Raw genomic sequence first — 52,286 nt, forward strand, 5'->3', positions numbered from 1 at the left:
GGGACAGGTGTATGGGGAACTGAGCATAATGTACGAAGGCCGACTCCCAGAGTAACGCATAGCTGGCAAAAGCAGGCGAAAATCCTGTCTGTACTTGACATGTTCAGCATGTGTTGTTATATATAAACCATGAGCTGAAAGTTCTCAAATTCGCTTTCAGCTTACCAAGTATCATAGAAGATCTATGTTTACAGAGATTTTTTCACAGGCTCTTTTATTTCAGGTGTTGTACTTAGATTGTACATTCATTTACGAAAAAATCGCTCACATCGTGAGCGATTTCGTCAAACCTACATCTTGATATTTTCGATTGCATCGTCCATAGGGGATTACCTCTCAATACATCTGCAACGTAATTTATGAGCTTCACTGTAAGTCATAATCATTTTAAGCTGCCGGATGATTGTTCACGACGGCAATTAATGATTATTTCTTTTGTATTCTTTTTTCAATCCAATCTTTTAATTCATCGCTAGACATGCGGTTATCAGCGACAGCGATAATCATTTCTTCCAGTTCAAGCTGGGTATACTCTAATTCTATCTCATTGATGTACAGAAAGACCAACATGCTGTGAACCGCAGAACGTTTGTTGCCGTCGCGGAAAGGATGATTTTTCGCCAGACCATAACAAAGACGGGCTGCTTTATCTAGAAGAGAGGGATATAATTCCTGACCGCCGAATGTTTGAAACGGCGTGCTGACAGCAGATTCTAATAGTCCCATGTCATGAATGCCTTTATCCATGACAAAGTTTTTTTCCATTTGTTTATGAAAAGCCAATACATCGTCTAGAATGATTGCGATTGTATCTTTTTCAGTACTCATTTGTTTTCCAAATCCTTATATGCTTGGTAATTCCGCTGCATCATCAGTTCAGATGCCTTGCGGATTTTTTCTTTAATTTCCTGGCTGGTCTGGCTAGTAAGTATTTTCTTTTCTTGTTTAGTTTGTTGTACATTCATCATAATGCTCCTCGTTTTACTGTACTTTCACTGATTTCGAATAGTTTATTAAATTCAGAACGCTCCATTGAAACCTTCTTTTAGCATATTATAATGTCATATTACAATAAATTTGTACATAATGGAAGAGAATAATGAAGAAGATAACTTGCATATCATGGGTAATTAGCGGTTGACGTCGTGGTATCTTATAGATAAGAAACCTTGTGTATTATGCAAGAAAAAGAAGCGAGAATTTGGAAAAATGATGGTTGAAAGAGGAATATTCAAGAACAAAATGCTGACGCTGATGGCTGGTTCCATAGATTTTGTCATGGCGTTCCCCTAAGGGTATGGTATAATATCAAGTAATATAGGCCTAGTTGCGATAATGGTATGTGTATGGCGAAGGAACGGGGAGATGAGAGACATGAAAGCCTTATCGCTGCATCCGTATTATGCGACACTGATTGCTGCAGGCGAAAAGCATATTGAATATCGGTCATGGAGTACACCTTACAGAGGGCTGCTGTTAATTTGTGCTTCGCAATATAATGACGGGCCTCAATTTCCCAGAGGGTATGCCTTATGCATTGTCAATTTAGTACATATTACGGGCGGAAATCGAAAGTATGCGTGGCATTTTGATCCAGAGGTCGTGCCGATCGCTCCGTTTCCTGTAAAGGGAAAAATTCATTTATTTGACGTGCCAGATGAGAAAATCACCGTGTTGTATGAAACGGGGACAGACCATTTTGTTGATTTTGATACGGCCTATTCTCTTTGGATAGATGAGGGGATATGCCGTGATGTGGAATAAAAGCTGGAAGGATAGTTTATATGAAACTGACAGTGGAACAACGGGATAGATATGCCCGCAATATGGCTTTGGCCGGCATCGGCGAAGAAGGACAACGGAAATTATGGGAAAGCAAGGTACTGCTCATCGGTGCCGGCGGGCTGGGTTCTCCTATTGCCTTGTATTTGGCGGCGGCCGGCGTAGGGACGCTGGGGATTGTCGACGGCGACGTCGTCGATGTGTCTAATTTGCAGCGGCAGATTCTCCATTCAGAACAGGCTGTCGGCACGGAGAAGGCATTGTCGGCGCAGCGGCGGCTGCAGGAGCTGAACGGCGGTATTACGGTCGTGCCGTACTGCGAAGAGGTGACGCGGAGCAATATTGCCGACATTATCAATGATAAGGATTACGATTTCATCATCGACGGGACGGATAATTTCTCGGCTAAGTTCCTCATCAACGACGCCTGCGTCCTGCTGCAGAAGCCCTTTTCCCACGCCGGCGTCGTGGCGTATCACGGGCAGGTCCTAACCTACGTGCCGGGCCAGGGGCCGTGCTATCGCTGCATCTTCGAGGAAGAGCCGGCTCCCGGCGACGTGCCGACGGCGAAGGACGTCGGTATATTGGGCGCTGCGGCCGGCACGATCGGGACGATACAGGCGACGGAAGCGATTAAGTATATTACCGGCGTCGGCGAATTGCTGACGGGGACGCTCCTGACCTACGACGCCCTGACCATGACCTTCCGCAAGGTGCCTTTTCCGCAGAATCCAGACTGCGCCGTCTGCGGGGATCATCCGACGATTACGGCGCTGTAGCGGCTGATGTTGCGAAGAAAATTTCCTTTTCACAGGAGTGATAGGCGAAGACATGGAATTTCTGCCGTTGGCAGCCGTTGGGAAGGGAAGACGCAAGGGCTGCGCTGTTCTGGATTCTATTCTTGCGTCATCAGGTCAAATGTGCTATTCTATTAGGCAATGATTAGAGTACGCATCAAGGGAGATCGTGGCGATGAAAAAAATCGTATCTTGGCTTGCCGGCCTGGCGCTGACCGGGGCCGTCCTGGTAGCAGGCATAGGGTTGTTTTGGTTTTTCGGCTCGACAAATTATTTGCTGACCGGCGTTCCTGTCCTGAATTATCATCAGGTAAACGACAAGTTTCAAACGGTGCTGACGATGACGCCGGCAGACTTTGAAGAACAGATGAAGTACCTTCACGACCACGATTATCATGCGATTACGCAGGACCAGTTCGCCGCCTATATGCGCGGCGAGGGCAGCCTGCCCGACCGTCCGGTCATGATTACCTTTGACGACGGGTATGTCGACAACTATGAGCATGCCTATCCTATCATGAAGAAATACGGCCTTACGGGGACGATTTTTCTCATCGTCGATTTGATGGAGACGCCGGGATATCTGACGTGGGCCCAGGTACAGGAAATGGGGCGGAACGGCATGGAATTCGGCTCCCATACGATGAGTCACAAGCCCTTGACCAGCTTTGACCGCCAGGGCGTGCGGACGGAGCTGCGGGAATCCAAGGCGGCCATAGAATCCCATTTGCAGAAGCCCTGCAAGTATATCGCCTTTCCCGAAGGGGAGTTTGACGACATGGTCATGGAAGAGACGCGGGCGGCCGGGTATGAGTACGGCTTTACTGTAGAAACGGGGCGGGATTTTCCCTGGGACGACCACTTCGATTTGGCCCGGGTTCCCTTTTTTGAAGGGCCCGACAGCTTCGGCCATTTCTATTTCCGCCTGAATTTCAGTACCTTGAGCTCGTGGCTGTGGCGCCTGCATAAAGGGCTGGAGGCCAGGGAAGCGACGAAGTCCTTGGCGGTCTTTGTTCCCGAGCCGTAGCAAAGGAGAGACGGGAAGACGATGACGGAAAAAGAGAAGATGCTCCGCCGGCTGCTGTATGACGCCAATTATGACGAAGAACTGCTGGCAGAACGGATGAGGGCAAAGGACTTATGCTATACCTTTAACCAGCTGCGTCCGTCGGAAGCGGCGGAGCAGGAACGCATCCTGCGGTCCTTATTGGGAAAGACTGGGGCTTCCTTTTCGATATTGCCGCCCTTTTGGTGCGACTACGGGTATAATATCGAAATCGGCGACCATTTTTTTGCCAACCACAACTGCGTGATCCTGGACGCCAATAAGGTCGTATTCGGCGATAATGTCTTTATCGCGCCGAACTGCGGCTTTTATACGGCCGGCCATCCCATCGACGCAGGGCTGCGGAATCAAGGGCTGGAATACGCCTATCCCATTACGGTAGGACACGACGTGTGGATCGGGGCAGGCGTGCAGGTCATGCCTGGCGTGACGATCGGCAGCAACGTCGTCATCGGCGGCGGCAGCGTCGTCGTTCACGATATTCCCGACAATGTCGTCGCTGTCGGCAATCCCTGCTGGCCTGTTCGTCCGATTACCGCGGCCGACGCCGCCTTGTACGGTGCAGGAGGCATCTGACAAATATATACGGAAATATAAAAACACCTGATATCGGTCTGTTAGGCCATGTCAGGTGTTTTTGCCTATTGCTGGAGGAATCTTTTTATAAATTTTAGAAATATTTAAAGAATGTAGAGTATAATATATAATGAAAACGTATCGATGAATGGGGAGGGATGGTCTTGCTGAAGATACGGGATATTTCGCTGCGGAAACGGATGATGCTGACGAATTTCCTCATGGTATTCATTCCCGTCGTGTGGCTGACGATTTTAGGGGGAGTTATCTTTGCCGGGCTGCAGTTTACCGGCACGGTGCGGCAGAGCGAGCTGGCCCTGCTGTGGCCGGAAAAGGGGTCGTCCATGTCGATTTCCTATGCGGTGAGTTCCCTGCGCATGAAGGTAGAAAACGAGGATTCGCTGAAGCTGGAAGACGTGTTTGAAGAATGCCTGATTTTGGAAAAGCACGGCATACAGACCGTCATCGTCGCCGACGGCCGCCTGCTGTATATCACTGACGGGGCTGATGAAGACGATATACGGTATTTGGTCCAGAAGCAGTGCGGAAACGCCGCCTCGGCCATGTCGTGGAATAACGAGGACTTTGCCTTTATTTATTCTTCGCCCCGCCGCGACACGGTCATATGGGCGGCCGGACAGATGCCCTTCGTCACGTCGTACGATGCCGACGACGCCTTGGAGGATGTGCTGGAAATCGTGCTGTTTGCCGTCCTCGTCCTTTCCATCATCGTCATCATCTGGCTGGGCCTGTATTTATCGCGCCTCCTGTCGCGGCAGATTATCGAGCCGCTGGCAGAGCTGCGGAAGGCTGCGGCGGAAATTCAGCAGGGCAATTTTGAGTATCCCCTTGTCGTGCCGGCGCAGGATGAGCTGGGCCAGACGTGCCGCGATTTTGACGACATGCGCAAGGAACTGCGGAAGGTGCGGGAGGAACGGCAGAAGTACGAGCAGAACCGCAAGGAATTGATCGCCGGCATTTCTCATGATTTGGCGACGCCTCTTACGCTGCTGAAGGGCTATGCCAGCGGCATTCGCGAGGGCATTGCCCGGACGCCGGAAAAGCAGCGCCAGTATATTGATAAAATTTATGACACGGCCTGCGCCATGGAGCGGCTCGTAGACAGCCTGTTCCTGTTTTCCAAGCTGGACCTGGGACGGATTCCCTTTTCGCTGGAAGTCGTGCCGATATACCGGTATTTTGAAGACGTCATCGGCGAGACGGCTATGACGCTGGCCGAACAGGGCGTGACGCTGACGCTCCGGGGACATCAGAGCACGGCGGCCGTGGCCATAGACAGGAACCAATTCCGGCGGGTCGTGGAAAACCTGCTGACGAACTGCGTAAAATATAAGACGACGCCTAAGGCCGACGTAGAAATCGTCATTGCCGAGGAAGGCGAGTCCGTCGTCGTTTCCTTTGTCGACCACGGCGTCGGCGTGCCGGCCGAAAGCTTGCCGAAATTGTTCGACAGCTTTTACCGCACCGACGCGGCCCGTACGGACGTAAAGAAGGGCAGCGGCCTGGGCCTGGCGATTGCCAAGCAGATTATCGAATCGCTGCACGGCTCGATTTGGGCAGAGGAAACGAAGGGCGGCGGCCTGACGATTTCCATGCGCCTGCCCATTGCAAAGGAGGAGTAACATGAAGCGCATTTTGATCATTGAAGACAATAAGGAAATTACGGAGTTAGAGCGGGATTACCTGGAAGCGAACGATTTTGAAGTCGATATAGCCGAAGACGGCGTGACCGGCTTGGAAAAAGCGTTGGCTGATGAATATAATTTAATTTTATTGGATATCATGCTGCCGCGCATGGACGGCTTTCAGGTCTGCCGGGAAATACGGGCGCAGAAGGATGTGCCCATTCTCATGGTGTCGGCCAAACGGGAAGATATCGACAAGATCCGGGGCCTGGGACTGGGAGCTGACGATTACATCAGCAAGCCCTTCAGCCCCAGCGAACTGGTAGCCCGGGTCAAGGCCCATATCAGCCGCTATGAACGGCTGACGAGCCGCGCCGGCGCCGCGCCGAAGGACGAAGACGTCCTCAAGGTCGGCGAGCTGGAAATCCATTTAAAAAAGCACCGCGTCTTTTCCCAGGGCAAGGAAGCCTTTTTGACCAACAGGGAATTCGAGCTGCTGGCTTTTTTAGCTAAGCATCCGGGCATCGTGTTCAGCCGCGAGCGGATTTTTGACCGGGTTTGGGGGCTGGATGCGGCCGGCGATACGGCGACGGTCATGGTTCATATCAACCGCATCCGTGAAAAGATAGAGCCTGATCCGACGCAGCCCATCTACATTGAAACCGTATGGGGCGCAGGCTACCGCTTTGCCGAAGGATAGGAGTTACCGCCCGGGCTTTTTTACATACGACGTGCCGCCTGCTTCTTCAATGAGGCCGTACAGCTGCAGCTTCAGTAGCAGAGGACTCAGTTGAGACGGCGGCAGCTTCGTTTTGACGACCAGCTCGTCCTGGGACACGGGCTGGTCGCAGGGCAGGGCTTCCAATACAGCTTCTTCCAACAGCGTGAGGGAAAATGGCGGGAGGCTTTGTTTCATTTCCTCTGCGTCCCAGCCATACTCGGATAGGATATCTTCAATGCCCGTCAGGGCGATAGCCCCCTTGCGCAGGAGGGCGTTCGTCCCCTTGCTCATTTCAGAATAAATGCTTCCGGGGACGGCGAAGACGTCCCGCCCTTCTTCGAGGGCAAAATCAGCCGTAATGAGGGATCCGCTGCGCAGGGCCGCCTCGGTCACGACGACGCAGCGGCACAGGCCGGCGATGATGCGGTTGCGGGCTGGGAAATTCATCGCCAAAGGGCGGACTCCGAAGGCGTATTCGCTGACGACGGAGCCGCCTTTTTCTATGATGTCTGCAAATAAAGCCTTGTTTTCCGGCGGATAGGCCGTGTCCAGGCCGTTGGCGACGACGGCGCAGGTAATCCCTTTGCCGGCTAAGGCCCCCAGATGGGCTTTGGTATCGATGCCGCGAGCCCCGCCGCTGACGACAGCGATGCCGCTGCGGGCCATTTGTTCCGCCAGGGTCTGGGCGGCGTTCCTGCCGTACGGCGTGGCCTTGCGGGCGCCGACGATGGCGACGGCTTTGGGAAACTGCGGCAGCGCTCCCTGATAGTACAGTATAGGCGGCGGATTATACGTTTCGCGGAGAAGCTGGGGGTAGTCATCTTCCCACAAGGCGACGAGCTTCGTATGATATCGGGACAGCAGGCGGAGCTGCTCATCCCAGTCATAGCGGGACCGCGCCTCCGTCAGCGCCGTACCGACGGTTTCCGGTATGCCCGCGTCTTGCCAGTCGGCGGCCGAAGCGTCCCAAGCGGCCGCGGCAGAGCCGAACCGGCTGATCAGGGCGCTGATGCGGCGGGAGCCCAGCCCGGGCAGGGAGGCGAGGGACGCCGTATAGAGTCGTTCCTTTTCTATGTCCTGTATTGTCATGGCGTCACACCCTTTGTAATGTATTGCGGTAGCTCACTGCTTCGGCAACGTGTTCACTTCGTATGTGTTCGTCCCCGTTTAAGTCGGCAATCGTCCGGGCTGCTTTGACGATGCGGTCGCAGCTGCGGGCGCTTAGCTTCATTGTGTCGAACACAGTCTGCAGCAGATCTTGGGCGCCCCTTGATAGACGGCACGTTTCTTTGATTTCCCGATGGCCCATGTGAGCGTTGCAGGACAGGCCGTACGATTGGAGCCGCCGCTCCTGTCTTTCTCTGGCGGCCAAGACGCGGCTGCGGATTGCTTCGGACGACTCCTGGGGAATGGTCGTAATCAATTCCTGGTATTTGGGGCGGTCTACGGCGACGTGCAGGTCGATGCGGTCCAGGAGAGGGCCCGATATTTTGCGGACGTATCGGCGGATTTCGCCGGTCGTGCAGGTACAGGAATTCGACTCGGAGCTGCCGAAAAAGCCGCAGGGACAGGGATTCATGGCGGCGATGAGGATGAAGCGGGCCGGATAGGACAGGGAGGCGTTGACCCGGGAAATGTGGACGACGAAATCCTCCAGGGGCTGGCGCAGCACTTCCAATACGGAACGGGGAAACTCGGGCAGCTCGTCGAGAAACAGGACGCCGTTGTGGCTTAGGGTCACTTCGCCGGGCTTGGGAATCGTGCCGCCGCCGATGAGGCCTGCCGTGGAAATCGTGTGGTGAGGACTGCGGAAGGGCCGCTGCGCCAGCATTTTCGACTGCTGAAAAAGGCCGGCTACGCTGTATATCTTTGTCACCTCCAGCGATTCGCGCAGGCTCATGGGCGGCAGAATCGTAGGAATCCTCTTGGCCAGCATGGTCTTGCCGGAACCGGGCGGGCCGATGAGCAGGACGTTGTGGCCGCCGGCCGCGGCGATTTCCAGGGCCCGCTTGGCCGTAAACTGTCCTTGGACCTCTGAAAAATCGACGCGGTAATCCGGCCGGTCTGTAAACACGTCTCCGGCCACGGCCGGAGAGAGGCGGACAAGGCCCAGCAAATGGGAAATAATGTCCGACAAGGACTCGACGGCATAGACCGTCATGGCGCGGCACAGCAGCGCTTCGGCGGCGTTTTTCTTGCTGACGAAGCAGGTGTGAAAGCCTTCTTCAGCGCCCTGCAGCACCATGGACAGGATGCCTGCGACGGGGCGGATCGTCCCGTCTAAGGCCAATTCGCCGATGAACAGGGTTTGGCGGCACAGCTCGGCCGGGATTTGGCCGCTCGACACCATGATGCCGGCGGCGATGGCCGCGTCGAGGCCGGCGCTGTCTTTTTTCAAATCGGCCGGCGCTAAATTAACCGTAATGCGCCGCATGGGAAATTCATAGCCGCTGTTCTTGATAGCCGAGCGGACCCGCTCCTTCGATTCTTTGACGGACGTCGCCGCCAGTCCTACGATTTCAAAAGCCGGAAGGCCGTTGGAAATGTCCGTCTCGACCGTTATGATATTGCCGTGAAGCCCGAATACGGTGGCTCCGTACGTACGTGAAAACATGGGCGTCTCCTATGCCTTGCTCAAAAAGGCGTGGCGTATATGATGAAGGTGAAATCCCTGCGGCGAAGGGATGACTTCGACGACGTCGAAGCGGCAGGGCATGTGCCAGCAATGGTGCCGCGTCATATAGGACAGGGCGACAAGGGACAGTTTTCTCTGCTTGCGGTTTTCTACGGCTTCGGCCGGCCTGCCGCACTGCTGCGACCGGCGCGTTTTTACTTCGACGAAGACGAGGGTGTCGCCGTCTTGGGCAATAATGTCTATTTCTCCCAGGCGATTGCGATAATTTTGGCTGAGGACTGCGTAGCCCAGCGTATGGCGGAGGTACTTGACGGCGGCTTCTTCGCCGGCCTTTCCCAACGAGGCGTCTGACATGATATCCACTCCTTTGACGAGGTATCTATCGGCAGTATACGAAAGGAACATTAGAACAAATGGAGAATTACATGAAAATTAGATGAAAAAAACGCAAAAATCAGGTTAGTTCATTAAATTTTCATTAAAATTCAGGCCGATGGATGAGGCCGCTTTGCTGTAAAAAAGGGGAAAGCAAAGATTAACACTATTTTTTTGCTTTCTTAAGCGATTGTTTAGATTTATTGTCTATACTGTATATGTAATCAGCAATGCATATAATTCGGTATACTACGATAGATATATGAGGAGGAACATGACATGGAACAAAAGGGATATACGAACTGGCTGAAACGGATATTTACGCCGCGCCGTCTGAAACTCGGCGCAGTCTTAGTGGTTGTCTGCGCCATAGTCGCAGGCGGCGGCGCATGGTATTACCACCAGCAGAAGATGGAACGGAAGGCGCAGATCCAGCAGGCCCAGACGCGCATGGTAGAATATCAGGCGGCGCAGCGCAACGTGCAGCTCATCGGCGTCGAGGACATCAAGGCGATCGCCGCCCAGGCTGTCGGCAAGGATGTGGCAGAATTGCGGTTCCGGGAAATTTCCCTGGAAAATAAATGGGACGACGGCAACTATCGGAACGCGCGCCGCGACCGCCAGCCGCGCGACGTAAGACCGGCTGCAGCAGCTCCTGCCCAAGGAAACGGACAGGGACAGGCTGCGCAGGCGACGCCGGGACAGCACGACGGCTGGACGAGACAGGAGGAGTTTTTCCTGCCTATCTATGAAATCGAGTGCAACGGCGACGGCTTAGGCTATGAATTGGAAATCAACGCCATTACGGGCGAAGTCTTGGAAAGCGAAGTCGAATCCTATTCTATTTTCGACGAACTGTAATAGAAACAAAAAAATCTATCCCTGCGGCGTCATGTCCGCGGCGATAGATTTTTTTTGCCGCCGAATAGGCATGATAAAATCCTTGGCTGCACTAGGGGTAGATATATACTCCTTATAGAAAAAGAAAGAACCTCCTATGATACCATGGAAAGGGTCTGGCAACCACATCCCCGTATAGAATAGGAGGTTCTTGTCAATGAATGACGTAAAAAGTTTATCACATAGCAAGAGGAGATGTAAATATCATATCGTATTCGCGCCTAAATATAGGCGGCAGGAAATCTATGGACGAATCCAAGCAGATATTGGGAAAATACTGCGGCAGCTATGCGAGAGAAAAGGAGTAAAGGGGATTTGCGCATAGGGATAGAAAGGATTGAAGAAACGAGTGTATTTTGATAGACGTATAAAAATCACTTATTTTATATAATTTTGAATTACAAGTACAAAATTATTGATACCTTAGCAGTCTTTGGCTTATAATCTGTATAAAATAATGTGTATGTCTGTTTTGACGAATCGAGCCGGATATTTGGCGAAGCTTGTTCAGTATGAGGACATAGATTTAGTCAAAATGGTATCATAATCTTACGGGTTGCTTTTATGAATTTACATAAGGGATGGTATATATGGAACATCATCTGAAAAAGGCCCTCGTCATCGGGGCGACGGGGGCTGTCGGTCGGGATTTGGTAGATATCTTATTGAAAGATGAGCGGTATAGCTCTGTGGCGACGTTTGCACGGAGGGACCTTGGCATTCGACATGAAAAATTGACGTCTTATATCGTCGACTTTGCCTATCCGGAGCAGTGGCGGGAATTCATGCAGGGCGACGTGTTGTTTTCTGCGCTGGGGACGTCGCGGAAGCAGGCCGGCTCTAAGGAAGGGCAGTACCGCGTCGACTATGAATATCAACTGACCGCAGCCCGGACAGCGAAAGAGCAGGGTGTGCGTCACCTGGTACTCGTGTCTTCCGTCGGCGCTGACTGCCATTCTAAGTTCTTTTATCTGCGGCTAAAGGGAGAGATAGAAAGAGCTGCAGAAGCGCTGGGATTCGATGGACTTACCATCATTCAGCCGCCGTCCTTGATACGCAAAACGGCCAAGGGGCTAGGCGAAACGGTGTCTGTCAAAGCGCTGCAAATAGCCAATGCCTTCGGCCTGCTTCGGGGACTTGCGCCGATAGAGACCCGTGTCGTAGCGGAATGTATGGCCCATGCCGGGGCAGAGTCTTTCCGAGGTGTTCGCCGTATAACGGGACAGAATATCCGCGTTTCTATGGATTGAAAGTGTTTTGAAATCGGGCAACGCAGCTAAAGACATTACGAGCAGGAGGGATGACGATGCCTGTTTATATTACAAATCGCATGTACTTGCCTCGGGACGGCGTAGAACGGGTGTTGGAGTATATCGGCGGAGCGGAGCCCCTTGATTTTAACGCCGTTCAGCCCATGCCCCGGGATTTGACGGGACAGGAAGGGCGGGACTGGCGTTCAGCTTTCTGGGGGACAGAGGAAAATGCAGTTCGTGCGGAGCTGATGGGGAATATCCTGACCTTTCAGACTGCCGATACGCCGCCGCTGGGCTGGCTGAAAGAGGTATCCAAGCAGTTTCCGCAATATGAGTTTACGTTGGATTGGTTTTACGACGATTTGCCGGAGTGGTATCAGTGCGTCGTGCGCGGCGGCACGGTGCAGTATATCAACGGCGTGTAAGGGAAATATAGGGAAAATACAAAAGCGCAGGCTGATACATACTCAGCTTGCGCTTGTTTTTGTCGTGTATTACAGTTTTTCTTTCGGCTGTTCCGTCGAGGTATCGTCGGGCTGATCCTTTTGCGAAGGGTCCATCGTATAGGCCGGTTCCTGGGATTTTGCTTTTCGCAGGGCTTTTTCTTCTTCCGTTTCGTTCTTCAACCGCTCTTCTTCCAGCCGTCGCTGTACGGCAGGAGGAACGTACTCTGCTTGGCCTTCCCAGGGTTCTGCCGGATTCGGGCCGTAGAGATTTTTTCCTGGCGTTCCCTTGGCGATGAATAAGTAGGCGTACAGAAAGAGGGAAAAGACACCGGCAAAGGCGCAGCAGACGTTGATGAGCACGTACTGCCAGGATTTGTTCAGGTCATGCCAGCGGCGGACGGCGATGGAGAGGGAAATGATCGTCGTCGGAATGGCCAGGATGACGGCGACGATGAGGCAGATGCCGCCGGTCATCGTCCCGAGGGTGGCGCTGGCCGTGTGCAGCAGATAGGAAATGGCGCCGGCCAGTACCCAGGTGAGGATCGTCAGGTAGATATAATGCCGCCGGCTGAGGCGGCCGTGAAAGGTAAATAACTTCGTTTTTAAGGATTGCTCTTCCCAGGGCATATATTCGGGTGTTGTCGACATAGTATCAAGCTCCTATTCCAATCATTCTTTATAACGCTATAGTATATATTACCACATCAGGCCTCATATGAAAATCGAGAGGATGCGGAAACATTTTACTTCTTCATATTCCCGCCGTTGTGACAGGGATGAAACGGTTTTGTTACAGTTCTGTTTCCGAGCGGGACCGTCTCTGTTACAAATGTATAATATGTAATAAATAATTCATATATATACTTGCGGAGAAATTTTGATAACAGTTATAAAAAAACTGTATAACAGTATATAAATGGGATAAAGATTGTAAATTTTTTCTTGTAACAGAATTGGGATAATGCATATTTATGAGATGTTAAAAACGTGACAAGTGCGCCGGATACTGCTATACTGTAGTCAATCCCAAAGGGGAGAAATGAAAAGACAAGGACAGGAAGGATGATTTATATGAAGAAAAAATTATTTGCAGTGCTCTCAGCTTTAACAGTTTGTGTATCCGGCGCTGCGTTTGCAGCTCCGCAGACCACCTTCCAGGAAGGAGCTGTACAGGTAGATGTAGGCGCATGGAATCCGAAATCTGATATTGGCGGTTTCAGCTCTGACTCGAACTGGAACTTCCAGGGCGGCATTACGTACGGCTTGACTGACGACGTGGCCATCCAGTACCAGTACGCAGGGTTAAAGACCGATGTCAACGGATATGACGCTACGACAGGCAATCAGCAGGAAGTCAACCTCTTGTATTCCCTCAACGACAACGTAGCGGCTTATGCCGGCTACAACCGCATTGAAAACGAATGGGATCATCACGGCAGCACGACGAATAATGTCCTGCAAGTCGGCCTTATCGGCAAAGCGCCGCTGGCGGACAACCTCGACCTCTATGGCAAGGTCGGCGTAGGCACGAAGAACACGACGACATGGGAAGCGGGCCTTTCCTACGGCGTCACGCCGGACCTGGACATCAACGCCGGCTACCGTTACGTCGATACGGAAGGACGGCATGGCAACGACCCCAGCGTCACCTATAAGGGCTTTGTTACGGGTATTTCCTACCGTTTCGGCGGCTTCTAATAGGATGCGTTTCTATACGGCAGCATAATAAGAACCTGCTCCCGCATATGCGAGGGCAGGTTTTTTCTATGGCTTTGGGCCGAGATTGACGAGGCGGTATCTCGTAATGTCTTTTTCCAGCCGGACATAGGTGTATTTGTTTAAAATCCAGTCGTCTTCCCACGGTTCGCCGTTGTCCGATTTCCAGTAATCGTCCCGCGTTTGGACGGAATAGGTGACGCGGAACCGCTTTTCCTCCGGGTCTTCAGGATTTTCTTCGGGGATGACGAAAATGTTTTTATAATCGAAAATCTTCCCTTCTACGAGAAGGCGTTTGCTCTTGTGAAAGGCCAGTTCCTGCTCGACGATGCGGTAGACGATCGTAGAGTCGTTGAGGCCGCCGGCTTCTATCATATTCAGGGTGTCGGGATACAATTCGTGAGGCGGTATCGTTTCATAATGCACGACGCCGCAGAGGCAGACGATAACCAGTATGAGAATGCTTTTACGGGTAATGGCAAAGGGGAGTTTCATGAGCTGCTCCTTTATAATTATGATAGGTAAGATTACAGCCCCGTTCCGACAGCGGCGAGGCGGTACGTGCTGCCGTCTTTGACCAGTCGATATATCATCGATTTGTTGCGAATCCAATGGTCTTCACCGATACGGCCGTTCCCGGCAGTCCAGGCAGGGGATTGCCAATAGTTTTTAACGGAGTAGACGACGCTGTATAAGGGCTCCTTGGGCTTTGTCGCGTCTGTCGTGGGGATAATGCGGACGATTTCGTAAGCGAATATGCGGTCGGGATACAGCAGGCCCATGCGTGTATAATACGTCAGTTGCTGCTCCATGATGCGGCGGACGATGTCTTCGTCAGATACGGAAGCATCGGCCACGACGAGCGTATCCGGATACGGGATAGGCGTCAGCAGCACGTAAAAAAGAAGTATTCCTATGCCCAGGCGCAGTATGCCATTTCCTGTTTTCCAGATCATGATCAGCTCATCTTCTTTATCATAAGGCGTACGAGAAGGAACCTATTGCTATTCTGTGCTATAATTTATGCTATAATAAATACAGTATATTGTAAAGACTTAAATGGATACTAAAGGATGTGTTGCTATGAAACTGAGCGGACGGCTTGCCGCCGCGGCGTCTTTAATTCCTAATCATAAGGTCATTGCCGATATCGGCACCGATCATGGATATATTCCCGTCTACATGTGCCAGGAAGGGCGTTGTCCCAAGGCCATTGCTGCCGACATCGTGCCGGGGCCGCTGCAGGCTGCAGTCACCCATGTCCGGCAGTCGGGGTTAGCCGACCGCATCGACTGCCGCTTAGGCGACGGACTGACGTGCATCCAGCCCGGCGAAGCGGACGGGGCGGTCATCTGCGGCATGGGCGGCCCGCTGATCGTCAGCATACTGCAGGCGTCGCCCGTCGTATGGCAGGAAATGGAGTTCCTCGTCCTGCAGCCCCAGAGCGACAGCGGCGCGGTCCGGCAGTACCTATACGAAGCGGGCTGGCATATAGAAGCCGAAGAGATGCTCGTCGAAGACGGGCGGCTGTACGAGATGATGCGGGCCGTGCCGGGCAGGGAAGCAGTACCCGAACCATGGCTCTGTGATATAGGCCCGGTCAACTGGCGGCGGAAGCATCCCCTGCTGGTACGCAAAATAGAGTCGCTTATCGGCAAAAAAGAACACATCCGTGCCGGATGGACGAAGAGCCGCAGCGATATGTCGGTGCAGATTCAGGCGCTGGATGAGGAAATCAGGCATTGGAGGGAAATCATATGGCAGTTACAGTCGGAGAGGTAGTAAAAGTATTGGCAGAATGGGCTCCGGTCTCGCTGAAGGAGTCCTGGGATAATCCGGGGCTGCTCGTAGGCAGTCCCAACGAACCGGTGCAGAAGATCATGGTCACGCTGGACGTCATGAGGAACAGCGTCGACTATGCCGTAGCGCACGGCGTCAATCTCATCGTCAGCCACCATCCCATTATTTTCAGCGGCATCAAGGCCCTGCGCAGCGATACGTACGACGGAGACATGTATCAGAAGCTGCTGGCCCATCATATTTCCGTGTACAGCGCGCACACCAACCTGGACAGCGCCGACGGCGGGGTGAACGACGTGCTGGCCCGGCGGCTGGGACTGCGGGAGGTCACGGGCCTCGTACCGGGAGTGAAGGAAACGCTGTACAAGGTGGCCGTCTATGTACCCGAAAGCCACAGCGAAGCCGTCCGGCAGGCCATGGCGGCAGCCGGCGCGGGATATACGGGAAATTACAGCGACTGCTCCTTTACGGTGAAGGGCGACGGGCGGTTTAAGCCTCGGGCCGGCGCCAATCCCTTTATCGGCTCCATCGGCACGGTGGAAACGGTACGGGAAGAACGGATCGAGACGATCGTACCGCAGCCGAAGCTGCCGGCCCTTTTGGCGGCGGTCTTGCAAGTCCATCCCTATGAGGAACCGGCGTACGACGTATATCCCCTGGCCAATGAAGGCCATCAATATGCTATGGGACGAGTCGGGCTCTGGCCGACGCCGGAACCGGCGGGCATCGTCCTGCAGAAGATAAAGCGGGCGCTGAAGCGCGACGTCCTGCCCTTTGCCGGCGATGCCGATACGATGGTTACGAAGGTGGCCCTTCTCGGCGGCGCTGGGGCCGGATTTATGAAGCTGGCCAAGGAAGCGGGGGCGCAGCTCTATCTGACCGGCGATATCCGCTACCACGACGCTCAGGAAGCGGTGAAGTTAGGCATCGTCGCTGCCGACGGCGGCCATTTCGGCACGGAATACCCCGTCGTCAGCGATCTGCAGGAACGGCTGCGGGCGGCCGGACGGGAAAGAAAATGGGCTATCGAATGTATCAGCGACCCGACGAGCCGCGATATGTTCCACTATATAAAGTAAACGAGGCGATAGGACATGACAAAAGAAGAACATATACGACAACTGATGAGCGACCCCATCTATGCGATTATGGGGAACGCCGAGTTATCTCTGGGACGGAGCAATATCGACGCGGCGCGGCATCTCATAGAGGCCGGCGTTACGATTATCCAGTACCGGGAAAAACATAAGACGTGGAGGGAAAAATACGCCGAAGCGACGGCCATTGCCAAATTATGCCATGACCATAAGGTGACGTTCATCATGAACGACTCCGTCGATCTGGCGATTGCCTGCGGCGCCGACGGCATTCACGTCGGCCAGGACGACGCGCCGGCGACGGTCGTGCGCCGGCTGGCTGGCCCCGACGTAGTGATCGGCGTGTCGACGAATACGATTGACGAAATGAAGCAGGCCCTGGCCGACGGGGCCGACTATGTCGGCTTTGGCCCCATGTTCCCGACGGCGTCGAAAAAGGACGCTCACGAAGTCGTGTCGGACGAAGCGAAGCACTTTGCCCTGCATTTCTCCCTGCCTGTCGTGACCATCGGCGGCATCAGCCTGGAAAATATCGGCTCATTATATAAGGAAGGCTTCCGTTCCTTTGCCATGATATCAGCCATTGTCGGAAAAGAAGACATGACGGCGGCCGTGCAGGAGCTGCGTAATGCTTTGAAGGCGTAATTGCATATTGACTTCTGCGCTGAATTAATGTAAGATTTCTAAATGACGAGTATGAAAGACAATCGCTAGTGCTTGCATTAGAGGAAAGTCCGAGCTCCGCAGGGCAAGATGCCGGATAACGTCCGGCGAAGGTGACTTTAGGGATAGTGCCACAGAAATGTGTACCGCCGCGCAAGCGGTAAGGGTGGAACGGTGCGGTAAGAGCGCACCAGCAGTAAGGTAACTTACTGGCTAGGTAAACCCCATCTGGAGCAAGACCGAATAGGGGAGGGATGAAGCGGCCCGCTGATCTTCCGGGTTGTGTCGCTTGAACATGCCAGCAATGGTATGTCTAGATAGATGATTGTCGCTGCCATTGGCAGAACAAAACTCGGCTTACTGATTACTCGTCTCATAGGCTATAGGAGGCTCTCTGTTGCGGCAGAGAGCCTTTTTTTGCTTTACAATTTTATGACGACATGATATTATTCAATTATATGGTCAAAAAATTATACTCCATGACGCATACATTTTAATAAAGCGAGGGATTTGAGTTGGCTTTAATCGTAAAGAAGTTTGGCGGCAGTTCTGTTGCGACGCCGGACAAAATGCGCGCTATTGTACAGCGTGTCTTGAAGGGCAAACAAGAGGGGGACAAAATCGTCATCGTCGTGTCGGCTATGGGGGATACGACAGACGAATTGGTTTCGTTGGCAAAACAGATAACGTCAAAAGCATACGGACGTGAAATGGATATGCTCCTTTCGACGGGCGAACAGGTATCGATTGCCTTGATGGCTATGGCGTTCCAGGAAGCCGGCCAGAAGGCGATTTCCTTTACGGGCGCCCAGGCAGGCATCAAGACGAGCGACGCCTTTAATAAGGGCCGTATTTTGGATTTAGAACCGAACCGCATTATGGAAGCGCTGGACGAAGGCAACGTCGTCGTCGTCGCAGGGTTCCAGGGCATTACGGGCCACGGCGATATTACGACCTTGGGCCGCGGCGGCTCGGATACGACGGCTGTCGCCATTGCCGGTGCGATCAACGCCGACGTGTGCGAAATTTATACGGACGTAGACGGCGTATATACGTCGGACCCCCGCGTCGTTCCCAACGCGCAGAAAATGAAGGAAATCACGTATGGCGAAATGCTGGAAATGGCAAAGCTCGGCGCCGGCGTCATGCAGCCCCGGGCCGTTGAAATGGGAAGCCGCTTCAGCGTTCCCATCCACGTACGCTCTACGTTTTCGGAAGATGAAGGCACTATGATTCAGGAGGTTTGCTCAATGGAAATTAAACAGTATTTGATTCGCGGCGTCGCTTCGGATAAAAATGTAGCTAAGATTACGGTATTAGGCATCCCCAATCAGCCGGGACATGCCTATAAGATTTTCTCGATGCTGGCCGACAGCCATGTCGACGTCGATATGATCGTGCAGAGCGTCCGCGTCGCTAAGGAAGGCGTTACGGATATTACCTTTACGATTGCCCGCACGGAATTGCCGGCTGCGAAGGATATTCTGAACCGCCTGCGCGAAGAAATGCCGGTCGAAGATATCCTCGTCGACGACAAGATGGCCAAGGTTTCCATCGTCGGCGCCGGTATGGCCGGCCATCCGGGAATTGCCGCCGGCATGTTCGGCGTATTGGGGGACAACCATATCAACATCGAAATCATTTCCACGTCTGAAATCAGCATTACCTGCCTGATTGGCGAAGAAAGCGTCGATATGGCCGTCAAGGCGATCCACGCCCATTTCTTTGACGAACACTGAGGTGGATAATGTCTGTATTGGATAGTTTTGTAGATGAAATGCTGCAGCCAGAGGTTCCGAAGCGGGTGCTCATCGACCGCATGATACGGGGGCTGATGATCGAGAAGCCGCCCCAGTTTAAGGTGCCGGCGCCGAAGTATACCTTTGAGTCGAACCTGCACGGCCTGATTTACGATTATCAGAAGCAGCAGGTTACGTTGTCTTATAAGGTTGCAAGCTCCGTGTATGACGACATGGAAATGTCCTTCGCGACGTTCCGGGCGCTGCTGGAAGGCCTGGCCGTTTGTATCCGAATGCAGAAATGGTAAACATACTATGCCGCAGTTCCTGTTGGGGGGATTGCGGCATTTTTTTGGAGGTGTATGATGAGGTGCGGAATCGATATCGTGCAGATTAGCCGCATAGAGGACATGGCCTGCCGCCACGAACGATCCCTGGGAAAATTTTTTACGGAAGCCGAGCTGGCGTACTGCCGCCGGCGGCAGCAACAGCAGTATGCTTCGCTGGCCGGCATATTTGCGGCAAAGGAGGCTCTTTTTAAGGCCTTGGGCACAGGGTTCCGGCAGGGAAAATGGACGGACGTGGAAGTCAGCCATACGGAGCTGGGAGCGCCTGTATTTATTCTGCACGGTTATTATAAAGAGGCGGCTGCGGCGATATGCCCGACGGCGCCGGCATTGTCCGTCAGCCACGACGGGGATTACGCTGTCGCTCAGGTCGTCATGGAAGGATACATACATAAGGAGGAAGAATGATGCAGAAGTTGAACACGGCGGCGCAGATGCGCCAGATGGATTATACGGCCATGCACGGCAAATACGGTATTCAGCCGGCCGTATTGATGGAAAATGCCGGCCACGCCGTTGCCGAACGGGCCGACGAATACATTCACGGCTGGGCCGGCAAGGACGTAGTCGTCGTCTGCGGAAAGGGCAATAACGGCGGCGACGGCTTCGTCATTGCCCGCCATATCGCAGCGGCCGGAGCCCGGGTTTACGTGTACATCCTGGGACAAGCCGAAGAGTACAGCGATGAATCACAGCAGAATTTAAGTACGCTGCAGGCTATGGAAGACGACGAATCGTGCCTGCTGACCTATTTCGGAGGCACGGAACGGGAGTGGCGCGTACTGCGGCAGCGGCTGCAGAGCTGTCAGGTCGTCGTCGACGCCATGCTGGGAACGGGATTTCACGGCAATCTCAGAGAGCCTGTTTCGTCTATCGTCGGCCTGATTAATGAAATCGCCGCGGCCGGCGCGCTGACGGTTATTGCCGTCGACGTGCCGACTGGCGTCAATTCTGATACGGGAGCTGTCAGCGGCAGTGATGAAGAAGAAAACGGGCCCTTGTTTGCTGATATGACCGTTACCTTCGGCGCTCTGAAGCGGGGGCTGGTCTTGTATCCCGGCCGTACCTGCGCCGGCCATGTAGAGCTGGACGCTATCGGTATGCCGGCTCCGCTGCTGGTACAGCCTGAAGACGAGCCGGCTTATTTGCTGCAGGAGTCGGATATTGCCGAAGTCCTCGTGCCGCGCAGCCCCGACAGCCATAAGGGAAGTCACGGTACAATCGGCATCGTGACGGGATGCAGCGACATGGCCGGCGCGGCCCTGATGGCGGCGCACGGCGCAGTGCGCAGCGGCGCCGGCAAGGTATTCCTGCGCGTGCCGGCGCAGACGGCGCCGTACTGCATCGGCCGGCAGCCGGAAATCATGGTTCGCGGCGTAGGCCAGGGCGAATACTTTACGGAGGCAGACGCGGCATCTGTCCTGGATGAATGCGCCGCCTGGTCGGTCATCGCGATGGGTCCCGGTATGGGAAGACATGAGGAAACAAAGGCCTTTGTCAAGGCGATATTAGCTCATGGAGAATGCCCGGTCGTATTGGATGCCGACGCCTTGAATTTGCTGGCAGGAGAAAAAGACTTCGTCTCTTCCTTGACCCGGCAGGTCATTATGACGCCCCACCTGGCTGAATTCAGCCGTCTCAGCGGCCTGTCGGTCGCCGAAATTCAGAAAGATCCCTTCGCGGCGGCCGTGCAGTTTGTCAAGGAATGGCGCATCACGTTAGTCTTGAAAGGCGCGCCGACGCTTGTCGTATCGGCTAAGACCGGCAACGTATACGTCAATCCGACGGGCAACGCCGGCATGGCCTGCGGCGGCATGGGCGACATCCTGACGGGCATGATTGCCGCTGTATCGGCCAGGGAAAGCCGTCCCGATATTTGCAGTGCCGCCTGTGCCGGCGTGTACCTCCACGGCGCTGCCGGCGACGCCTGCCGCCGTCAGATCGGCTCGTACGGCTTTACGCCGATGGAAGTGGCCGACGCCGTGCCCGGCGTGATTCGGCGCATGGAAGAAGAAATGGCAGTGCCGCTGCTGCAGGCGCCGATGATCTTGGATTAAGATGAAAGGGCGCGCGGCAGCGCTGCGGACGGCTCTTGCCGGTTGTTGTCTTATCCTGTTGGCGGCGTGCCTTCTCTTTGCGGCAGGCTGCGGGCGGGGAGCGGACGCAGAGGCGGAGCAGCTGCAAGTCCATTTCCTCGACGTCGGCCAGGCCGACGCGGCCTTGCTGCAGTACAAGGGACAGCATATGCTCATTGATACGGGAGACGTAGACGGCCGGCCGGCTTTGGTACAGAGGCTCAAGGAAAAGGGCGTTCATACGCTGGACGTCGTGTTGATAAGCCATCCGCACGGCGATCACCTGGGCGGCATGGCCGCCTTGTTCGACCAGTTTCATATCAAACAAATATACGACAACGGGCAAGAGTCCCGCACGGCAATGTACAAGAATTACGTCAAGAACATCGCGCGTAAGAAGATTTCCTATAAAGCCTTAAACAGGGGAGACAAGATTGTTTTTGCCGGCGACGTCGTGTGCCATGTCCTGTGGCCGCCGGCAGAAGGGGCGGCAGCGATGGCTGTATCGGAAAGCGGCCGGACCAATAACCAGTCTGTCGTCTGCAAGGTATCCTTCGGCAGCTTTTCCATCTTGTTTACGGGAGACGCGCAGCGGGAAGCAGAGGAACAGCTTCTCCGCCAGGGCCGGCGAAACGACCTGAAGGCGACGGTGCTCAAGGCCGGCCATCATGGCAGCAGGACCTCTTCCAGCCCGGCGTTTCTCGAGGCTGTGAGGCCGGAAGCCGCCGTCATTTCCTGCGGCGCCGGCAATTCCTATGGATTTCCCCATGCCGCCGTTCTGACAGCGCTCAAAAAGCAAAGGGCAGACGTATACCGGACGGACCGGGACGGCACGATATCCGTCGTCAGCGACGGCCAGGGATATACCGTAACAAAGGAGCGATAATATGAAGACGCTTATCGGCAGCGTCGACCGCGTTACCGGGACGACGGCCTATATCATACTGAACGACGATGAGCATGTCCTGCAGATTCCGGCAGAGCTGCTGCCGGATGGCGCAGAAGAGGGCATGGCCTATACGATTACCATAGAGCGCAACGGCGCGGAAGAACGGCGGCTGCGCGACGACATTGCGGCGCTGCGGAAGGCCTTGAAGGATTAGATAAAATACGAATAGGAATTTTGTCACAAAAAGATATTATCCGGCGGCGACATGTGATATAATAAACAGGTCAATTTTTGCAAAGGAGAGATATACGTGATGAAGAGACTTTTTATACTTCCGCTCCTGATGCTCCTGTGCCTGGTTCCCATGCTGCCGGCGCAGGCCGCTTCTAAGGCGGAAATCACCAGCGTCCGCACGGCGACCCGCAACGACGCCAATGTTCCTTTCGTACGAACCGTATTGGAATTGGACAGCAAAGTCACGCCGCGCCTCTTTATTGACGAGGACGGGAAATATGTTACGGTGACGCTGCCGAACGCCAAAATTGCCAAAAATGTAGAAAAGAAGTACAATGCGGACCGCAACGTCGTGTCCCGCATCAGCTTGTCGCAGCGCTCGTCCGGCACGGACGTCAATATCAAGGTCCCCCGGGCCGTGACCAAGAGCGACGTCAACGTCTTTACCCTGCCGGGAACGGACAAGGCTAAAAAGGAATGCCGCGTCGTCATCGACGTCAACGACAAGTCGGGCAAGGTCAAGCAGTGGATGCACTGGAACGACGCTAAGATCGGCATTGACAATACGTCCCTCAGCTCGACCTATTCCGTCAAGGTGCCGTCATACAGCAGCAGCCGTTCGTACAAGCTGACCAAGGGCTTAAAGGATAAGGTCATCTGCATCGATCCGGGCCACGGCGGTACCGATGTCGGCGCGATCGGCAAGATATCCCAGGAAAAAAATATCACCCTGGCAATTTCTAAGAAGATCGCCGATTTGCTGAATGATGCCGGCGCGAAGGTCATCATGACCCGCACGACCGACGTCGACGTATATGCTCCGTACGATGCCGCAGCAGAAGAACTGCAGGCCCGCTGCAATATCGCCAACGCGGCGAAGGCCGACGCTTTTGTATCGGTTCACATCGACTCCTTCTCTTCGGCCGACGCCCGCGGCGTGACGGCGTATTACAACAGCAAGACGCCTCATGATTACAGCCTAGCCAAGTACATCCACAACCAGAACATGCAGGCGACGGAATTCCCCGACAGAGGCACGCGGACGGCTAATTTCTACGTGCTGCTCCACACCAATATGCCGGCCGTCCTTTTGGAATTGGGCTTCATTTCCAACCCGACGGAAGAACGGGCCCTCAATTCGGAAAAGCAGCAGCAGAATTTTGCCGAAAGCATCGTCAAAGGGCTGGCCGATTATTTTAACCATAACGGCAGATAAAGCGGTCTGAAAGAAATAGCTGTAAATCTTGAAAATTTCTATTGACAGTTTACCGGCTGTCATGTATACTAGAAAAGTCGTAGCATAAGTGGCTAGGATAAGCCGCATGGAGAGGCTCGTAAGTCCCTGCAAAGGGCGCCGTATTCAGCGAGTATATGTATGAGGAGGTGTCACTCATGTACGCTATTATTAAAACGGGCGGAAAACAGTATCGCGTTCAGGAAGGCGACAGCATTTTTGTCGAAAAACTGGCTGCTGATGTTGATTCCGAAGTAGTATTCGACCAGGTTTTGGCAGTCGTAAACGACGGAGACGTTAAAGTAGGCGCTCCCGTAGTTGAAGGCGCTAAAGTTACTGCGAAAGTATTGGAACAGGGCAAACAGAAGAAAATCCGTATTTTCAAATACAAAGCTAAATCCAACTACCGTCGCCGTATGGGTCATCGTCAGCCTTACACAAAGGTTACGATTGAAAAAATCGAAGGCTAATGATTACGATTACATTGCAGCGTGATAAGGAGAAGCGCATTACGGGGTTCGATATATCCGGTCATGCCGGGTACGGCGAAGCTGGAAGCGATATCGTATGTGCAGCCGTATCGGCACTGGCACAGTCGGCGTTGTTAGGTCTGCTTGACTACGATGCCCAGCACGTGCAGTACGACGTAGGAGAAGGCTCTTTATCCGTTCATGTGATGAAAGACGGCGTTGCGCCGCAGGCTATACTGCGCGCAATGGAATTAGGCTTAACAGAAATAAGCAAGCAATACAGCGAGTATGTAATACTCCATTCATAGACGTCAGGAGGTGGACGGGATGTTCAATTTTAATTTGCAGCTGTTCGCTCACAAAAAAGGTACCGGCTCCACGCGTAACGGTCGTGACAGCGAATCCAAACGCCTTGGCGTAAAATGCCATGACGGCGTTCTCGTAAAAGCCGGCAACATTATCGTTCGTCAGCGCGGCACGCATTTCCATCCGGGCACTAACGTAGGTATCGGCAAAGACGATACGTTATTTGCTACGGCTGCCGGCAAAGTCGCTTTCGAACGCTCCGGCAAGTACAACCGTAAGGTAAGCGTATACCCGGTTGAAGCTGAAGCTTAAGTATGAGTATAAAAAATCCTGCAGCAGTGCTGCGGGATTTTTTTGTATTCTGAACCTGTTATGATACGCAGTAATTGAATGATTAGGAGGAACAGTATGCGCATATATGTAAATGGAGAAGAACGAAATCTGCATGTGTACGACAAAATTGCCGGCGTAGATTACGCCAAAAACGTCATCTGTGCCCAGGACCGTCTGGATACGGACGACTTCGGCGCATTTACGATGACTGAGGAAGAATTTGAATACTGGCGCAAGCTTCTCGTCACCTTGCAGGATTCGGAAGATATCCGCTTTGCCATTAAGGATCTGGTCGATGAAGAAGAATTAAGCAATTACGTTTATGAAGAAACGAAATACGTCACCCAGACGCAGCAAATTATTGAAGTAGAAAACCTGAGCCTTAAAGATCTCCAGAAGGCCCTGACGGAAAAGAATACGGATTGGCTGAAGGAAAACGGCTTCGTCAAGACCTTGGAAAAATAAATATTTTTGCAATGATGCTGCTGGCATGTTGATGCTGCGCGGCGTTGTCCGTGCGCATTACCGCGTTGACGTGACCATTGAGGCTATGGAAGGAATATGCCTGGGTGGATTGGATTGCCGTAGAATAAGCGTCAAGGAACGAGACTGTTGCATGAAGAATCATCTTCTTCGTGTGACAGTCTTTTTAATACGTAATAGAGATCTATAATACGAATGTATTTGATGAGATCATATTGGCTGGAATCTGAATGCAAAACGCATGAGAATATTCTTTTAGCATAGTGCTGTCAAGGAATCGAGGGTCAGAATAAAGACGTCTCATATTTGGCGGCAGCTTTGTTATATAAGTTTGTAAAAGTTGTCACGAATGTGTCAATAAAAAAGAAATTAATATTATTCAACACAGAAGCTGCTGATAGCATGACACAGGTAAATAGTCTAATGCAGTATTATCGTATCGTTATATATTTATATTATAAACTGTATTGTCGTATATGAACAACGAGCGCCTATGACTGCAAATGGCTATACTAAGCCGTTTTTAGCTTTCATTTGGTTTCTGACGCTTCACGGCGTTACGCGTAACGTCTTCTTTTCTTTTTCTCTTTCTTTTTATATTTTTTTCTGTCTTATTTTTTAATTGGGCCTATTTTCTTTTTTTGATGAATCGTTTTTGCTTTGTGTTTTATGCAAGTTTGGCAATAAGGGAAATAAATTCGGCCCTTCATGTCCCTTACTACTATAGAGAGATGCGAAGGGAGAGGTGCGGACATGAAAGGGCTGCGATGGTTTCAGACGAAGGTTGGGTTGTTTCAGGACCCGCGGATGATGTATTTGCTGAATCAGCCTCATGGCGATTCGTATTTCGTCATTTGGTTTTATATCAAGGATTTGGCCGGCATGATCAACGACGACGGTTACATATACGTATCGGAGAGACAGGCTATGCCGACGGAGCTGCTGGCTCGTCAGCTGCGCTGCCGCAAGGCTTTTGTGGAACGGGTGCTGGACGTGTTTGAGCAGATTGACCTCATCAGCCGCGATGAAACGGGGCTGATGCGCATCGTGCCCTGGGATGAAATCCAGAGCTTTTCCCGCGACGAGAAGAAGCGCAGCGACGCCCGGGACCGCATGAGACGGTATCGCCAGCGGCAGCGGGAGGGACAGGCGAAGGCAGCAGCTGGTGCTTCCCATAATGAAATGGCTGGCTGTATGCCCGACGAGAGAATTCGGAGCGTCAATGGACAGGCCTGTAAAACGGGATATACCGCACCGTGTGGTAAGATTGAATTAGAATGCGTTCAGCGTGATGAACAGGTTGGGGCTATGCTTGACGAGAAGATACAGAGCATCGACGAGCCACTACCTGAAACGGAATATACTGCATCGTACGGCGAGACGGCTATGGGGTGCTTTCAGCATGGTGAGAAGGACATCCTTGTGACCGATAAGAAAAGGCTGCGTGTCCATGGGCAGGCACAACAAACGGAATATGCCGCGCCGTATGGCAGGGCTAAATGGGATTGTGTTCAGCATGGCGAACAGGTTGACCGTATGCTTGGTGAGAAAATGCAGAGCATCAACGATCCAATACCTGACACGGAACATACTGCATCGTACAGCGGGGCTGCTATGGGGTGCTTTAGGAGTCGCGAGAAGGATACTGTTGGGCCCGATGAGAAAGTACAGAGCGTCAATGGGCAGACACATAAAGTAGAATGTACCGTGGCGAACGATGGGGCTGGTCTGACCTGTACACAGCTTTCCGAAAGGCAGGAACTCGTGGTGTATGATGGGGACGGCATAGACGGAATACAGGGGGAGGAAGGGGCCGAAGGAATAGCGTATGTAACTGAAGACAGGGCATATGCGCCAGGGGCAGGTTCTGCCGCAGACCGTTTCGACGAGGGGCGGGATACCTGCGGCGATAGGGAGGAGCCTTCGTCTCTGCCGGGCGGCAAGGCCCTCCTGTATTACGAAGCCTTATTCGGCAAGGCCGACGGGCAGACCGTAGAGGCCTTGCAGGGGTTGGCGCGGCGCTGGGGAGAAGAAGCTGTCTGCCGGGCCATTTGCATTGCTTTGAAGAAGGGCGCGTCCAGCGTTCAGTATATCCATGCCGTATTGGTTCACAGCAAGGGTAGTCCCCGCCATGATACGGCGCCCAGTCCATACGAGACCGAAAGGTCTATGCCTTCCGGCCGGGGCGGGCTCCGCCATATCAGTGACATGAGCTGGGGCAGCCCGGACGTCAGCTTAGGTGAAGGCATTTGTCCCGTGTACGACGCGCTGCCGTAGACCTGGCGGCGCAGGCAAACATCCGTAAAGAACGGGCCGCAGATTCAGGTTAGCAAGGCGTCTTCAAATTAATAAAATATGCTCTGGCAGCGCGGGATACGGGTTGAAGACGGCACTGGCGAGGAAATCTTATTATGCAGAAATAAAAGAAGTCATAGCGGCGCTGCTGTGACAGTACCGTTGCCGCTTTATGGCGTTCTGTGACACAGCCCATAGTGCCAAATACTGGCGTGATGGGGAGACATATAAGCATAGCAACGCAGCCGTACCCGTATATTCTGAATGAGATACCGATACAGCAAGGCAGCTATCGGAATGATTCCTGTCAAAAATACTTGCAAAAGCGCTGCTCTTTTGTGCTGGTGCAAAATAATTGTGGAAATTTACTGTACAAATGTGATGAAAATATAAAATGAACCGGGTCCATGCTGCCGGAAGCCGAACAGAAGCTGCAGTATCGTCCATGCCGGAAGGCGCGTATTCGAGAAGGGCCAGAGTATGTGATTTATCATACATATTTACAGCAACTTGGTACGGTCATCTCGTTAAAATAGGATGATTTTATGCCGTTCATATGGTATAATATCCTATTGTAAATACGTATTAAAATTTTTCTGCGAGGAGTGTCTGTATGAAAATCAGTGCTGAAGAAATAAAGAAAATTGCACTGTTGTCCCGCTTGGAAATCAAGGAAGACCAGATTGACGCTGTCGGGAAACAGCTGAACGACATTTTATCGTATATGGATCTCATGAGTCAGGTAGATATTACGGATGTACAGCCGACGGCTCATGCCGTATCCATGTCCAATGTCATGCGCGACGATGTGCCCCATACGTCCCTGCCCAATGATAAAGCGCTGCAAAATGCGCCGGAACCGGAAAACGGCTACTTTAAAGTGCCGAAGGTCATTCAGGATTAAGGAGGGATATTGTGGTAACGATACATGGATTACACGACAAGCTCGTCAAAGGCGAACTGTCTGCCGTTGAATTGACAAAAGCCTATATTGCCCGCAAAGACGCCGTAGAACCGCAGGTTCAGGCTTTTTTGTCGGATAACCGCGAATTTGCGCTGGAAGCGGCTGCTGCCGTCGATAAAAAGATCGCTGCCGGTGAAGCCATTGCCGATTTGGCCGGCGTTCCCGGGGCTATTAAAGATAACATCTGCATTAAAGGGCAGTACGCTACGTGCGCGTCCAAGATGCTGAAACATTTCAAATCGCCGTACAATGCGACGGTTATTGAAAAGCTGATGGATGTCGATTACGTCAGCCTGGGCAAGACCAACATGGATGAATTTGCCATGGGCAGCTCGACGGAAAACTCGGCCTTCCAGATTACGCATAACCCCTGGGGACTGGATTATGTTCCCGGCGGCTCGTCGGGCGGTTCGGCCGCTGCCGTCGCTGCCGGCGAATGCGTATGGTCTCTCGGCTCCGATACGGGCGGCTCTGTCCGCCAGCCTGCGGCGTACTGCGGCGTCGTCGGCCTCAAACCGACGTACGGCCTCATTTCCCGCTACGGCCTCATCGCCTTTGCGTCGTCCCTCGACCAGATCGGTACCTTTACGAACGACGTAGAAGACTGCGCCATCGTATTGAATGCCGTCGCCGGTCACGACGCGAAAGACTCGACGTCTATTCCGCAGGCCAGGAAGGACTACAAGCAGGCCTTGGTCAACGACGTCAAGGGCATGAAGATCGGCATTCCCGAAGAGTTCTTCGGTGAAGGTCTCGACGCCGAATGCCGCAAGGCCTTGGACGAAGCCATTGAAACGTACAAGAAATTAGGCGCGGAAATCGTGCCGGTCAGCATGCCTCACGTAAAATACGGCATCGCCGCCTACTACATCATCGCGCCGGCCGAAGCCAGCTCCAACCTGGCCCGGTACGACGGCGTCGGCTTTGGCCTGCGCGTCGAAGGCAAGGACATCGTCGATATGTATATCAAGACCCGTTCCGAAGGCTTCGGCCCGGAAGTACAGCGCCGCATCCTTCTCGGCACGTACGTCCTGAGCTCCGGCTATTACGACGCCTACTATCTGCGGGCGATGAAGGTCCGCACGCTTATCAAGCATGATTACGACGAAGCGCTGAAGCAATGCGACGTCCTCCTGACGCCGACGGCTCCGGACACGGCCTTCAAGATCGGCCAGAACAGCGGCAATCCGCTGGCCATGTACTTAGGCGACGTCTGCACCGTTACGCTGAACCTGGCAGGACTTCCGGGGCTTAGCATTCCCTGCGGCTACAAGAACGGCCTGCCTATCGGCATGCAGCTCATCGGCAAGGCTCTCGATGAAGAAACGCTGCTTCGTGCAGCCTACACCTTTGAACAGAATAGAACGGACTTGCGCAAGCCGTTGCCTATGGGGGAGGTTGAATTATAATGAAATACGAATCCGTTATCGGCTTGGAAGTCCACGTCGAACTGAAAACGAAGACAAAGATTTTCTGCGGCTGCAGCACTGAATTCGGCGCCGAACCGAATACCCACGTCTGCCCGGTCTGCCTGGGTCTGCCCGGCGTGCTGCCCGTCCTCAATAAAGAAGTGCTCCACTTTGCCGTCAAGGCAGGGCTGGCGCTGCACTGCGACATTTTGCCGTACAGCAAATTTGACCGCAAAAACTACTATTATCCTGATTTGCCGAAAAACTTCCAGACGTCCCAGTTTGACCTGCCCATCTGCAAGGGCGGCTACGTGGATATCGAAGTCAACGGCGAACAGCGCCGCATCCACTTGACCCGCATCCACATGGAAGAAGACGCCGGCAAGCTCGTGCACAGCGGCGGCAGCATCGACACGGCCGATTCGTCCTGCGTCGACTACAACCGCACGGGCGTACCGCTCCTGGAAATCGTCGGCGAACCGGAGCTGCGCAGCGGCGAAGAAGCGCGGGCCTATTTGGAAAAGCTGCGTTCCATTCTCCAGTACTTAGGCGTATCGGACTGCCGCCTCGAAGAAGGCAGCATGCGCTGCGACGCCAACATCTCCGTCCGTCCTGTCGGCAGCGACAAGCTCGGCACGAAGACGGAATTGAAGAATATCAACTCCTTCAGCGGCGTGCAGAAGGGCATTGAATACGAAGCCGTCCGCCAGGCTCAGATCCTCGAAGAAGGCGGCACGATTCAGCAGTGCACCCGCGGCTGGGACGACGCCAAAGGTGTTACGTTCCTCCAGCGCGTCAAGGAAGGCGACAGCGATTACCGCTATTTCCCCGAACCGGATTTGATTCCTATCGAAGTATCGCCGGAATACATTGAGGAAGTCCGCAAGGAACTGCCGGAAATGCCCGACGCCCGCAAGAAGCGCTTTATGGACGAATTGGGCCTGCCCGAATACGACGCCAACCTGCTGACCTTGGAAAAGCAGACGGCAGACTATTTCGAAGACGTCGTCAAATGCGGCGTCGATGCCAAGACGGCGTCGAACTGGATGCTCGGCGAATTTGCCAAGCTCCTCAATGAAAACGGCGTAGGCGCTGTCGATGCGCCCGTACAGCCGGCGGCGCTGGCCGAACTGCTCCAGCTCATCGCCAAGAACACCATTTCCGGCAAAATCGCCAAGAAGGTACTGCCTGAAATGTGGAAATCCGGCAAGTCGGCCAATGACGTCGTAAAAGAACAGGGCCTCGTACAGATTACCGATACGGGCGCACTGGAAGAACTGGTCAAGAAGATCATCGAAGCCAATCCGCAGTCCGTTGCCGACTACAAGGCCGGCAAGAAGAAGGCTATCGGCTTCCTCGTCGGCCAGATCATGAAGGAAACGAAGGGCCGGGCCAACCCCGGCGTCGTCAACGAGCTCTTGACGAAAAATTTGCAATAATGTAAATACCGAGTACGAATAGAAAAACCGCTTATGCCGCAATTCAACATAAGCGGTTTTTCCTGTAGGCAGGAGATTATGATGAATATTACAGAAATTAAAGGGAACAGAGATGCCTATATTGAGCCCTTGACGGATCTGTGGGAACGGTCGGTCAAGGCGACGCATGATTTTTTATCGGCCGACGAAATCGAGGCCATTAAGAAGTACGTGCCGCAGGCTCTGGGCGGCGTGCCCGTATTAGTCGCGGCTTGCAGCGAGCAGCAGGTCATGACGGCCTTCCTGGGATTGGACGGCGGCCGTATCGAAATGCTCTTCGTCTCGCCGGAAGAACGAGGGAAGGGAATCGGAAAAGCCTTGATCCAGCAGGCCGTGGAACGATACGGCGCCTGTGAAGTAACGGTAAACGAGCAAAATCCCCAGGCCGTCGGCTTTTACGAGCACATGGGCTTTACGGTGTATAAGCGGTCAGATTTGGACGAACAGGGCAATCCCTATCCGCTGCTGTACATGAAGCTGCCGAGATAGCGTATCTGTAACGTATAAAACCTCTGCCGTCATGCGGAACGAACGCATAAGACGGCAGAGGTTTTATTTTGCAGCGTATGTAAAATTATAATAAGATGTATTTTCCAATAAAGATGACCGCCAGAATGTACATGAGCAGGCTGATTTTTTCCCGTTTGCCCGTCAGGACGTTGAGGATGACGTAGGAAATGACGCCGAAGGAAATGCCTTCGGAAATGCTGTAGCAAAAGGGCATGGCAATGATGGTAATGTAGGCCGGAATGGCTTCGCTGAAATCGTCGAAGTCGATGCCGACGACGGAGGTCAGCATGAGGAAGCCGACGATGACCAGGGCCGGCGCGGTGGCGAAGGCCGGGATGGCCATGAAGATGGGCGACAGGAACAGGGACAAGGCGAAGAAGACGGCGACGAATACGGCTGTCAGGCCCGTGCGGCCTCCTTCACTGACGCCGGTAGCGCTTTCGACAAAGGTCGTCGTCGTGCTGGTGCCGAGGACGGCGCCGAAGGTCGTGGCGACGGCGTCGGCCATGAGGGCTCCCTTGATGCGGGGCAGCTTGCCGTCGGCGTCGAGCATGTTGGCCTTGGAGGAAACGCCGATGAGCGTGCCCAAGGTGTCAAAGATATCGACGAATAAAAAGGCGAACATGACGATGAGGAAATCGACGGACCAGAGGCGGCTGAAATCGAGATGGCCGAAGATCGGGGCGATGCTGGCCGGAGCGAAGGCCGCCGCACCGGCAGATACGTCGGGGATGACGCTGTACATGTGCAGCTCCGGATTGGGGACGTACAGGCCGGTCAGTTCGCAGAGGACTGCCAGTATCCACGTAAACAAAATGCCCCAGAGGACGTTGCCGCGGACGCGGCGGATCATGAGGAAGGCCGTAAACAAGATGCCCAGCATGGCCAGCAGTACCGTAATGCCTACGGTGTGGAAGGTGCCGTCGGCGACGGCCTGCTTAAAGGAAAAGAGGGAAATCTTCGTAGCCGGGTTGGCGACGATGATTTGGGCGTTGAACAGGCCGATGAGGGCGATAAACAAGCCGATGCCGGCGGACACTGCCTTTTTCAGGGTCATCGGTATGGCGTTGAAGATGGCTTCGCGGACGTTTGTCAAGGATAGGACGATAAAAATGACGCCTTCTACAAAGACGGCGGCCAAGGCCATTTCCCACGTATAGCCCATCTGCAGGACTACGGTATAGGCAAAAAAGGCGTTCAGGCCCATGCCGGGAGCCAGGGCGAAGGGATAGTTGGCAAAGAAGGCCATGCACAGCGTGCCGATGAGGGACGCCAAGGCCGTCGCCGTTAGGACGGCGCCCTTATCCATGCCGGCGGCGCTCAGAATCGTCGGGTTGACGGCCAGAATATAGGCCATGGTCATGAAGGTCGTAATGCCGGCGATGAGCTCGGTTCTTACAGTCGTGCCGTTTTGCGTCAAATGAAACATACGGTCGAGGAAGTTCATAATGCACCCCTTTTGTGAATTTATAAAAATAAAATAAAAACATAGGTATGATTATATCCTTTTCAGGTCGAAATAGCAATGAAAAGGGTAAAAATATTTTTTATAGTCATATAAATTTGTCGTATAGAAGATGTTTTTCGGCAAGATGCTTTGGCTTCCCCGCAGCGGGTATGGTACAATATGAGTACCTATAATTGGCAAACAAAGGAGAGTTACTTACGGCTTCTGCATATAAAGACTTGTTGAAACGAAGAATTGAAGCGGCCCAGGGGATCATTCCCTGCGACTTGGTTCTTAAACACTGCCGTATTGTCGACGTGTATACCCAGTCTATACGGGAAGGGGACATTGCTGTCATAGACGGCGTCCTCGCCGGTATCGGCGGTTCGTACGAAGGGCGGCGCGTCGTCGATGCCGGAGGGCGGTATGCCGCGCCGGGCCTCATCGACAGCCATATCCACATCGAGTCGTCCTACGTCAGTCCGGAAGAATTCGGCCGCCTCGTCGTTCCCCTGGGGACGACGACGATTATTGCCGACCCTCATGAAATCGCCAATGTCTGCGGACTGGCCGGATTGAAGTATATGGCCGAAGCGGCGGAGCAGACTGTTCTGGATATTCAGTTCATGGCTCCATCCTGCGTGCCGGCGACATCCTTCGACCACAGCGGCGCCGTCATCGGCGCGGAAGAGCTGGCCCGGGCTCTGCAGGACAGTTACATATTGGGCGTAGGGGAATTTATGAACTATCCCGGCGTCGCGGCAGCCCAGGACGACGTGCTGGATAAGTTAGCGGCGGCCCATGAAGCAGGCAAGATCGTCGACGGTCACAGTCCGGGCCTCCATGGCGGCGGGCTGCAGGCTTACGCCGCTGCCGGAATTCGGACGGACCATGAATGCTCCACTGCCGAGGAAGCGCTGGAGCGAATTTCCCTCGGCATGTACGTCCTCCTGCGAAACGGTTCGGCCTGCCGCGATTTGCCGAATCTCATCGGCGCCGTCACGCCGCAGAACCTGCGCCGGTTCCTGCTGTGTTCCGACGATCTGCATTTGAAAACGATATTTTCCAAGGGCCATTTGAACGAGCACCTGCGGCTGTGCGTGCGGCACGGCATTTCGCCGGAAGGAGCCGTCACGATGGCGACGCTCAACGCTGCCGAATGCTACGGCTTGTCGGACCGCGGCGCTCTGGCGCCGGGAAAACGGGCCAACGGGCCGACGTCGTCTTGTTTGATGATTTGCAGGAGTTTTCCGTTTGGAAGACCTTTATTGCCGGCGAGGAAGTTGCGTCCGAAGGGGCGTATATTCCGCCTTTTACGCAGGCTGACACCGGTGCTGTCCGTCACACTGTGCATCTGGCCGGTTTTTCTGCCGACAAGCTGCGCATGGCCCTGCGCTCGCCGTCGGTCCATACGATAGATATTATCCCCGGCAGCGTCGTGACTCGCAAAGGGACGGCGACAGTAGCCGTCGATGAAAGGGGCGATTTCGTATATGATGCCGCCGCTGATATCGTCAAGGTCGCCGTCGTCGAACGCCATCACGGCACGGGCAATGTCGGCCTCGGCCTGCTGCGGGGCTACGGGCTGACGAAGGGGGCCGTGGCCGTATCCATTGCCCACGATTCTCACAACATCATCGTCGCCGGCGCGAACAACGGCGACATGGCGGCGGCCGTCGAAGCCGTCGCGGCCCAGGAAGGAGGCATTGCCGTCGTGCTGGACGGAGCCGTCATCGCCTCTATGCCCCTGCCTATTGCCGGCCTCATGAGCAATCGGGACGGCCATTGGGTAGAAGAGCAGGCCGAAGAAATCTACGCAGCCGGCCACGAAGCGCTGGGCATCCACGAGGATGTGGACGTCGTCATGACCTTGTGCTTTATGTCCCTGCCGGTTATCCCGCAGATTAAGCTTTTAGATACGGGCTTGTTCGATGTAGACGCCTTTGATTTTATGAATATTGAAGCTGACTAAAGGGCAGCGGGAAGGCAGGGAATATGATTATCAGCGTCAGCCGGCGGACTGATATACCGGCCTATTATTCTCCTTGGTTTTGGAACCGCCTCCGGGACGGCTATGTACTGGTGCGACAGCCTGTGAATGAACGGCGCGTCAGCCGCATTGTCCTGCATCCCGACGTCGTCGACGGCTTTGTCTTCTGGACGAAGAACCCCGCGCCTATGCTGGCGAGGCTGGGCGAGTTGGAAGAGTACGCCTATTATTTCCAGTACACCCTGACGGCATACGGCAGCGATGTGGAACCGGGGATTCCGTCGAAGCGGGAGTGCCTTATTCCGGCTTTTCAAGAGCTGTCGCGCCGCATCGGGCCGGAGCGGGTCATTTGGCGGTACGACCCTGTATTTCTCAGTTCTAAATATACGGAAGCGTATCATGTACGGTATTTTGCCGAGCTGGCAGCGCAGCTGGCGCCGTATACGAGGCGGTGCGTCATTAGCTTTCTTGATTACTATCCCCAGATCAGCCGTCCTATGGCCGCCCTGGGTCTAAAGCCCTTTCCGGCTGCGCAGAAACGGCGGCTGGCCTGTGCCTTGGCGGCGATTTGCCGGGCACACGGCCTGCAGATGGAAACGTGTGCCGAAGAACTGGACCTGGCTGAATACGGAATTTCTCATGGTCGCTGCATCGACAAGACCTTGTTTGAACAGCTTTTGAAACAGCCCTTGCTGGTCAAGCGAGATGCGAACCAGCGGCCGGCCTGCGGCTGTGCGGAAAGTATCGACATCGGTGCCTACCGTACATGCCGAGGCGGCTGCCGGTACTGCTATGCCGGCGGCGCAAATCGAGAAGTCAGCAGAATCCATGACCCGGCGTCGCCTTTGTTGGGCGGGTATGTGCGGCCTGAGGACGAGGTGCATGACCGGCATATAACGTCATGCCGGTCGCCTCAGATGGTACTGGAATTTTGATTGCTTTGTAATGCTGTGGGATATAACAAAAAAATGGATTCAGCGCGAGGAGCTGAATCCATTTTTTTGTTGCTTATTTATCGAATTTTTTGCCTGTCAGCATTTCATAGGCTTCTTCGTATTTTTCAATCGTCTTGTCGATGACGTCCTGCGGCAGGAGGAAATCGCTGTCCGGGTTGGCTTTGAGCCAGTCGCGGACGAACTGCTTGTCATAGGACGGCTGGGACTGGCCGGGCTTGTAGCCTTCGAGGGGCCAGAAGCGGGAGCTGTCCGGCGTGAGCATTTCGTCGCCTAATACGATGTTGCCTTCTTCGTCGAGGCCGAATTCAAACTTCGTATCGGCAATGATGATGCCGCGGGACAAGGCGTAATCGGCGCATTTCTTGTACAGGGCGAGGGTGTAGTCGCGGATTTTTTCGGCGTATTCCATGCCCTTGCCGGGGAAGGTCTTGTCGAGGACGGCTGCGCCCTGTTCGAGGGAGACGTTTTCGTCGTGGTCGCCTAATTCGGCTTTCGTGCTCGGCGTGAAGATCGGTTCGGGAAGCTTCTGCGATTCCTGCAGGCCTTCGGGAAGCTGAATGCCGCAGATCGTGCCGTTTTCCTTATAGCTTTCCCAGCCGCTGCCGGTGATGTAGCCGCGGACGATGCATTCCATGGGGATCATGGTCAGCTTTTTGCATTTCATGCTGTTGCCGAGGAACTGTTCCTGCTGGAAGAATTCGGGCATGTCGGCGTTGTCGACGGAGATCATGTGGTTCGGAATAATATCTTTCGTCAAATCAAACCAGAATTTGGACATCTGCGTGAGGATCGCGCCTTTTTTCGTAATCTGGTTTTTCAGGATGTGGTCGAATGCGGAAATGCGATCGGTCGCAACCATGATGATGCTGTCGCCGGCATCGTATACTTCGCGGACTTTACCTGATTTGAACGGTTTGTATTCTTTCATGTTCTGGCCTCCAATATATTTAAAACTATATCCATGATGAATGTACTTATCATATCACAAAATGTAAGACGATGGAATAGGATTGCTCGTTTTTGACCGAAATAACCAGCCGGCGGCGGAGAATGACGGAGAAATATTAAAATATGAGATCCTTTATGAGACGAAGATTAGAAGGAGCTTAAACCTGATGACGGCGGCAGGAACGGCCGATGCAGACCGAGAAGTGAAGAAGAAATACCTGAATGAGGAGGTCTGTATGTATATGAAGAAAGTGCTCATAGGAGTCTGCCTGCTGGCGGCTTTATTCATTTTGCAGGGGGCGCTGCCGGATTGGCTGGAAGAACCAGCAGCTATGCCGGCTGTAGAAGCGCCTCAGCCCCAGTCGGCCTACGTCTACGTCAGCGGCGCTGTGCGCAAGCCTGGGCTATACGCCTTTGACGAAACGGTGCGCGTCGGCGAAGCCGTCCATGCCGCCGGAGGCGTCTTGCCTTATGCTGATGGGGCGGCTGTCAACTTTGCCGATGAAGCGGCTGACGGCATGCATATTCATATCCCGTACGACTTGAACGGCGCGCCGTCTGTCGGAGAGGCAGACGACGGCCGTATCAATATCAACGAAGCCGACGAGGAAAAGCTGGGCGAGCTGCCGGGCATCGGGCCGGCTATGGTCCGGAAGATTATTGCTTATCGGGACGAGCACGGCTTGTTTTCCAGCATAGAGGAACTGCAGAAGGTCAAGGGCATCGGACCGGCGAAATATAAAGAGCTGCAGGATAAGGTGACGATATGATGTACCGGGGGCTGGGGGCTGTGTCGGCCTTCTGCATCGGCATCGCAGCGGCAGATTATTTGGGGGTATCCTTGACGGAATGGGCTGCCGCCTGTCTTGCCGCCGTCCTCTTAGCCGCGGCGGCGAGAAAAACGCGCTGGGCCTGGCCTCTGATTTTGCTGTTCTGCCTGCTAGCCGGCGGCGCGCGGCTGCAGCTGGCAGCGGAGCAGTACGACGGGCTGCCTCATTATGTCGGCGGAGCCGACATCTATATGGAAGGGACGCTCCGGGAAAAAGGCAGTACCTACGAAACCGACGGCAAGGCGATGGCTCGCTATGTCGTCGATATGGAGCGTTTCGCCTATGCCGGCGAAGGCACGTTCCGGGAAGGAGAGGGCGCAGTGTATGTGTCGGCGCCGGCTGATCCGTCCTTTCAGCCTTCGGCCCGCGTCGCCTTCCGCGGCGTCCTGCGGCCCATTCGGTATTACGGAAACCGCGGAGCCTACGATGCACAGCACCGCGACAAGGAAAAAGGCATTTTCTTAAAAGGCTACGGCGCCGACGGCGGCCTGACCTTGCTTCAGCCAGCTCAGGGATGGCGTCATACCTTGGCGAATCTGCGCGAAACTATGACGGACCGCTTCCGCATCGTATTAGGGACGGACGGGGCTCATATCCTGAGCAGCCTGCTCTTCGGCGGCCATTACGACGAGCTGCCGCCGGAGCTGATTGAGAGCTTCAGCACGACGGGATTGATTCATATCCTGTCGGTGTCGGGGTCGCACATCGCCTTGCTCCTGTCGGTCGTGCAGATTTTAGGCCGGGCGGCCGGGCTGCGGGGAAAATGGCAGCTCCTTCTGTCGGCTGGCTTCGTCCTTTTATACGGAGCGATGGCCGAATTCGTCGCCCCCGTCGTCCGGGCGTCCATCATGGGGCTGATTTGTTCCTTCAGCCTGTGGGCCCGGCGGGACTACGCGAGCGTGCAGGCTTTGGCGGCGGCAGTGCTGCTCATGCTGCTGTACAGCCCGTATTTGTTCTATGATTTGAGCTTCCGCCTGTCCTGCGGCGCGTCGGCGGGCATCGTCCTCCTCAGCGGCAAGGTGCGGCCGTGGTTTTCCGCCTTGCCGGCGCTGCTGCGCGACGGCCTGTCCGTATGCCTGTGCGCCCAAGTCTTGCTGCTGCCCCTGCTGTTCGCCAATTTCCATGCCTTTCCCGTTTATTCCTTTGCAGCCAATCTCCTCGTCGCTCCTGTATTGGATCTGGTCATCGTCCTGGGGCTGACTGCCGCCGTTCTCGGCTTTCTCTGCGAGCCCGTCGCCCATATGGTCCTGCACGGCGTGTCGCCCCTTCTGGCCCTGGCCGTGAAGGGAAATTATTTTCTGGCCGCCTTGCCGCACAGCCGTTTCTGGGCCGGAGCCATGTCTCTGCCGGTTGTCGCCGCCTGGTATACGGCCCTTGCCGCCGTTTTCGTCTGGCCTAGGCAGCGGCGTATCTTGCTAATTTTGGCAGCCGTCGCCGGTCTCGGTTCCTGGGGCTGGGCGCAGCTGCACCGGCCTGAGGCGGTCGTCTACGTTTTCGATTTGGGACAAGATAAGGCGACGTGCGTCGTCTATGATGATGATTCTGCCTATTTATGCTATAATAAAAGTTCCTGGGCGAACCCTGAGCAGGCGGCCTATACGCTGACGCCGGCATTGCGGTACGAAGGCGTATTCCGTCTGACTGGCTGTACCGTCGTAGGCCACGAGCCGGAGAAAACGGCGGCCCAGATAGAGGCCAATTTTACCTTGGACAGGCCGTGCCGCTTGGCTGACGATGCCAGACCCATCGCTGTTGCAGAAGGGGCGATTCCCTATTACCTGTACGACGGCCTGCCGCAGAAACGGCTTCCCGACGGAGCTTGTATCGAGCTGCGCCAGCTGCCGCCGTACGATGAGAAGACCTTTTCCAGCCGGGTTGCGGCGCTGATTTTCTATCGCGGCGGCGGTCATGACGACAAGTACGACGAATGGACGGAAGGGGCGGCCTTATACGATATCCCTTGGTTTTCGCCGGCTCGCGACGGCCAGATTACGGGAATCTATCGAAAGGGCGAATGGACTTTTACGACCCAAGGCGGAGAGTAGACGATGAAACCAATAGCAGTGATATATGGAACAGAAGAATATTTGATGGAGCAGGCCCGGCGGCGTTTCGTTGCCGACTGCCAACAGCGGGCCGGCGGCGACGCGGCAGTGCGGCAGTTCAAAAAGGACGCTCCTGCGGCGGCCGTCGTCGAGGCCTTTGAAGGGACGAGCCTGTTCGGCGGCGGCAGCGTCGTCGTATGGACCGAGTGCCCCTTCCTGCCGATAAAGCGCGGCGGCCGGTCGCGCAGCAAGCTGACCAAGGAAGAGACGTGGTTTTTGGAAAAGCTGCGGACCCTGTCCGATGAAAACGGCGTCCTGTTTTATACCAAGGGAAACATAGACACGGGCTGCGCCTTTTTCAAGGAGCTGCGCCCTATGGCCGACGTCGTCGCAGGCGAGGCCGTGACGGAGAAAAACGTCATGCCCTACGTCTGCGATTTCCTGGAAGCACGGGGAAAGAAGCTGACCTTGCGGGCCGAGCAGTACCTGCGCGGATTATTTCAGACCTGGGGCGAGATTTCCCTCATGTACGTCTTTTCCGAGCTGGAAAAGCTGTGCATTTCCCTGGACGACAGCCGGCGCAGCGTCGATGAAGCCGACGTAGCGGACTTGTTCGCCGGGACGATGGAGAAAAACTTGTTCACCTTTATGGACTATTTCCTGCGCCGCGACGGCCGGCACGTCGTGCCTTTTTTGGAAGGGCTGTTTTCGCGGCAGGATTTGTTCCTGAAGAATGTGGGCTATATGATGTCCCGCCTGCGCCTGCTCCTGGCATATAAGGAATTGAAAGAAGCAGGCATGGGCCAGCGCCAGTGCGAATCCATCATGACGCAGATCAATAAGGGCAGAAGTGTAAAATATGTGTTATATCACTTGCAAAAAGCCGCGCCCTATTGGACAATAAGAGAGTTACAGGAATTGATTACCAATATATTTACATTACAGCGCAATATTCGCAGAGGCACGGCGGCGATAGACGACATCGGGCCGCTGATCTGCCTGTATTGCCGAACTAAAGGCAGGGTTTAACGTTGGATGATGAAGAAAAGAAGGCGCGCAAAGAGCGCATGAAGGACTATCGCCGCCGCTATCGGGAAAAGCACGGCATCGTCGAGAAACGGCGGCCGTGGAAGAAGGCAATCGGCGCCGTCGCCGCTCTTTGCATCCTGGCCTTCGCCGGATTTTTGGCCGCCCAGAGCGCGGCAGCGGACCGGGTGACCCTCGACGGCCAGCCCGTGCGGGACTGGACGGAGGAACAGGCGCGCCAGTATGTAGACGATAAAGAAGGAGAGCTCAAGGGCCGGACGATTCGCCTGACCGGCGAAGACATAGACGAGACGATCGACTTCGACGACTTGGAGCTGCAATTTGACAAGGAAAAAATCTTTGACGACGTGTATCTCGTCGGCCGCCGCGGCACGCCGTGGCAGCGCCTGAACGACGTCGTCGCGACGCTGCGGTTCGGGAAAGACGTGCCCCTGTCCCTAAAGGTAAATGAAGAAAAGCTGGACGAACGGGTTCAGCAGATCCACGATGTCTATGACAAGGCTCCGGAAAACGCCTATGCCGTGCCCAACAGCGACAACAAGACCGTGTCCATTCACAAGGAAAAGGATCGCATCGTCCTGGATGATGCCGGGCTGAAACAGCAGATTCACGACCAGCTGGACCGCGGCATTACGGAGGACATGGAAGCGCCAATCCAGTCGCGGGAGGAAGCGGCTGTCAAGGAAGGGGACTTAAAGGATATCGACACAGTGTTGTCCTATTATACGACCCACTTTGACGACTCCAACAAGGATCGGAATGAAAATATCGCCATTGCCCAGAAGCGGCTCAACCATGCTCTCGTACCGGCCCAAAAGGATTTCTCCTTCAACGGCTACGTCGGCACGCGGACCCGCGACAAGGGATACAAGGACGCGCCGGTATATTTTGACAACAAGCTCGTCCCCGACGCCGGCGGCGGCGTCTGTCAGGTCAGCACGACCCTGTTCAACGCCGTCCTGCGGGCCGGATTGTTCATCGCCGGCCGGGCGCCCCATTTTGCCCCGGCGGCTTACGTGCCCGTCGGCATGGATGCGACTGTAGCCGATAATTCGCTGGATTTCGCCTTTACTAATCCCTTCCAGCATCCCGTATATATTTACACCGTAGCCGGCGCCAATACGGTGACGACGTACATCCTGGGCAACCACGCCGATACGTGCACGACGACCTTCCAGACGATTCACTTGCAGAACCTGCCCCATAAGGTCATCCGCAGGCACAGCGACGCCGTCGCCTCCGACGTCTGCGAGCAGATCGGCTACGACGGTCACGACATCGTCATCCGCCGTACCGTCAACTATACGGACGGCGACAAGTACACCGATACGATAGAATCGCACTACGCGCCGAACGATGAAATCATCGTCACCAACGGGCCGGCGTCGGAAACGGTCGTCCAGACGTCGGACCTGCAGCCTCAGGATGTGCTCATCAACGCGCCTCACGATATGTTTGCCTTTTAGCCGGCTGCCTGCCGGCAGGGCTGACCCCGATATTTCTGAAAGGATATAGGACTGATGAAAGTATGGCATATTGTCCCTAAGCAAGAGCTGCTTATACCCCTCGACGCGGACCATACGGTATGCGTTGAGGAAATCTGTGTTTCGCCGGCCGAGCACGCCTGGCAGGTCCGTACCCAGTCGGACCGGGCCGTGGCGGATATGACGCTGCTGCGGCGCAAGGTATGCAGCCGCCTGGATTTAACAGGGAAGGTAGACGTCGTGCACCAGGTCATGGCAATTCACCACGGCGGCGACCTGCCCTTAGCGGCGGCTGGCGACGACGAAGGACTGCGCAGCGTAGCCAATGTCTATACGGACGATTTAGACGGCTACGATATTCCTCATGAGGATTGCTACGACAGCTTGTATGAAGAAGACGCCGAGCTGTTTGACGAAGACTATAAAAAGGCCTGCAAGGCCGCCTGCGACGGCGGAAGCTCCCGCAGCTCGTCGGCTCCGGCAGGAGGGGGAGCCAGCGCATCCGCCGACGGCGGCAACAGCCGCGTCTGGTACGGCAAGGCCTTTGGCGGCGACGTGACGCCTATTACGGAAATCCTCGGCGAAGAACGAAATAACGTCATTATTAAGGGGAAAATCGTCAAGCTTGAATTCCGCGAGCTGAAATCGAAGCGCATTCTCTTGTCATTCCAGATTGCCGACTCGACGAACGGCATCTCGGCCCGTCAGTTTTTGACCGTCGGCAATGGCGGCGGCAAGTTCCGCCAGAAAAACGCCATGTCTGCCGACGAGTACGCGACCTTTTCCCAGCGCATGAAGGTAGGGGCCTACGTCCGCATGCGCGGCGACGTCGTATACGATACATACGTCAACGACTACGTCTTCAACGCCAACGATATCATGGCCGACGACGAAGGCGTTACGGTCGAACGGGAAGACAACAACCCGACGCCGCGCGTCGAGCTCCACCTCCATACGGTCATGAGCGACATGGACGCCTTGATTACGGTCAAGCAGCTCATTAAGACCATCAAAAAATGGGGCCATCCGGCCATCGCCGTCACAGACCACGGCGTCGTCCAGTCCTTCCCACTCCTGCAGGAGCTGTCGACGGACAAGACGAACAACATCAAGGTCATTTACGGCATGGAGGGATACCTGTTCGACGAAAAAATCGACCAGTCCTACCACATCATCATCCTGGCGAAAAATCAGGTCGGCATCCGCAACCTGTACAAGCTGGTCAGCATTTCCCATTTGAAATACATCTACCGCGGCCGTCCCCGCATTCCCCGGGCCGTCCTGAACGAGTACCGCGAAGGGCTCATCCTCGGCTCGGCCTGCGAAGCGGGCGAGTTGGTCCGCTCTATGGTGCAGAAAAAGCTGCCCTATGAAGAACTGAAGAAGATTGCCGATTATTACGACTATTTGGAAATCCAGCCGCTGACGAACAACAGCTTCCTCGTCCGCGAGGGCTACGTGCCCGACGACGAAGGCCTGCGGGATATTAACCGCACGATCCTGCGCATCGGCGACGAACTGGGCAAGATGACTGTCGCGACGTGCGACGCCCACTTTCTCAACCCGGAAGACAAGATATACCGGGAAATCCTCATGACCGGCAAGGGCTTTAAGGACGCCCAATTCCAGCCCGACTTGTACCTGCGCACGACTGACGAAATGCTGGAAGAATTCGCTTACCTCGGCGAAGAACGGGCTCGCGAAGTCGTCATTACCAATCCCAACAAGGTCAATGAAATGATTGAAGACGTGCGCCCCGTGCCGAAGGAAACGCTGTACTTCCCGCAGATTGCCGGCTCGTCGGAAGCCTTGAAAAACATGTGCTATGAAAAAGCCCATAAGATTTACGGCGATCCCTTGCCGCAAATCGTCGAGGATCGGCTCATCGAGGAATTTACGTCCATCCTGGGCCACGGCTTCGGCGTGCTCTATTACATCGCCCACAAGCTCGTTAAGCATTCCAATGACGACGGCTACCTCGTAGGCTCCCGTGGGTCCGTCGGCTCGTCCTTCGTGGCGACCATGTCCGACATTACGGAGGTCAATCCCCTGCCGCCTCATTACGTCTGCCCGAACTGCCAGTGGAGCGAGTTCTTTACGAAGGGTGAAGTCGGCGGCGGCTTCGACCTGCCTGATAAGAAATGCCCCCACTGCGGCGCAGAGCTGCATAAGGACGGCCACAACATCCCCTTCGCGATTTTCCTGGGCTTCGACGGCGACAAGGTTCCCGATATCGATTTGAACTTCTCCGGCGAATACCACCCGAAGGCCCATAAATACACGGAAGAACTGTTCGGCAAGGACAACGTATTCCGCGCCGGCACTATCGGCGCCGTCAAGGACAAGACGGCCTACGGCTACGTCATGAAATGGGCCGCCGCCCGGGGCATGCAGGTCAACGACGCCTACGTCAACAGCCTGGTCAGCGGCTGCACCGGCGTCAAGAGTACGACGGGCCAGCATCCCGGCGGGGTCATGGTTATTCCCCGCGACATGGACGTCCATCACTTTACGCCTGTCCAGTACCCGGCCAACAAGAAGGACAGCGGCATCATTACGACCCACTTCGATTATCACTCCATCGAAGGCCGCCTGGTCAAGCTGGATATACTCGGCCATGATGATCCGACAGTTATCCGCATGCTCGAAGACATGACCGGCGTCGACGCTAAGACCATTCCCTTCGACGACCCGGCGACGATGAGCCTGTTTAGCACACCCAAAGCCTTAGGCGTGACGGAAGAAGAACTGGGCTCCAAAGTCGGCAGCCTGGGCATTCCCGAATTCGGCACGTCCTTCGTCCGCAAGATGCTCGTCGACACCAAGCCCAAGACCTTCTCGGAATTGGTGCGCATATCCGGCTTTTCACACGGTACGGATGTATGGCTGAACAACGCCCAGGACCTCATCACGTCGGGCACGGTGCAGCTGAAGGAAGCCATTTCCACCCGCGACGACATCATGAACTATCTCATTCAGCACGGCATCAAGCCCAAGACGAGCTTTAAGGTCATGGAAAACGTCCGTAAGGGCAAGGGCATCGACAAGCTCAACAAGCTGGGCCAGAAGACGTCCAATTACGAAGAAGAACTCAAGGAAGGCCACATTCCCCAGTGGTTTATTGATTCGTGCCACAAAATCGGCTACCTCTTCCCGAGAGCCCACGCCGTAGCCTACGTTATGATGGCCTTCCGTATCGCCTGGTTTAAAATCAATTACCCCTTGGCCTATTACGCGGCCTTCTTTACGATCCGCGCCAAGGCCTTCAAACTGTCGGCTATGATACACGGCCTGGAAGGGCAGCGGCAGGCCATGAAGGATATTATGGCCAAGGGCAAGAGCGCTACGAAAATCGACATGGACTTGTATTCGTCCCTGGAGCTGGCCGTAGAAATGAGCCTGCGGGGTTATTCCTTTATGAACGTAGACATCAGCCGTTCCGACGCCACGCGCTTTACCATCTGCGAGGGCAAGATCCTGCCGCCCTTTACGGCCATCGACGGCCTGGGCGTCAGCGTAGCCGAGCAGATCGTATCGGCCCGCAGCGAAGCGCCGTTCAGCTCCAAGGCCGACCTCAAAATCCGCGGCAAGGTGCCGCAGCCGGCGCTGGAGCTCATGGCCGAAGAAGGCTGCCTGGGCGACCTTCCCGAAGACGAGCAGATTGATTTGTTCGCCATGTAAGGTTTTTCTCGACATTCTGTCTAAACTGTTTTATAATTAAGTGTGAGTTTTATACGCTAAAGGATAAAAGCAGAGAAGGAGATGACCTGCCCATGAGCGCCAATGAAAAGTTGAAGGATTATCTTCACGACCAGCTGTTTTCGGCAATATTGCAGCTGCAAAATTTAGACGAATGCTACGAATTCTTTGAAGATATATGCACGGTGCAGGAAATGAAGGCTATTGCGGCCCGCCTCGAAGTCGCCCGCATGCTCAAGGCCGGCGATATTTACGAGGACATCGTCAAGAAGACCGGCGCCAGCACGGCGACGATCAGCCGCATCAAGCGCTGCCTCATGTACGGCAGCGGCGGCTATGAAAAAATCCTGACCCGCATGGCCGAGCACGATCCGGAATTTTTAAAGACGACGTCCAACCGAAAGCACGGCCACGGGCAGGACGCATAATACGATACAGCAGAAAGGCTCCCGTTTGGGCGGGAGCTTTTTATGTGGAAAGGATGAATGACGAATGAAAGCGAAGATCAACGTCACGGTCTTTCAAAACGGCGACGTCGATATATTGCAGGCCTCGGTGTACGAGGAGCTGTGGAAGGACTACAAGGCCTTTAAAGGACGAGCCCGGCGGCATCACGAAAAAGACTCGGCGAAAGGGGAGTTCTTTGCCAGACGGTATGAACGGGCTGCCTTGCTGACGCTCTTTGCTTTTTTGGAAGGCGTCGTCGATCGATGGCTCAAGGAAGCGGCCGCAGCGGCGGGCGCCGAACCGATCGGACTGACGGCGCTGAGCGACAAATGCCGGTACCTGACGCAGCTGGCCTGCCTGCCGCCCTTTCGCGGCGTTGCTTACGACGCAGCCCGCCTCCTGACCTTTACGGGACGATATGAGCAGGCCGATCTGGCCCTGCTGGAGCACGTCGACGGCAGCCTCCTGCAGGCCATAGAAGACGAAGCAGACGAGTACATGACCTTCATAGAGCGGGCGACAGGCTTCACGCGCTTCCCCCACTTGAACGCTGGCACGGCTGCCATTATGGAAACCATCGGTTCGTGGAGGCAGTAGGGGCGGAGCAAGGATCCTAGAGAAAAGGATAAAAATTTTCTGAACGGCAAAAGCAACAAACAAATCGGCATAGATAAAGCAGGTTGAAGATGAATTTTCAGCCTGCTTTTTTTGTACGCCTTTGATGGTAATTATCTTTTGTTCGCCCTAGTCAAGAAATGATGGGGATTTGTCCATTAGATGGATAAAGGAAGAAGCGATAGATGCAAGTCGTATGCATATTACTTCTACGTTGAAGAAAGCAGACTATACTGTCCCAGGAGATATATTGTGGAGTATATCTGTTGTCATGACATAAATTACCTGATTTCTCGCTTTAACAAGGTAAAGAAATGTGCGGTTTATTTGGTGAAAAAACGACGCAAATATGCCCACCCGTGCAATATCACATGGGGTGGATTGAAAATAGATAAAATAATTATAATTACTGAATTTATATTCACACAAATAAAAACAAGAGATAGTGATCTCATCTTATCTAAACTGATTTTACCATTATCTATGATGAGTTTTAATCATAGATAGAATAATGTATTCATAAAAAATTAAAATATACCGTATTACATATCATATATTTAATGTATCAGGGGATATTGTAATTTACTATCATATATGATAAACTAAAACTCATAAGAGGAGGTGAACGACATGATCTCTGGCTGGAACCGTTTGACATACAGGAATACCGTATCAAACCGTATGAATATGAATATTAATACGGGGGGGGGGTACCGTAGTGATAAGACGTACTCCTCTGTTTCTCATGCCCTTATTGTAACTGACAACATCCGGGGATACGTGTGCCCTGTTATATATAATGTGTTTTTTAGGCAGCATAGGCGTATGCTGTCTTTTTTGCGTGCCTGTATAGGGACGGCGCGGTATATGACTGCTGGAGATAGCGGGGGATACCGATGAAGCGGCAGGCTGTATGCGCCGTGTGCGGCCGGGAATTTACGGCCGACCGCGTCACGCAGAAATACTGCAGTTCCTACTGCCGCCGCTACGCCCACCGGCACGGCGCGAACAATCATGTCCGTTCGTCGCGGAAAAAGGAAGCCCTGCGCACCTTCCGCTGCCTGAAATGCGGCAAGCTAGTGCGGGTGACCGAGCCGACGGACCGGCGCATCAAGTTCTGTTCGGCCCACTGCGAGCGCCTGTACTGGAAGCATTCCAAGAAGGTCAGTTCCGTCGTCATCCGGAGAGCCTTCCGATGCCGCAACTGCGGAACCTTCGTAGAGGTAACGGAGCCGAAAGACAAGCGGACGACCTTTTGCAGCCAGGCCTGCCGGGAAAAATGGTTTTCCCTCAACAGAAATAAAAACACATTACATATAAAAGACAATCCTGTTAGAAGGAGGAGTATTGTATGAATAAGATTTACAAAGTCATTTGGAGTAAAGTAAAGCATCAGTATGTCGTCACATCGGAATTCGCCCACAGCTGCACGAAGAGTACGACGAGCCGCGTAGGCAGAAGCGCTGCAGCTGTATTGGCTGCATTGGTATTGACGACAGGGGTATGCGCCGTTCCGGCTCAAGCAGCGGATCCAACGCTCGAAGAGCTGTATTATGAACAATTGAACAGCACCGTTCACAACGACGAAACCTCGTCGCCGGTGGTAAAACTGGTTGAAGCACCGACTGCGGTGCCGACTGCCGCAAAAGACGGTGAACAGGCCGTTGACAACGACACGCAGACTGGCGAAGACGGCGGCATGACAGGTGCGGCTGACCAATATACGGTGGTCAACGAAGACGGATTCTACGCCAGCAATACGAAAGGTACCCATAACACGTTGAGCAAAGACGGCCTGTGGGTTGGCGGTACGGACGATAATACGGGTTTCCATGTCGATAATGACGGCAACGTCCGCACGACGGGAAGAGTTACAGCTACATCAGAACAGGGCGATGTTATCATTTCAAACGGTCAAGTGTCCACTCATAATGAAAATGGCACAGCTTCGTTGAGCGGTGACGGCTTGGTTATTGCCAGCGATAAAGGCGCTGCATACTTAGGTGACGGTCAACTGATAGTTACCGGAGGTGTTCAAGCTGGAAATGTTCGAGTTAATACAGATGGAAACAATACAATCACTGGATTGACAAATACGACTTGGGATGGCGTGACAGATACACCGGATCGTGCGGCGACAGAAGGCCAGTTGGGCCAAGTTCAGGGCGATCTCGATGAACTGAACGAAGCTGCTGTAAAATACGATTCGGACGGCCAAGGTGGCTATACAGATAATGTCACTATCGGCGGAAACGTTACTGCCAATTCGTTCCAGAATACGGACGGCAGCTTCAGCGTAGATGCCAACGGCAATGTGGACGCCGAAACGGTGAAATCCGAAGGTATGTCTGTGGTTGACGAAGACGGCAATACGACGTTCCAAGTCTTGTCGAACGGCGACGTAACGGCGCATGCCGTGACAGCGACGACAGTAACGGGCGGCACGATTCAGAATGCTGATGGCAGCTTCAGTGTAGACGCCAACGGCAATGTAGATGCGGAAACGGTGAAATCAGAAGGGATGTCGGTCGTCGATGAAGACGGCAATACGACATTCCAAGTGTTGGCGAACGGCGATGTAACGGCGCATGATGTAATTGCTAATTCCTACAGCAATGTCAACGGCACGTTTGTTGCTGACGAGAATGGCAAAGTTACAGCGGAAAAAGGCGATATTGGCGATGTATGGTTGTCGGAAGGCAATATTTCCAACGTGAAGAAGATCACGGCGGAAAGCGGCAATATTGGCGACGTCAAATTGGCAGATGGCAAAGTCACGGCTGAAAAAGGCGATATCGGCCACGTATGGTTGTCGGAAGGCAACATTTCCAACGTGAAGAAGATTACGGCGAAAAGCGGCAATATTGGCGACGTCAAATTGGCTGATGGCAAAGTCACGGCTGAAAAAGGCGATATCGGCGATGTATGGCTGTCGGAAGGTACCATTTCTCACGTGCAGAATATCACGGCCGAAAGCGGAACGATTGGCAATGTCGAATTAGATGATGGCAAAGTCACGGCAGACAAAGGAGACATCGGCGACGTATGGTTGTCGGAAGGCAATATTTCCAACGTAAAGAATATCAAAGCGGAAAGCGGCAATATTGGCGACGTCAAATTAGCTGACGGCAAAGTAACGGCCCAAAAGGCTGATATTGGCGGAGTATTTATTAAGAACGAAAGCATTCAGGCTGGAAATATCAAGATCAACGAAAACGGCTCAAATGAAATTACAGGTCTTTCTAATACGAGATGGAACGATGGAACACCTGTAGACGAAGATCGTGCCGCAACAGAAGGTCAGTTGTCGACTGTTCAAGGTTATGTAGATGATCTGGAAAAGAAGACACAGCACATTACCCATACGGCGACTGACAACGGCCACTATACTACTATAGAAGACCATACGAACTTTAACAGCGACGGCAGTATTGACGCTGTAGACGGCCAGTTCAGAGTAACAAGCGACGGCGGACTTATGCTTAAGGACGAAGCTGGCAATGAAACCTTCAGAATTTACAATAGTACTGGCGGTATGGAAGCTGCAAAGGGGCAATTCAAAGTCAACGGTAAAACAGGGGAAGTTTCTGTCGGCAAGAAAGGTGAAAACGAGTATGCTTTCACCGTAAATAAAGATGGTGATATCTCCACGTCTGGCACCTTATCTGTCAGCAACGGCAAATTTGCTGTTGATACAGATGGCAATACGGAAGTCGACGGCACGATGGTAATCCAAGGCCAGACGATTATCAATGCCAATGCCGATATCAAAGGAAGCCTTGAAGCCGCAGGCAATAAGTTCAAAGTCGACGGAAACACAGGCGAAGTGACTGCGCCTAAGGGCAATATCGGCGGCGTCATTTTAGAAACGACGGACGATGGCAAGAGCAAGGTCAAAGCAGATAAAGCCGACATCGGCGGTGTTATTATTAAAGATAAAGGCATTGAAGCTGGTACTGTACAGATTAACAAAGGCAGTGCAACGGATAACCGCGTCTTAGATGTCAATGGCAATTTTGCTGTTTATAATGACGGAGCCTTTAAAGCCGCTGGTGAAAACTTTGTCGTTAAAGCCACTGGCGATGTAACGGCTAATTCGTATCGTAACGCTAATGGCACGTTTACAGCTGATGAAACTGGCCTTGTAACAGCAACGAAAGCGCAAATAGACAATGTAACGATTGGCGGTGAAGACCCATCTGCTGCTATTAAGGTCAGCGATGATAACTTTATCGTTTATAATGATGGAGCATTCCAAGCGGCAGGACGTAAATTCTTAGTTAATAATCAAGGTGAAATGACTGCTGCAGCGGCAACGGTGGATAATGTTGTCATTGATAATAACCAAGTGACAGGTCTTTCTAATACAACATGGAATCCTGAAGATCCTGATTCTATAGTAGAAGACAGGGCAGCAACGGAAGGACAACTCCTTGATGTTCAAGGCAATCTCGATACGCTGGCAAAAGGCGCAGTGATGTATGACGTAGACGAAGACGGAAACGTTACGGATAACGTAACCATTGACGGCAAGATGAG

At 53.8% G+C, this 52,286-nt stretch carries 51 protein-coding genes, 1 other RNA gene and 1 pseudogene; 43 read left to right on the top strand and 10 right to left on the bottom strand.

Annotated features, from left to right (window positions below):
• Positions 1 to 426: 426 nt before the first annotated feature.
• Both CJ260_RS00005 and CJ260_RS12880 read right to left on the bottom strand, forming a co-directional pair.
• Entirely contained in the window at positions 427 to 828 is a 402-nt protein-coding gene (locus CJ260_RS00005; protein WP_095628666.1) for a type II toxin-antitoxin system death-on-curing family toxin, read from the bottom strand.
• Positions 825 to 968 (bottom strand): hypothetical protein, encoded by a 144-nt coding sequence (locus tag CJ260_RS12880; RefSeq protein WP_162860319.1) that lies wholly within the window; start codon positions 966 to 968, stop codon positions 825 to 827. Before CJ260_RS12880 ends, CJ260_RS00005 begins: the two co-directional genes overlap by 4 nt.
• A gap of 406 nt (positions 969 to 1,374) precedes the next feature.
• Between CJ260_RS12880 and CJ260_RS00010 the strand changes: the two genes are divergently transcribed.
• The 6 genes from CJ260_RS00010 to CJ260_RS00035 all read left to right on the top strand — a co-directional run bounded on the left by CJ260_RS00010 (position 1,375) and on the right by CJ260_RS00035 (position 6,567).
• Positions 1,375 to 1,764 carry an ASCH domain-containing protein gene (locus tag CJ260_RS00010; protein ID WP_095628667.1) on the top strand — a complete coding sequence of 130 codons (390 nt, stop codon included), beginning with the start codon at positions 1,375 to 1,377 and terminating at the stop codon, positions 1,762 to 1,764.
• A 20-nt stretch (positions 1,765 to 1,784) separates the two neighbouring features.
• Positions 1,785 to 2,561, top strand: coding sequence for a HesA/MoeB/ThiF family protein (locus tag CJ260_RS00015; protein WP_095628668.1), 777 nt, complete (start codon positions 1,785 to 1,787; stop codon positions 2,559 to 2,561).
• 193 nt (positions 2,562 to 2,754) lie between these two features.
• Positions 2,755 to 3,606, top strand: a complete 852-nt coding sequence (locus CJ260_RS00020; protein ID WP_087478468.1) for a polysaccharide deacetylase family protein — start codon at positions 2,755 to 2,757, stop codon at positions 3,604 to 3,606.
• A gap of 21 nt (positions 3,607 to 3,627) precedes the next feature.
• The gene (locus tag CJ260_RS00025; RefSeq protein ID WP_095628669.1) at positions 3,628 to 4,221 is read left to right on the top strand and encodes a sugar O-acetyltransferase; all 594 of its coding nucleotides are present in this window, start codon (positions 3,628 to 3,630) and stop codon (positions 4,219 to 4,221) included.
• A 164-nt stretch (positions 4,222 to 4,385) separates the two neighbouring features.
• Positions 4,386 to 5,864 (top strand): cell wall metabolism sensor histidine kinase WalK, encoded by a 1,479-nt coding sequence (locus CJ260_RS00030; protein WP_095628937.1) that lies wholly within the window; start codon positions 4,386 to 4,388, stop codon positions 5,862 to 5,864.
• Position 5,865: 1 nt separating this feature from the next.
• Positions 5,866 to 6,567: a response regulator transcription factor gene (locus CJ260_RS00035; RefSeq protein WP_087478470.1), complete on the top strand. Its 702-nt coding sequence runs from the start codon at positions 5,866 to 5,868 to the stop codon at positions 6,565 to 6,567.
• A gap of 3 nt (positions 6,568 to 6,570) precedes the next feature.
• Here CJ260_RS00035 and dprA read toward each other — a convergent pair whose 3' ends face one another.
• The 3 genes from dprA to CJ260_RS00050 are packed head-to-tail and all read right to left on the bottom strand — an operon-like array spanning position 6,571 to position 9,577.
• A complete protein-coding gene (dprA, locus tag CJ260_RS00040) occupies positions 6,571 to 7,677 on the bottom strand; it encodes a DNA-processing protein DprA (protein WP_233127836.1) in 1,107 nt (368 codons plus the stop codon).
• Between the two features lie 4 nt (positions 7,678 to 7,681).
• On the bottom strand, positions 7,682 to 9,202 hold the full coding sequence (locus CJ260_RS00045) for a YifB family Mg chelatase-like AAA ATPase (protein WP_095628670.1): 1,521 nt from the start codon (positions 9,200 to 9,202) through the stop codon (positions 7,682 to 7,684).
• Positions 9,203 to 9,211: 9 nt separating this feature from the next.
• Positions 9,212 to 9,577, bottom strand: a complete 366-nt coding sequence (locus CJ260_RS00050; protein WP_095628671.1) for a YraN family protein — start codon at positions 9,575 to 9,577, stop codon at positions 9,212 to 9,214.
• Positions 9,578 to 9,877: 300 nt separating this feature from the next.
• Here CJ260_RS00050 and CJ260_RS00055 point away from each other — a divergent pair, with 300 nt between their 5' ends.
• The 4 genes and pseudogenes from CJ260_RS00055 to CJ260_RS00070 all read left to right on the top strand — a co-directional run bounded on the left by CJ260_RS00055 (position 9,878) and on the right by CJ260_RS00070 (position 12,176).
• The gene (locus tag CJ260_RS00055) at positions 9,878 to 10,459 is read left to right on the top strand and encodes a PepSY domain-containing protein (RefSeq protein ID WP_095628672.1); all 582 of its coding nucleotides are present in this window, start codon (positions 9,878 to 9,880) and stop codon (positions 10,457 to 10,459) included.
• A 196-nt stretch (positions 10,460 to 10,655) separates the two neighbouring features.
• A pseudogene (locus CJ260_RS00060) lies at positions 10,656 to 10,808 on the top strand (transposase); the annotation flags it as partial.
• A gap of 280 nt (positions 10,809 to 11,088) precedes the next feature.
• Positions 11,089 to 11,748, top strand: a complete 660-nt coding sequence (locus CJ260_RS00065) for an NAD(P)H-binding protein (protein ID WP_087478474.1) — start codon at positions 11,089 to 11,091, stop codon at positions 11,746 to 11,748.
• A 56-nt stretch (positions 11,749 to 11,804) separates the two neighbouring features.
• Positions 11,805 to 12,176, top strand: coding sequence for a hypothetical protein (locus CJ260_RS00070; RefSeq protein ID WP_095628673.1), 372 nt, complete (start codon positions 11,805 to 11,807; stop codon positions 12,174 to 12,176).
• 69 nt (positions 12,177 to 12,245) lie between these two features.
• Here the strand turns inward: CJ260_RS00070 and CJ260_RS00075 are convergent, their stop codons facing one another.
• Positions 12,246 to 12,845, bottom strand: a complete 600-nt coding sequence (locus tag CJ260_RS00075; protein ID WP_095628674.1) for a DUF805 domain-containing protein — start codon at positions 12,843 to 12,845, stop codon at positions 12,246 to 12,248.
• 423 nt (positions 12,846 to 13,268) lie between these two features.
• Here CJ260_RS00075 and CJ260_RS00080 point away from each other — a divergent pair, with 423 nt between their 5' ends.
• On the top strand, positions 13,269 to 13,895 hold the full coding sequence (locus tag CJ260_RS00080; RefSeq protein ID WP_158221330.1) for an outer membrane beta-barrel protein: 627 nt from the start codon (positions 13,269 to 13,271) through the stop codon (positions 13,893 to 13,895).
• Between the two features lie 66 nt (positions 13,896 to 13,961).
• On the opposite strand, the gene CJ260_RS00085 is transcribed toward CJ260_RS00080, so the two are convergent.
• Complete coding sequence (locus CJ260_RS00085; RefSeq protein ID WP_087478478.1) at positions 13,962 to 14,408, bottom strand: hypothetical protein; 447 nt, start codon at positions 14,406 to 14,408, stop codon at positions 13,962 to 13,964.
• A 32-nt stretch (positions 14,409 to 14,440) separates the two neighbouring features.
• Complete coding sequence (locus CJ260_RS00090) at positions 14,441 to 14,869, bottom strand: hypothetical protein (RefSeq protein WP_095628676.1); 429 nt, start codon at positions 14,867 to 14,869, stop codon at positions 14,441 to 14,443.
• Between the two features lie 127 nt (positions 14,870 to 14,996).
• Between CJ260_RS00090 and CJ260_RS00095 the strand changes: the two genes are divergently transcribed.
• The 20 genes from CJ260_RS00095 (at position 14,997) to CJ260_RS00190 (ending at position 32,218) form a co-directional block, all read left to right on the top strand.
• Positions 14,997 to 15,695: a class I SAM-dependent methyltransferase gene (locus CJ260_RS00095; protein ID WP_095628677.1), complete on the top strand. Its 699-nt coding sequence runs from the start codon at positions 14,997 to 14,999 to the stop codon at positions 15,693 to 15,695.
• Positions 15,671 to 16,792: a Nif3-like dinuclear metal center hexameric protein gene (locus tag CJ260_RS00100; protein WP_095628678.1), complete on the top strand. Its 1,122-nt coding sequence runs from the start codon at positions 15,671 to 15,673 to the stop codon at positions 16,790 to 16,792. The genes CJ260_RS00095 and CJ260_RS00100 overlap by 25 nt, the downstream gene beginning before the upstream one ends.
• 15 nt (positions 16,793 to 16,807) lie before the next feature.
• The gene (thiE, locus tag CJ260_RS00105; protein ID WP_095628679.1) at positions 16,808 to 17,455 is read left to right on the top strand and encodes a thiamine phosphate synthase; all 648 of its coding nucleotides are present in this window, start codon (positions 16,808 to 16,810) and stop codon (positions 17,453 to 17,455) included.
• Between the two features lie 46 nt (positions 17,456 to 17,501).
• Positions 17,502 to 17,848, top strand: an RNA gene (rnpB, locus tag CJ260_RS00110) — RNase P RNA component class A.
• Positions 17,849 to 17,988: 140 nt separating this feature from the next.
• Positions 17,989 to 19,212, top strand: coding sequence for an aspartate kinase (locus tag CJ260_RS00115; protein ID WP_095628680.1), 1,224 nt, complete (start codon positions 17,989 to 17,991; stop codon positions 19,210 to 19,212).
• 8 nt (positions 19,213 to 19,220) lie between these two features.
• Entirely contained in the window at positions 19,221 to 19,520 is a 300-nt protein-coding gene (locus tag CJ260_RS00120; protein ID WP_087478484.1) for a hypothetical protein, read from the top strand.
• Positions 19,521 to 19,574: 54 nt separating this feature from the next.
• Positions 19,575 to 19,967, top strand: a complete 393-nt coding sequence (acpS, locus tag CJ260_RS00125) for a holo-ACP synthase (protein ID WP_331225482.1) — start codon at positions 19,575 to 19,577, stop codon at positions 19,965 to 19,967.
• On the top strand, positions 19,964 to 21,616 hold the full coding sequence (locus tag CJ260_RS00130; protein ID WP_233127837.1) for an NAD(P)H-hydrate dehydratase: 1,653 nt from the start codon (positions 19,964 to 19,966) through the stop codon (positions 21,614 to 21,616). Before acpS ends, CJ260_RS00130 begins: the two co-directional genes overlap by 4 nt.
• Position 21,617: 1 nt before the next feature.
• On the top strand, positions 21,618 to 22,520 hold the full coding sequence (locus CJ260_RS00135; RefSeq protein WP_095628683.1) for a ComEC/Rec2 family competence protein: 903 nt from the start codon (positions 21,618 to 21,620) through the stop codon (positions 22,518 to 22,520).
• Position 22,521: 1 nt separating this feature from the next.
• Positions 22,522 to 22,737: a DUF3006 domain-containing protein gene (locus CJ260_RS00140; protein WP_095628684.1), complete on the top strand. Its 216-nt coding sequence runs from the start codon at positions 22,522 to 22,524 to the stop codon at positions 22,735 to 22,737.
• Positions 22,738 to 22,836: 99 nt separating this feature from the next.
• Entirely contained in the window at positions 22,837 to 23,973 is a 1,137-nt protein-coding gene (locus CJ260_RS00145) for an N-acetylmuramoyl-L-alanine amidase (protein WP_095628685.1), read from the top strand.
• A 176-nt stretch (positions 23,974 to 24,149) separates the two neighbouring features.
• Positions 24,150 to 24,461 (top strand): 50S ribosomal protein L21, encoded by a 312-nt coding sequence (rplU, locus tag CJ260_RS00150; RefSeq protein ID WP_087478490.1) that lies wholly within the window; start codon positions 24,150 to 24,152, stop codon positions 24,459 to 24,461.
• Positions 24,461 to 24,769: a ribosomal-processing cysteine protease Prp gene (locus CJ260_RS00155; RefSeq protein WP_095628686.1), complete on the top strand. Its 309-nt coding sequence runs from the start codon at positions 24,461 to 24,463 to the stop codon at positions 24,767 to 24,769. The genes rplU and CJ260_RS00155 overlap by 1 nt, the downstream gene beginning before the upstream one ends.
• Before the next feature lie 19 nt (positions 24,770 to 24,788).
• A complete protein-coding gene (gene rpmA / locus CJ260_RS00160; protein WP_087478492.1) occupies positions 24,789 to 25,079 on the top strand; it encodes a 50S ribosomal protein L27 in 291 nt (96 codons plus the stop codon).
• Positions 25,080 to 25,175: 96 nt separating this feature from the next.
• Positions 25,176 to 25,565, top strand: coding sequence for a hypothetical protein (locus CJ260_RS00165; RefSeq protein WP_095628687.1), 390 nt, complete (start codon positions 25,176 to 25,178; stop codon positions 25,563 to 25,565).
• Positions 25,566 to 26,336: 771 nt separating this feature from the next.
• Entirely contained in the window at positions 26,337 to 27,860 is a 1,524-nt protein-coding gene (locus CJ260_RS00170) for a phage replisome organizer N-terminal domain-containing protein (protein ID WP_158221331.1), read from the top strand.
• 631 nt (positions 27,861 to 28,491) lie between these two features.
• The gene (gene gatC, locus CJ260_RS00175) at positions 28,492 to 28,782 is read left to right on the top strand and encodes an Asp-tRNA(Asn)/Glu-tRNA(Gln) amidotransferase subunit GatC (protein ID WP_095628689.1); all 291 of its coding nucleotides are present in this window, start codon (positions 28,492 to 28,494) and stop codon (positions 28,780 to 28,782) included.
• An 11-nt stretch (positions 28,783 to 28,793) separates the two neighbouring features.
• A complete protein-coding gene (gatA, locus tag CJ260_RS00180) occupies positions 28,794 to 30,251 on the top strand; it encodes an Asp-tRNA(Asn)/Glu-tRNA(Gln) amidotransferase subunit GatA (RefSeq protein ID WP_095628690.1) in 1,458 nt (485 codons plus the stop codon).
• Positions 30,251 to 31,690, top strand: a complete 1,440-nt coding sequence (gene gatB, locus CJ260_RS00185) for an Asp-tRNA(Asn)/Glu-tRNA(Gln) amidotransferase subunit GatB (protein WP_095628691.1) — start codon at positions 30,251 to 30,253, stop codon at positions 31,688 to 31,690. The genes gatA and gatB overlap by 1 nt, the downstream gene beginning before the upstream one ends.
• Before the next feature lie 78 nt (positions 31,691 to 31,768).
• On the top strand, positions 31,769 to 32,218 hold the full coding sequence (locus CJ260_RS00190; protein ID WP_233127838.1) for an acetyltransferase: 450 nt from the start codon (positions 31,769 to 31,771) through the stop codon (positions 32,216 to 32,218).
• A gap of 85 nt (positions 32,219 to 32,303) precedes the next feature.
• Here the strand turns inward: CJ260_RS00190 and CJ260_RS00195 are convergent, their stop codons facing one another.
• Positions 32,304 to 33,686: an NCS2 family permease gene (locus CJ260_RS00195; RefSeq protein WP_095628693.1), complete on the bottom strand. Its 1,383-nt coding sequence runs from the start codon at positions 33,684 to 33,686 to the stop codon at positions 32,304 to 32,306.
• A gap of 239 nt (positions 33,687 to 33,925) precedes the next feature.
• On the opposite strand from CJ260_RS00195, the gene CJ260_RS13040 reads away from it, so the two are divergent.
• The 3 genes from CJ260_RS13040 to CJ260_RS00205 are packed head-to-tail and all read left to right on the top strand — an operon-like array spanning position 33,926 to position 36,611.
• Positions 33,926 to 35,104 (top strand): amidohydrolase family protein, encoded by a 1,179-nt coding sequence (locus tag CJ260_RS13040; protein ID WP_233127840.1) that lies wholly within the window; start codon positions 33,926 to 33,928, stop codon positions 35,102 to 35,104.
• A complete protein-coding gene (locus CJ260_RS13045; RefSeq protein ID WP_232818845.1) occupies positions 35,035 to 35,658 on the top strand; it encodes an adenine deaminase C-terminal domain-containing protein in 624 nt (207 codons plus the stop codon). The genes CJ260_RS13040 and CJ260_RS13045 overlap by 70 nt, the downstream gene beginning before the upstream one ends.
• Positions 35,659 to 35,681: 23 nt before the next feature.
• A complete protein-coding gene (locus CJ260_RS00205) occupies positions 35,682 to 36,611 on the top strand; it encodes a DUF1848 domain-containing protein (RefSeq protein ID WP_095628694.1) in 930 nt (309 codons plus the stop codon).
• A gap of 73 nt (positions 36,612 to 36,684) precedes the next feature.
• Here CJ260_RS00205 and CJ260_RS00210 read toward each other — a convergent pair whose 3' ends face one another.
• Positions 36,685 to 37,560: a phosphoribosylaminoimidazolesuccinocarboxamide synthase gene (locus CJ260_RS00210; RefSeq protein WP_087478501.1), complete on the bottom strand. Its 876-nt coding sequence runs from the start codon at positions 37,558 to 37,560 to the stop codon at positions 36,685 to 36,687.
• A gap of 256 nt (positions 37,561 to 37,816) precedes the next feature.
• On the opposite strand from CJ260_RS00210, the gene CJ260_RS00215 reads away from it, so the two are divergent.
• From CJ260_RS00215 to CJ260_RS00260, 9 genes are all read left to right on the top strand, one after another.
• Positions 37,817 to 38,350, top strand: coding sequence for a helix-hairpin-helix domain-containing protein (locus tag CJ260_RS00215; protein ID WP_233127841.1), 534 nt, complete (start codon positions 37,817 to 37,819; stop codon positions 38,348 to 38,350).
• The gene (locus CJ260_RS00220; RefSeq protein ID WP_095628695.1) at positions 38,347 to 40,455 is read left to right on the top strand and encodes a ComEC/Rec2 family competence protein; all 2,109 of its coding nucleotides are present in this window, start codon (positions 38,347 to 38,349) and stop codon (positions 40,453 to 40,455) included. Before CJ260_RS00215 ends, CJ260_RS00220 begins: the two co-directional genes overlap by 4 nt.
• 3 nt (positions 40,456 to 40,458) lie before the next feature.
• Positions 40,459 to 41,484 carry a DNA polymerase III subunit delta gene (gene holA, locus CJ260_RS00225; protein WP_095628696.1) on the top strand — a complete coding sequence of 342 codons (1,026 nt, stop codon included), beginning with the start codon at positions 40,459 to 40,461 and terminating at the stop codon, positions 41,482 to 41,484.
• Between the two features lie 2 nt (positions 41,485 to 41,486).
• The gene (locus CJ260_RS00230; protein WP_233127842.1) at positions 41,487 to 42,968 is read left to right on the top strand and encodes a VanW family protein; all 1,482 of its coding nucleotides are present in this window, start codon (positions 41,487 to 41,489) and stop codon (positions 42,966 to 42,968) included.
• 54 nt (positions 42,969 to 43,022) lie between these two features.
• Positions 43,023 to 46,667: a PolC-type DNA polymerase III gene (locus CJ260_RS00235; protein WP_095628697.1), complete on the top strand. Its 3,645-nt coding sequence runs from the start codon at positions 43,023 to 43,025 to the stop codon at positions 46,665 to 46,667.
• Positions 46,668 to 46,759: 92 nt separating this feature from the next.
• A complete protein-coding gene (locus CJ260_RS00240) occupies positions 46,760 to 47,113 on the top strand; it encodes a YerC/YecD family TrpR-related protein (RefSeq protein ID WP_087478507.1) in 354 nt (117 codons plus the stop codon).
• A gap of 64 nt (positions 47,114 to 47,177) precedes the next feature.
• Positions 47,178 to 47,729 (top strand): hypothetical protein, encoded by a 552-nt coding sequence (locus tag CJ260_RS00245; protein WP_095628698.1) that lies wholly within the window; start codon positions 47,178 to 47,180, stop codon positions 47,727 to 47,729.
• Positions 47,730 to 48,643: 914 nt separating this feature from the next.
• Positions 48,644 to 49,102, top strand: a complete 459-nt coding sequence (locus CJ260_RS00255; RefSeq protein ID WP_087478510.1) for a hypothetical protein — start codon at positions 48,644 to 48,646, stop codon at positions 49,100 to 49,102.
• Positions 49,099 to 52,286, top strand: a 3,188-nt coding sequence (locus CJ260_RS00260) for an ESPR-type extended signal peptide-containing protein (RefSeq protein ID WP_158221332.1), incomplete at its 3' end; no start/stop codon positions are given. The genes CJ260_RS00255 and CJ260_RS00260, both read left to right, overlap by 4 nt.

Source organism: Megasphaera sp. ASD88 (genome assembly GCF_002287425.1).
Taxonomy (GTDB): domain Bacteria; phylum Bacillota; class Negativicutes; order Veillonellales; family Megasphaeraceae; genus Megasphaera; species Megasphaera stantonii.

Coding starts and splice junctions, on each gene's coding strand:
- gatC (WP_095628689.1), top strand. CDS start 28,492: ATGAAAATCAGTGCTGAAGAAATAAAGAAAATTGCACTGTTGTCCCGC.
- CJ260_RS00215 (WP_233127841.1), top strand. CDS start 37,817: ATGTATATGAAGAAAGTGCTCATAGGAGTCTGCCTGCTGGCGGCTTTA.
- CJ260_RS00035 (WP_087478470.1), top strand. CDS start 5,866: ATGAAGCGCATTTTGATCATTGAAGACAATAAGGAAATTACGGAGTTA.
- CJ260_RS00050 (WP_095628671.1), bottom strand. CDS start 9,577: ATGTCAGACGCCTCGTTGGGAAAGGCCGGCGAAGAAGCCGCCGTCAAG.
- CJ260_RS00005 (WP_095628666.1), bottom strand. CDS start 828: ATGAGTACTGAAAAAGATACAATCGCAATCATTCTAGACGATGTATTG.
- CJ260_RS00085 (WP_087478478.1), bottom strand. CDS start 14,408: ATGAAACTCCCCTTTGCCATTACCCGTAAAAGCATTCTCATACTGGTT.
- CJ260_RS00195 (WP_095628693.1), bottom strand. CDS start 33,686: ATGAACTTCCTCGACCGTATGTTTCATTTGACGCAAAACGGCACGACT.
- CJ260_RS00120 (WP_087478484.1), top strand. CDS start 19,221: ATGTCTGTATTGGATAGTTTTGTAGATGAAATGCTGCAGCCAGAGGTT.
- CJ260_RS00190 (WP_233127838.1), top strand. CDS start 31,769: ATGATGAATATTACAGAAATTAAAGGGAACAGAGATGCCTATATTGAG.
- rpmA (WP_087478492.1), top strand. CDS start 24,789: ATGTTCAATTTTAATTTGCAGCTGTTCGCTCACAAAAAAGGTACCGGC.
- CJ260_RS00095 (WP_095628677.1), top strand. CDS start 14,997: ATGAAACTGAGCGGACGGCTTGCCGCCGCGGCGTCTTTAATTCCTAAT.
- dprA (WP_233127836.1), bottom strand. CDS start 7,677: ATGACAATACAGGACATAGAAAAGGAACGACTCTATACGGCGTCCCTC.
- CJ260_RS00015 (WP_095628668.1), top strand. CDS start 1,785: ATGAAACTGACAGTGGAACAACGGGATAGATATGCCCGCAATATGGCT.
- CJ260_RS00130 (WP_233127837.1), top strand. CDS start 19,964: ATGATGCAGAAGTTGAACACGGCGGCGCAGATGCGCCAGATGGATTAT.
- CJ260_RS00070 (WP_095628673.1), top strand. CDS start 11,805: ATGCCTGTTTATATTACAAATCGCATGTACTTGCCTCGGGACGGCGTA.
- CJ260_RS00210 (WP_087478501.1), bottom strand. CDS start 37,560: ATGAAAGAATACAAACCGTTCAAATCAGGTAAAGTCCGCGAAGTATAC.
- CJ260_RS00135 (WP_095628683.1), top strand. CDS start 21,618: ATGAAAGGGCGCGCGGCAGCGCTGCGGACGGCTCTTGCCGGTTGTTGT.
- CJ260_RS00240 (WP_087478507.1), top strand. CDS start 46,760: ATGAGCGCCAATGAAAAGTTGAAGGATTATCTTCACGACCAGCTGTTT.
- CJ260_RS00255 (WP_087478510.1), top strand. CDS start 48,644: ATGAAGCGGCAGGCTGTATGCGCCGTGTGCGGCCGGGAATTTACGGCC.
- CJ260_RS00155 (WP_095628686.1), top strand. CDS start 24,461: ATGATTACGATTACATTGCAGCGTGATAAGGAGAAGCGCATTACGGGG.
- thiE (WP_095628679.1), top strand. CDS start 16,808: ATGACAAAAGAAGAACATATACGACAACTGATGAGCGACCCCATCTAT.
- CJ260_RS00235 (WP_095628697.1), top strand. CDS start 43,023: ATGAAAGTATGGCATATTGTCCCTAAGCAAGAGCTGCTTATACCCCTC.
- CJ260_RS00080 (WP_158221330.1), top strand. CDS start 13,269: ATGAAGAAAAAATTATTTGCAGTGCTCTCAGCTTTAACAGTTTGTGTA.
- CJ260_RS00065 (WP_087478474.1), top strand. CDS start 11,089: ATGGAACATCATCTGAAAAAGGCCCTCGTCATCGGGGCGACGGGGGCT.
- CJ260_RS00075 (WP_095628674.1), bottom strand. CDS start 12,845: ATGTCGACAACACCCGAATATATGCCCTGGGAAGAGCAATCCTTAAAA.
- CJ260_RS00045 (WP_095628670.1), bottom strand. CDS start 9,202: ATGTTTTCACGTACGTACGGAGCCACCGTATTCGGGCTTCACGGCAAT.
- CJ260_RS00020 (WP_087478468.1), top strand. CDS start 2,755: ATGAAAAAAATCGTATCTTGGCTTGCCGGCCTGGCGCTGACCGGGGCC.
- holA (WP_095628696.1), top strand. CDS start 40,459: ATGAAACCAATAGCAGTGATATATGGAACAGAAGAATATTTGATGGAG.
- CJ260_RS00025 (WP_095628669.1), top strand. CDS start 3,628: ATGACGGAAAAAGAGAAGATGCTCCGCCGGCTGCTGTATGACGCCAAT.
- CJ260_RS00140 (WP_095628684.1), top strand. CDS start 22,522: ATGAAGACGCTTATCGGCAGCGTCGACCGCGTTACCGGGACGACGGCC.
- acpS (WP_331225482.1), top strand. CDS start 19,575: ATGATGAGGTGCGGAATCGATATCGTGCAGATTAGCCGCATAGAGGAC.
- CJ260_RS00170 (WP_158221331.1), top strand. CDS start 26,337: ATGAAAGGGCTGCGATGGTTTCAGACGAAGGTTGGGTTGTTTCAGGAC.
- gatB (WP_095628691.1), top strand. CDS start 30,251: ATGAAATACGAATCCGTTATCGGCTTGGAAGTCCACGTCGAACTGAAA.
- CJ260_RS00145 (WP_095628685.1), top strand. CDS start 22,837: ATGAAGAGACTTTTTATACTTCCGCTCCTGATGCTCCTGTGCCTGGTT.
- CJ260_RS00165 (WP_095628687.1), top strand. CDS start 25,176: ATGCGCATATATGTAAATGGAGAAGAACGAAATCTGCATGTGTACGAC.
- CJ260_RS00100 (WP_095628678.1), top strand. CDS start 15,671: ATGGCAGTTACAGTCGGAGAGGTAGTAAAAGTATTGGCAGAATGGGCT.
- CJ260_RS00055 (WP_095628672.1), top strand. CDS start 9,878: ATGGAACAAAAGGGATATACGAACTGGCTGAAACGGATATTTACGCCG.
- CJ260_RS00245 (WP_095628698.1), top strand. CDS start 47,178: ATGAAAGCGAAGATCAACGTCACGGTCTTTCAAAACGGCGACGTCGAT.
- CJ260_RS00220 (WP_095628695.1), top strand. CDS start 38,347: ATGATGTACCGGGGGCTGGGGGCTGTGTCGGCCTTCTGCATCGGCATC.
- CJ260_RS00010 (WP_095628667.1), top strand. CDS start 1,375: ATGAAAGCCTTATCGCTGCATCCGTATTATGCGACACTGATTGCTGCA.
- CJ260_RS00090 (WP_095628676.1), bottom strand. CDS start 14,869: ATGATCTGGAAAACAGGAAATGGCATACTGCGCCTGGGCATAGGAATA.
- CJ260_RS00205 (WP_095628694.1), top strand. CDS start 35,682: ATGATTATCAGCGTCAGCCGGCGGACTGATATACCGGCCTATTATTCT.
- rplU (WP_087478490.1), top strand. CDS start 24,150: ATGTACGCTATTATTAAAACGGGCGGAAAACAGTATCGCGTTCAGGAA.
- CJ260_RS12880 (WP_162860319.1), bottom strand. CDS start 968: ATGATGAATGTACAACAAACTAAACAAGAAAAGAAAATACTTACTAGC.